The sequence below is a fragment of the Saccharomonospora sp. NPDC046836 genome (assembly GCF_040645195.1).
In the GTDB taxonomy this organism is placed as follows: Bacteria; Actinomycetota; Actinomycetes; order Mycobacteriales; family Pseudonocardiaceae; genus Prauserella_A.
Genome location: NZ_JBEYXW010000015.1, coordinates 1 through 55,620, shown reverse-complemented (window position 1 = coordinate 55,620; position 55,620 = coordinate 1). Strand labels below are relative to the sequence as shown.

At 68.7% G+C, this 55,620-nt stretch carries 57 protein-coding genes, 3 pseudogenes and 1 riboswitch (1 of these 61 only partly in view); of the genes and pseudogenes, 35 read left to right on the top strand and 25 right to left on the bottom strand.

From position 1 onward, the window contains the following. The 3 genes in view from ABZ863_RS18455 to ABZ863_RS18445 are tightly spaced (each overlapping or abutting the next) and all read right to left on the bottom strand, a layout consistent with a single transcriptional unit that may run on beyond the window. A protein-coding gene (locus tag ABZ863_RS18455; RefSeq protein ID WP_358536926.1) for a xanthine dehydrogenase family protein molybdopterin-binding subunit crosses the window boundary here: on the bottom strand, positions 1 to 188 show its 5' end (the start). The gene continues 2,122 nt to the left of window position 1, outside the view; 188 of the gene's 2,310 nt are visible here — the first part of the coding sequence; it begins with the start codon at positions 186 to 188; the stop codon falls past the left edge of the window. Next, the gene (locus tag ABZ863_RS18450; protein WP_358536924.1) at positions 185 to 1,171 is read right to left on the bottom strand and encodes a xanthine dehydrogenase family protein subunit M; all 987 of its coding nucleotides are present in this window, start codon (positions 1,169 to 1,171) and stop codon (positions 185 to 187) included. The genes ABZ863_RS18455 and ABZ863_RS18450 overlap by 4 nt, the downstream gene beginning before the upstream one ends. Then, positions 1,168 to 1,689 carry a 2Fe-2S iron-sulfur cluster-binding protein gene (locus ABZ863_RS18445; protein ID WP_358536922.1) on the bottom strand — a complete coding sequence of 174 codons (522 nt, stop codon included), beginning with the start codon at positions 1,687 to 1,689 and terminating at the stop codon, positions 1,168 to 1,170. Before ABZ863_RS18445 ends, ABZ863_RS18450 begins: the two co-directional genes overlap by 4 nt. Before the next feature lie 130 nt (positions 1,690 to 1,819). Between ABZ863_RS18445 and ABZ863_RS18440 the strand changes: the two genes are divergently transcribed. The 3 genes from ABZ863_RS18440 (at position 1,820) to ABZ863_RS18430 (ending at position 3,372) form a co-directional block, all read left to right on the top strand. Next, positions 1,820 to 2,485 (top strand): TetR/AcrR family transcriptional regulator, encoded by a 666-nt coding sequence (locus ABZ863_RS18440; protein ID WP_358536919.1) that lies wholly within the window; start codon positions 1,820 to 1,822, stop codon positions 2,483 to 2,485. Positions 2,486 to 2,606: 121 nt separating this feature from the next. Next, entirely contained in the window at positions 2,607 to 3,119 is a 513-nt protein-coding gene (locus tag ABZ863_RS18435; protein WP_358536916.1) for an endonuclease V, read from the top strand. A gap of 97 nt (positions 3,120 to 3,216) precedes the next feature. After that, on the top strand, positions 3,217 to 3,372 hold the full coding sequence (locus ABZ863_RS18430; protein WP_358536914.1) for a hypothetical protein: 156 nt from the start codon (positions 3,217 to 3,219) through the stop codon (positions 3,370 to 3,372). Positions 3,373 to 3,386: 14 nt separating this feature from the next. Here the strand turns inward: ABZ863_RS18430 and helR are convergent, their stop codons facing one another. Both helR and ABZ863_RS18420 read right to left on the bottom strand, forming a co-directional pair. Beyond that, a complete protein-coding gene (gene helR / locus ABZ863_RS18425; RefSeq protein WP_358536912.1) occupies positions 3,387 to 5,570 on the bottom strand; it encodes an RNA polymerase recycling motor ATPase HelR in 2,184 nt (727 codons plus the stop codon). 62 nt (positions 5,571 to 5,632) lie between these two features. Then, the gene (locus ABZ863_RS18420) at positions 5,633 to 5,821 is read right to left on the bottom strand and encodes a hypothetical protein (RefSeq protein ID WP_358536910.1); all 189 of its coding nucleotides are present in this window, start codon (positions 5,819 to 5,821) and stop codon (positions 5,633 to 5,635) included. A 342-nt stretch (positions 5,822 to 6,163) separates the two neighbouring features. On the opposite strand from ABZ863_RS18420, the gene ABZ863_RS18415 reads away from it, so the two are divergent. Then, positions 6,164 to 7,627, top strand: coding sequence for a hypothetical protein (locus ABZ863_RS18415; protein ID WP_358536908.1), 1,464 nt, complete (start codon positions 6,164 to 6,166; stop codon positions 7,625 to 7,627). Between the two features lie 126 nt (positions 7,628 to 7,753). Here ABZ863_RS18415 and aztD read toward each other — a convergent pair whose 3' ends face one another. Genes aztD through aztB form a run of 4 tightly spaced genes read right to left on the bottom strand, consistent with a single transcriptional unit; the run spans position 7,754 to position 11,909 of the window. Beyond that, complete coding sequence (aztD, locus tag ABZ863_RS18410; RefSeq protein WP_358536906.1) at positions 7,754 to 8,953, bottom strand: zinc metallochaperone AztD; 1,200 nt, start codon at positions 8,951 to 8,953, stop codon at positions 7,754 to 7,756. Positions 8,954 to 8,983: 30 nt separating this feature from the next. Next, positions 8,984 to 9,895, bottom strand: coding sequence for a zinc ABC transporter substrate-binding protein AztC (aztC, locus tag ABZ863_RS18405; protein ID WP_358536904.1), 912 nt, complete (start codon positions 9,893 to 9,895; stop codon positions 8,984 to 8,986). Beyond that, on the bottom strand, positions 9,892 to 11,055 hold the full coding sequence (locus ABZ863_RS18400) for a hypothetical protein (protein ID WP_358536902.1): 1,164 nt from the start codon (positions 11,053 to 11,055) through the stop codon (positions 9,892 to 9,894). The genes aztC and ABZ863_RS18400 overlap by 4 nt, the downstream gene beginning before the upstream one ends. Before the next feature lie 2 nt (positions 11,056 to 11,057). Then, positions 11,058 to 11,909, bottom strand: coding sequence for a zinc ABC transporter permease AztB (gene aztB, locus ABZ863_RS18395; RefSeq protein ID WP_358536899.1), 852 nt, complete (start codon positions 11,907 to 11,909; stop codon positions 11,058 to 11,060). A gap of 66 nt (positions 11,910 to 11,975) precedes the next feature. On the opposite strand from aztB, the gene aztA reads away from it, so the two are divergent. Together aztA and metE are read left to right on the top strand one after the other, a co-directional pair. Beyond that, positions 11,976 to 12,668 (top strand): zinc ABC transporter ATP-binding protein AztA, encoded by a 693-nt coding sequence (gene aztA / locus ABZ863_RS18390; protein WP_358536897.1) that lies wholly within the window; start codon positions 11,976 to 11,978, stop codon positions 12,666 to 12,668. Positions 12,669 to 12,727: 59 nt separating this feature from the next. Next, a riboswitch (cobalamin riboswitch) is annotated at positions 12,728 to 12,946 on the top strand. 127 nt (positions 12,947 to 13,073) lie between these two features. Further along, a complete protein-coding gene (gene metE / locus ABZ863_RS18385) occupies positions 13,074 to 15,368 on the top strand; it encodes a 5-methyltetrahydropteroyltriglutamate--homocysteine S-methyltransferase (RefSeq protein WP_358536894.1) in 2,295 nt (764 codons plus the stop codon). A gap of 79 nt (positions 15,369 to 15,447) precedes the next feature. Here the strand turns inward: metE and ABZ863_RS18380 are convergent, their stop codons facing one another. Further along, complete coding sequence (locus tag ABZ863_RS18380; protein ID WP_358536892.1) at positions 15,448 to 16,644, bottom strand: MFS transporter; 1,197 nt, start codon at positions 16,642 to 16,644, stop codon at positions 15,448 to 15,450. A 119-nt stretch (positions 16,645 to 16,763) separates the two neighbouring features. Between ABZ863_RS18380 and ABZ863_RS18375 the strand changes: the two genes are divergently transcribed. Both ABZ863_RS18375 and ABZ863_RS18370 read left to right on the top strand, forming a co-directional pair. Beyond that, entirely contained in the window at positions 16,764 to 17,330 is a 567-nt protein-coding gene (locus ABZ863_RS18375) for a TetR family transcriptional regulator (RefSeq protein ID WP_358536890.1), read from the top strand. Between the two features lie 20 nt (positions 17,331 to 17,350). After that, positions 17,351 to 17,770 (top strand): aldo/keto reductase, encoded by a 420-nt coding sequence (locus ABZ863_RS18370; RefSeq protein ID WP_358536888.1) that lies wholly within the window; start codon positions 17,351 to 17,353, stop codon positions 17,768 to 17,770. Positions 17,771 to 18,135: 365 nt separating this feature from the next. On the opposite strand, the gene ABZ863_RS18365 is transcribed toward ABZ863_RS18370, so the two are convergent. The 4 genes from ABZ863_RS18365 to ABZ863_RS18350 form a co-directional block, all read right to left on the bottom strand. Further along, complete coding sequence (locus tag ABZ863_RS18365) at positions 18,136 to 19,032, bottom strand: alpha/beta hydrolase (protein WP_358536886.1); 897 nt, start codon at positions 19,030 to 19,032, stop codon at positions 18,136 to 18,138. Between the two features lie 242 nt (positions 19,033 to 19,274). Next, complete coding sequence (locus tag ABZ863_RS18360; RefSeq protein WP_358536885.1) at positions 19,275 to 19,655, bottom strand: hypothetical protein; 381 nt, start codon at positions 19,653 to 19,655, stop codon at positions 19,275 to 19,277. 50 nt (positions 19,656 to 19,705) lie between these two features. Then, positions 19,706 to 20,320 carry a cysteine hydrolase gene (locus ABZ863_RS18355; RefSeq protein WP_358536883.1) on the bottom strand — a complete coding sequence of 205 codons (615 nt, stop codon included), beginning with the start codon at positions 20,318 to 20,320 and terminating at the stop codon, positions 19,706 to 19,708. Positions 20,321 to 20,423: 103 nt separating this feature from the next. Then, positions 20,424 to 20,831: a MerR family transcriptional regulator gene (locus ABZ863_RS18350; protein ID WP_358536877.1), complete on the bottom strand. Its 408-nt coding sequence runs from the start codon at positions 20,829 to 20,831 to the stop codon at positions 20,424 to 20,426. A gap of 50 nt (positions 20,832 to 20,881) precedes the next feature. Between ABZ863_RS18350 and ABZ863_RS18345 the strand changes: the two are divergent. From ABZ863_RS18345 to ABZ863_RS18330, 4 genes and pseudogenes are all read left to right on the top strand, one after another. Next, a pseudogene (locus tag ABZ863_RS18345) lies at positions 20,882 to 21,754 on the top strand (NAD(P)-binding domain-containing protein); the annotation flags it as partial. After that, positions 21,749 to 22,219, top strand: coding sequence for a PPOX class F420-dependent oxidoreductase (locus ABZ863_RS18340; RefSeq protein WP_358537133.1), 471 nt, complete (start codon positions 21,749 to 21,751; stop codon positions 22,217 to 22,219). The pseudogene ABZ863_RS18345 and the gene ABZ863_RS18340, both read left to right, overlap by 6 nt. Continuing rightward, positions 22,203 to 22,511, top strand: a complete 309-nt coding sequence (gene tgmA / locus ABZ863_RS18335) for a putative ATP-grasp-modified RiPP (protein WP_358536875.1) — start codon at positions 22,203 to 22,205, stop codon at positions 22,509 to 22,511. The genes ABZ863_RS18340 and tgmA overlap by 17 nt, the downstream gene beginning before the upstream one ends. Continuing rightward, a complete protein-coding gene (locus ABZ863_RS18330) occupies positions 22,471 to 23,004 on the top strand; it encodes a hypothetical protein (protein WP_358536873.1) in 534 nt (177 codons plus the stop codon). Before tgmA ends, ABZ863_RS18330 begins: the two co-directional genes overlap by 41 nt. 94 nt (positions 23,005 to 23,098) lie before the next feature. On the opposite strand, the gene ABZ863_RS18325 is transcribed toward ABZ863_RS18330, so the two are convergent. Next, entirely contained in the window at positions 23,099 to 23,290 is a 192-nt protein-coding gene (locus ABZ863_RS18325) for a hypothetical protein (RefSeq protein ID WP_358536871.1), read from the bottom strand. A 26-nt stretch (positions 23,291 to 23,316) separates the two neighbouring features. On the opposite strand from ABZ863_RS18325, the gene ABZ863_RS18320 reads away from it, so the two are divergent. Beyond that, positions 23,317 to 24,240, top strand: coding sequence for a LysR family transcriptional regulator (locus ABZ863_RS18320; protein ID WP_358536869.1), 924 nt, complete (start codon positions 23,317 to 23,319; stop codon positions 24,238 to 24,240). A 31-nt stretch (positions 24,241 to 24,271) separates the two neighbouring features. Continuing rightward, on the top strand, positions 24,272 to 25,285 hold the full coding sequence (locus ABZ863_RS18315; protein WP_358536867.1) for a class I fructose-bisphosphate aldolase: 1,014 nt from the start codon (positions 24,272 to 24,274) through the stop codon (positions 25,283 to 25,285). Here ABZ863_RS18315 and ABZ863_RS18310 read toward each other — a convergent pair. Further along, positions 25,282 to 26,490, bottom strand: coding sequence for a GAF domain-containing protein (locus ABZ863_RS18310; protein WP_358536865.1), 1,209 nt, complete (start codon positions 26,488 to 26,490; stop codon positions 25,282 to 25,284). The two genes, ABZ863_RS18315 and ABZ863_RS18310, sit on opposite strands and share 4 nt — an antisense overlap. Beyond that, a complete protein-coding gene (locus ABZ863_RS18305) occupies positions 26,487 to 27,149 on the bottom strand; it encodes a response regulator transcription factor (RefSeq protein WP_358536863.1) in 663 nt (220 codons plus the stop codon). Before ABZ863_RS18305 ends, ABZ863_RS18310 begins: the two co-directional genes overlap by 4 nt. A gap of 148 nt (positions 27,150 to 27,297) precedes the next feature. Between ABZ863_RS18305 and rpe the strand changes: the two genes are divergently transcribed. Next, positions 27,298 to 27,984, top strand: a complete 687-nt coding sequence (gene rpe, locus ABZ863_RS18300; protein WP_358536861.1) for a ribulose-phosphate 3-epimerase — start codon at positions 27,298 to 27,300, stop codon at positions 27,982 to 27,984. Between the two features lie 46 nt (positions 27,985 to 28,030). After that, positions 28,031 to 28,978: a phosphoribulokinase gene (locus tag ABZ863_RS18295; RefSeq protein ID WP_358536858.1), complete on the top strand. Its 948-nt coding sequence runs from the start codon at positions 28,031 to 28,033 to the stop codon at positions 28,976 to 28,978. On the opposite strand, the gene cbbX is transcribed toward ABZ863_RS18295, so the two are convergent. Genes cbbX through ABZ863_RS18280 form a run of 3 tightly spaced genes read right to left on the bottom strand, consistent with a single transcriptional unit; the run spans position 28,979 to position 31,832 of the window. After that, positions 28,979 to 29,941, bottom strand: coding sequence for a CbbX protein (cbbX, locus tag ABZ863_RS18290; RefSeq protein WP_358536856.1), 963 nt, complete (start codon positions 29,939 to 29,941; stop codon positions 28,979 to 28,981). Then, entirely contained in the window at positions 29,938 to 30,369 is a 432-nt protein-coding gene (locus ABZ863_RS18285) for a ribulose bisphosphate carboxylase small subunit (RefSeq protein WP_358536854.1), read from the bottom strand. Before ABZ863_RS18285 ends, cbbX begins: the two co-directional genes overlap by 4 nt. Positions 30,370 to 30,371: 2 nt before the next feature. Continuing rightward, on the bottom strand, positions 30,372 to 31,832 hold the full coding sequence (locus ABZ863_RS18280) for a form I ribulose bisphosphate carboxylase large subunit (RefSeq protein WP_358536851.1): 1,461 nt from the start codon (positions 31,830 to 31,832) through the stop codon (positions 30,372 to 30,374). 625 nt (positions 31,833 to 32,457) lie between these two features. Here ABZ863_RS18280 and ABZ863_RS18275 point away from each other — a divergent pair. Both ABZ863_RS18275 and ABZ863_RS18270 read left to right on the top strand, forming a co-directional pair. Continuing rightward, positions 32,458 to 33,624 (top strand): LytTR family transcriptional regulator DNA-binding domain-containing protein, encoded by a 1,167-nt coding sequence (locus tag ABZ863_RS18275; RefSeq protein ID WP_358536849.1) that lies wholly within the window; start codon positions 32,458 to 32,460, stop codon positions 33,622 to 33,624. Between the two features lie 195 nt (positions 33,625 to 33,819). Then, positions 33,820 to 34,224 carry a heme-binding protein gene (locus tag ABZ863_RS18270; RefSeq protein ID WP_358536847.1) on the top strand — a complete coding sequence of 135 codons (405 nt, stop codon included), beginning with the start codon at positions 33,820 to 33,822 and terminating at the stop codon, positions 34,222 to 34,224. A 77-nt stretch (positions 34,225 to 34,301) separates the two neighbouring features. On the opposite strand, the pseudogene fdhA reads toward ABZ863_RS18270, so the two are convergent. Further along, positions 34,302 to 35,517, bottom strand: a pseudogene (gene fdhA, locus ABZ863_RS18265) (formaldehyde dehydrogenase, glutathione-independent). A gap of 387 nt (positions 35,518 to 35,904) precedes the next feature. On the opposite strand from fdhA, the gene ABZ863_RS18260 reads away from it, so the two are divergent. From ABZ863_RS18260 to ABZ863_RS18225, 8 genes are all read left to right on the top strand, one after another. After that, positions 35,905 to 36,369, top strand: coding sequence for an MSMEG_3727 family PQQ-associated protein (locus tag ABZ863_RS18260; protein WP_358536844.1), 465 nt, complete (start codon positions 35,905 to 35,907; stop codon positions 36,367 to 36,369). A 14-nt stretch (positions 36,370 to 36,383) separates the two neighbouring features. After that, a complete protein-coding gene (locus ABZ863_RS18255) occupies positions 36,384 to 38,072 on the top strand; it encodes a PQQ-dependent dehydrogenase, methanol/ethanol family (RefSeq protein WP_358536842.1) in 1,689 nt (562 codons plus the stop codon). 61 nt (positions 38,073 to 38,133) lie between these two features. Next, entirely contained in the window at positions 38,134 to 38,244 is a 111-nt protein-coding gene (gene pqqA, locus ABZ863_RS18250) for a pyrroloquinoline quinone precursor peptide PqqA (RefSeq protein WP_358536840.1), read from the top strand. Between the two features lie 73 nt (positions 38,245 to 38,317). Further along, positions 38,318 to 39,004 (top strand): pyrroloquinoline-quinone synthase PqqC, encoded by a 687-nt coding sequence (pqqC, locus tag ABZ863_RS18245; RefSeq protein WP_358536837.1) that lies wholly within the window; start codon positions 38,318 to 38,320, stop codon positions 39,002 to 39,004. After that, positions 38,976 to 39,263, top strand: coding sequence for a pyrroloquinoline quinone biosynthesis peptide chaperone PqqD (gene pqqD / locus ABZ863_RS18240; protein ID WP_358536834.1), 288 nt, complete (start codon positions 38,976 to 38,978; stop codon positions 39,261 to 39,263). Before pqqC ends, pqqD begins: the two co-directional genes overlap by 29 nt. Further along, a complete protein-coding gene (gene pqqE, locus ABZ863_RS18235) occupies positions 39,256 to 40,347 on the top strand; it encodes a pyrroloquinoline quinone biosynthesis protein PqqE (protein WP_358536831.1) in 1,092 nt (363 codons plus the stop codon). Before pqqD ends, pqqE begins: the two co-directional genes overlap by 8 nt. Positions 40,348 to 40,394: 47 nt before the next feature. Next, on the top strand, positions 40,395 to 41,528 hold the full coding sequence (locus ABZ863_RS18230; RefSeq protein WP_358536828.1) for a sodium:proton exchanger: 1,134 nt from the start codon (positions 40,395 to 40,397) through the stop codon (positions 41,526 to 41,528). A gap of 105 nt (positions 41,529 to 41,633) precedes the next feature. After that, positions 41,634 to 42,713: an alpha/beta hydrolase gene (locus ABZ863_RS18225; RefSeq protein ID WP_358536825.1), complete on the top strand. Its 1,080-nt coding sequence runs from the start codon at positions 41,634 to 41,636 to the stop codon at positions 42,711 to 42,713. 99 nt (positions 42,714 to 42,812) lie between these two features. Here the strand turns inward: ABZ863_RS18225 and ABZ863_RS18220 are convergent. The 3 genes and pseudogenes from ABZ863_RS18220 to ABZ863_RS18210 form a co-directional block, all read right to left on the bottom strand. Further along, positions 42,813 to 43,226: pseudogene (locus tag ABZ863_RS18220) on the bottom strand (VTT domain-containing protein); the annotation flags it as partial. A 413-nt stretch (positions 43,227 to 43,639) separates the two neighbouring features. Further along, positions 43,640 to 43,996: a hypothetical protein gene (locus ABZ863_RS18215; RefSeq protein ID WP_358536823.1), complete on the bottom strand. Its 357-nt coding sequence runs from the start codon at positions 43,994 to 43,996 to the stop codon at positions 43,640 to 43,642. 427 nt (positions 43,997 to 44,423) lie between these two features. After that, a complete protein-coding gene (locus tag ABZ863_RS18210) occupies positions 44,424 to 46,154 on the bottom strand; it encodes a GAF domain-containing protein (RefSeq protein WP_358536820.1) in 1,731 nt (576 codons plus the stop codon). 118 nt (positions 46,155 to 46,272) lie between these two features. On the opposite strand from ABZ863_RS18210, the gene ABZ863_RS18205 reads away from it, so the two are divergent. Genes ABZ863_RS18205 through ABZ863_RS18165 form a run of 9 tightly spaced genes read left to right on the top strand, consistent with a single transcriptional unit; the run spans position 46,273 to position 55,289 of the window. Next, positions 46,273 to 47,766, top strand: a complete 1,494-nt coding sequence (locus tag ABZ863_RS18205) for an aldehyde dehydrogenase (RefSeq protein ID WP_358536817.1) — start codon at positions 46,273 to 46,275, stop codon at positions 47,764 to 47,766. A 32-nt stretch (positions 47,767 to 47,798) separates the two neighbouring features. Next, complete coding sequence (locus ABZ863_RS18200) at positions 47,799 to 49,187, top strand: MFS transporter (protein ID WP_358536815.1); 1,389 nt, start codon at positions 47,799 to 47,801, stop codon at positions 49,185 to 49,187. Further along, complete coding sequence (locus ABZ863_RS18195; RefSeq protein ID WP_358536813.1) at positions 49,187 to 50,377, top strand: FAD-dependent monooxygenase; 1,191 nt, start codon at positions 49,187 to 49,189, stop codon at positions 50,375 to 50,377. Before ABZ863_RS18200 ends, ABZ863_RS18195 begins: the two co-directional genes overlap by 1 nt. Positions 50,378 to 50,410: 33 nt before the next feature. Then, entirely contained in the window at positions 50,411 to 50,869 is a 459-nt protein-coding gene (locus ABZ863_RS18190; protein ID WP_358536810.1) for a hypothetical protein, read from the top strand. Beyond that, a complete protein-coding gene (locus ABZ863_RS18185) occupies positions 50,866 to 51,837 on the top strand; it encodes an amidohydrolase family protein (protein ID WP_358536808.1) in 972 nt (323 codons plus the stop codon). Before ABZ863_RS18190 ends, ABZ863_RS18185 begins: the two co-directional genes overlap by 4 nt. A 38-nt stretch (positions 51,838 to 51,875) precedes the next feature. Next, entirely contained in the window at positions 51,876 to 52,925 is a 1,050-nt protein-coding gene (locus ABZ863_RS18180) for an ABC transporter substrate-binding protein (protein WP_358536806.1), read from the top strand. Continuing rightward, positions 52,922 to 53,743, top strand: coding sequence for an ABC transporter permease subunit (locus ABZ863_RS18175; protein WP_358536804.1), 822 nt, complete (start codon positions 52,922 to 52,924; stop codon positions 53,741 to 53,743). The genes ABZ863_RS18180 and ABZ863_RS18175 overlap by 4 nt, the downstream gene beginning before the upstream one ends. After that, positions 53,740 to 54,525 (top strand): ABC transporter permease subunit, encoded by a 786-nt coding sequence (locus ABZ863_RS18170; RefSeq protein ID WP_358536800.1) that lies wholly within the window; start codon positions 53,740 to 53,742, stop codon positions 54,523 to 54,525. The genes ABZ863_RS18175 and ABZ863_RS18170 overlap by 4 nt, the downstream gene beginning before the upstream one ends. Positions 54,526 to 54,554: 29 nt before the next feature. Then, a complete protein-coding gene (locus tag ABZ863_RS18165) occupies positions 54,555 to 55,289 on the top strand; it encodes an ABC transporter ATP-binding protein (protein ID WP_358536797.1) in 735 nt (244 codons plus the stop codon). Between the two features lie 16 nt (positions 55,290 to 55,305). Here ABZ863_RS18165 and ABZ863_RS18160 read toward each other — a convergent pair. Next, a partial coding sequence (locus ABZ863_RS18160; protein ID WP_358536795.1) for a response regulator transcription factor occupies positions 55,306 to 55,620 on the bottom strand: 315 nt, incomplete at its 5' end.

The following is a 55,620-nucleotide window of genomic DNA, read 5'->3' as shown; positions in this document are numbered from 1 at the left end:
AACTCGGCGGCGTACGGCGCCTTGCCGCGCACCTTGAGCGGGCCGTCGAGGCGCGACACCGGTGCGCCGACCCGTCCCCTTCGGGAGGCCAGCGGGTCGGGCCGCTCGCCGGACTCCCAGCTGTGCGGGCCCAGTGCGACCGGGCCCTCCGGCTCGGTGGTCACGGTGCTGTCGTGCGCGCTGCTCATGCCTGGCCTCCTGCCAGCTCGCCGAGTACGGCGGTGATGGTGCGTTTCGCGAGTTCGACCTTGAATCCGTTGTCGCGCAACGGAATGGCGTCGGCGAGTTCGGCCTCGGCCGCGGCGCGGAACGCCTGTGTCGTGGCGGGCCCACCTGTGAGCGCGTTCTCCGCCGTACGGGCGCGCCACGGCTTGGGCGCGACACCGCCGAGCGCCAGCCGTACGTCGGTGACTCTGCCGTCTTCCACGCCGAGTACCGCGGCGACCGACACGAGCGCGAACGCGTAACTCGCCCGGTCGCGGACCTTGCGGTAGAGCGAGCGGGTCTTCGGTGGCGGCGCGGGGAGTTCGACCGTGGTGATCAGTTCGCCCGGTTCGAGAACCGTCTCGATCTCGGGATGATCCCCCGGAAGCCGGTGCAGTTCGGTCAGTGGCACGGTCCGTGTGCCTGCGGCGCCCCGGAGGTGGACGTCGGCGTCGAGGGCGGCGAGCGCCACGCACATGTCCGACGGATGGACGGCGACGCAGGCCGACGAGGCGCCGAGGATCGCGTGTGTACGGTTGAACCCGTCCCTCGCGTCACAGCCCTGGCCGGGATTCCGCTTGTTGCAACGGAATCCGTCGGCGTCGTAGAAGTAGGGACAGCGCGTCCGCTGGAGGATGTTGCCGCCGACGGTCGCCATGTTGCGGATCTGCGCGGACCCACCTGCCAGGATCGCACGGGAGAGCACGGGATACCGGGTGCGCACGAATCGATGCTCGGCGACCGCGGTGTTGCGCGCCGCGGCACCGATCAGCAGGCCGCCGTTCTCGCGCTCCTCGATGGCCGAGGACAGGCCTGTCACGTCGACCAGCGCGGCGGGCCGCTCGATCGTCTCGCGCAGAAGATCGACCAGGTTGGTGCCACCGCCGAGATACTTCGCGTCGGTCGCCCCGCCGAGCCGAACGGCGTCGGCCGCGTCACCAGCCCGGGCGTAGGTGAACGGAATCATCGGTCCTCCTTCGCGTAGGTCTCGGTGATCGCGGCGACGATTCCGTTGTGTGCTCCGCAGCGGCACAGGTTTCCGCTCATCCGCTCGCGCAGCTCGTCATGGCTGGGCGCGATCTTCCTGGTCGACAGATCGCCCGTGGCGTAGCTCGGCACTCCGCGTTCCAGCTCGGCCGCCATGCCCACCGCCGAGCAGATCTGGCCAGGCGTGCAGTAGCCGCACTGGAAACCGTCGTGCTCGATGAACGCCTGCTGCAGCGGATGCAGCCCGTGCTCACCGGCCAGTCCCTCGATGGTCACGACGTCGCGCCCGGTGTACTGCACGGCCAGCGCGAGGCACGACACGATGCGCTCGCCGTCCACCAGCACCGTGCAGGCGCCGCATGCCCCCTGATCACAGCCCTTCTTCGTGCCGTGCAGCTCGAGCCTTTCTCGTAGCAGGTCGAGTAAGGACACACGCGGGTCGTCAGGGGGTTCGACCGCGGTTCCGTTGATTCGTATCGAAGCGGCATTGCCTGCCACGGAAACTCCTTCGACGGCTCGACGACCTTCGGGTAACCGGAACACTGATCCGATTATATGGATCGCTGTTCCGCTTCTCAACCTGTTGCCGTTCGGTGACCTATGATCGATCGGACGGAAAGAGGGTGACGTGGGTCGGGAACGGATCGAGCCCGGTGGTCAATCCGCGACCGTGGGAAGGCTGGAGGCGGCAGGCGGACCAGACGCGCCTGCTCGTCCGCTGCGGGCTGACGCGCAGCGCAACGTCGACGCGTTGCTCGCGGCCGCGAAGGCGGTGTTCGCGACCTCGGGGGTGAACGCCCCCGTACGAGAGATCGCGGCGAATGCCGGTGTCGGCGTCGGCACCGTGTACCGCCATTTCCCCCGCCGCTCCGACCTGGTCACGGCTGTGTTCCGGCGCGAGGTCGATGCCTGCGCCGACGAAGCCCCCGTTCTCGCGGCCGAGTACGAGCCCAGCGAGGCACTGGAGCGGTGGCTGTACCGGTACGCCGATTTCATCGCGACCAAGCGTGGACTCGCGGCTGCCCTGCACTCGGGTGATCCGGCCTTCGACGCCCTGCCCGCCTACTTCGAGAAGCGTTTCCGGCCAGCCCTCGGATCGCTGATCGAGTCCGCGGCGGCGGCCGGTGCGATCCGTGGCGACCTGGATGCCATGGACCTGCTCCAGGCTGTGGCCAACCTGTGCCTGCACACAGCGGGCGAGCGACCTGACCACACGCGCCGCATGATCGCCCTGCTCATCGACGGACTGCGTTATCGCGCGAGCGCCCCGCAGCACGCTCGCGGGAACTGGTGAGGTGTCCCCAAGGCCACCTTGGTTGCGCTGAACGCAAACCTTGGGGCCCTTGGGGGCGGTGCCCTTGCGCGATGGGGCTGCCGCCCCGCGCCGCGGTTCAGCACTGTCCGATACTGCGAGCATGGTCGAGGCTGGTCGGTATGCGGTTGCTGACGTGTTCTACCCGCCGGAGGGTGGCGCGGTCGCCGCGCTGTTGATCGCGGCCGACGCCACCTTCGGCACGGTGATCGCCGAACACGTTGCCACGCTGGACGCGGTAGCCGGGTACCGGCCAGGACACTTCGCCGATCGTGAACTGCCCGCCCCGCGCTCCGTCATGGCCATCGCCGGGTCCGTGAACCTGCTGGTGGTCGATGGCTATGTGGACCTGGACCCGCTCGGTCGGCCCGGTCTCGGCCGCCACGCCCACGGTGAGTTCGGCGTGCCGGTCATCGGGGTCGCCAAAACCGCATTCCGCTCGGCCACTCATGCGGTCGCGGTGTGTCGCGGCGCCGCGCGTAGCCCGTTGTACGTGACCGCTGCCGGTATGGCGATCGACCGTGCCGCCGATCTGGTTGGCCGTATGAGCGGCCCCCATCGCCTGCCGGATGCCCTGCGGCGGGTGGACGCGCTGAGCCGGTCTCGGCGTCCGTAAGCTAGATCCGTTTGACTGTCGCGAACCAGGCCGGTGCTCCGTCGTGGTGGTGTCTCGTCTGAATCCGGGGTGTGGGCCGGTGTCGGGACCATCGTCTTTGAAGCACAACCGCGGACGGCGACTCCTGCTGGACACTGGTCTCCGACCACGTGAGGACCCCGCATGGACCACGCATGCGCTCGACGGCGGACACAACCTCATGCGGGACGTGCCCAGCGAGTTGCTGAAGGTCCTGCTCGACATCGCTTCCTGACCACACCGGCTGGTTCACCCGCCGGTTTCGGATAGTCCGGTCAGGGCCTGCGGCAGTGGGCCCTGATGCAGGACGCCGAGGCGCTGGGTGGCGCGGGTGAGCGCGACGTAGAGCTCGGCCGCGCCGCGTGGGCCGTCGGCAAGGATGTGTTCCGGTTCCACGACCAGGACGGCGTCGAACTCCAGACCCTTCGTCTCCGAGGCCGCTACCGTGCCCGGCATTCCCGGTGGTCCGATCACGACGCTGGTGCCTTCCCGGCCGGCTTCGTCGCGCACGAATTCCTCGATGACAGCGGGCAGTTCGTCCTCGGTGACCTGCCTGGACCATGGCTGGACCCCGCAGGCGCGGACCGACTCCGGCGGTTGGACCCCGGGTGCGAACCCGGCGAGCAGGGCGGCGGCGACGGTCATGATCTCCGCCGGGGTGCGGTAGTTCACCGACAGCGACCGGTAGACCCAGCGGCCCGGCACGTACGGCTCCAGCATCGTGTCCCACGAGGTCGCTCCGGCCACCGACCGGCGCTGGGCGAGGTCGCCGACCACCGTGAAGGATCGGCCGGGGCAGCGCCGCATCAGCACCCGCCAGTCCATTTCGGACAGCTCCTGCGCCTCGTCGACCACGACATGCCGGTAGGTCCAGTCCCGGTCCGCGGCCGCGCGTTCGGCGAGGTCCCGGGTGTCCTGCTCGACGAAGCGGTCCGCCAGGTCCTCGGCGTAGAGCAGGTTCTCGGCCGCCAGCATGACGTCCTCGTCCATCTCCTCTCGGTCCAGCTTCATGACGTCCATCACCCCGGCCGCGTACTCGGCCTCGGCCTTCCGTTTCCGCTCGGCGACCCGCTCGGCGGCCTTGTCCGCCGTCTTGTCGCGACCCAGCAGGTCGATCAGCTCGTCGAGCAGCGGCACATCCGACACCGTCCAGGCGTCGCCGTCTGCGCGCCACAGCGCCTGGTCAGCGCCCATGGCTCGGAGCCGGTCGGGGGAGGAGTACAGCTGCGCCAGCAGTGTCTCCGGCGTGAGGATCGGCCAGAGTTCGTTGAGCGTGGCGGTGAACGTGTCGTTCTCCGCCAGCTCCGTGAGCAGACCCGCCCGCAGCCGTTCCCATTCCTCGCGGTCGTCCCGGGTCAGCCAGCCGCGGCCGATGCGGGCTATCGCGCGTTCGGTGAGCACATACGTGACGATGTCGGTGAACACCGCGCGGGCCTCGTTGTGCGGCAGCCCGCTCTCGCGCGCCTCGTCCCTTGCCCACTCCGCCGTCGCGGCATCGATCCGAACCATGACGCCGCCCAGCTCGACCGGCACGGGCTCCTCCGGCAGCCGCTGCCGGTCGGCGATCGCCGCCGCCAGCACGTCCAGGATCTTCAGGGAACCTTTGAGCCGCACGGCTTCCGGGGTGTCCTCTGTGGTGATTCGCAGGCCCGGCACGAGGTCGCCGGGGGTCATGAACACCACATCGGACTCGCCCAGCGACGGCAGCACGCGGCCAATGTGGTTCAGGAACGCCGGATTGGGCCCGACCACCAGCACACCGTGGCGTTCCATCCGCTCCCGCTGGGTGTAGAGCAGGTACGCGACGCGGTGCAGCGCCACCACGGTCTTCCCTGTGCCAGGGCCACCCTCGATCACCAGCACCCCCGGGTGGTCGAGCCGGATGATCTCGTCCTGCTCGGCCTGGATCGTCGCCACGATGTCGCGCATTCCCTCACCGCGTGGCGCGTTGACCGCCGCGAGCAGGGCGGCGTCCCCGCGCTCATCCCCGCCGGGGCGGCCGAACACCTCGTCGGTGAAACCGACCACGTGACGCCCGCGCGTGTGGAACTGGCGCCGCTGGCGCATGTTCTCCGGGGTCGCGCCAGTGGCGACATAGAACGCGCGCGCCGCCGGCGCCCGCCAGTCGAGCAACACCGGTTCGTAGGAGTTCTCCTCATCGAAAAGGCCGATCCGGCCGATGTAGGAATGTTCCCCCGACACGCTGTCCAATCGGCCGAAACACAGCCCGTTGTCCGCCACGTCCAGCCGCTTCGCCTGCTTCGCCAGTGCGCGCACCTGGTCGTCCCGTTCCATGGGCGTCCCGCCGTTTCCGCGCAACGCCGCCTCGTAATCACTCTTCACTCGCGCGCGCTCGGCATCGAGCCGCGTGTAGAGACCGGCCACGTAGCTACGCTCGGATTGCAATTCGTCCTCGTACCCCTGAGTTGACACATTCCCCTCACAGCGGCCGAATCCATAGTGGATTCTGCGCGTTTCTCGATTTGGTCGGTGATTCACGCTCGGCTGGCCGCGTCCAGCATCAGTTTCGCGGGCACCGTCGTCCCATCGGTGCGGATCATGTCGGCCACGGCGGTTGCTCGTTCGCGGGTCGCGGGGGACAGGGCCGTCCCGGGCGCGGCCGACAGGGACTCGGCGGTCAGAGCCGGACTGTCGTGTGCCACGCCGATGCCCAGGTCGGCCACCCGGCGGGCTTTCGACGTCCCCCCGTGACCCGTACGTCGACAACAGCACACGCACCCTCGCGACTCCCATTTCCGTAAGTTCCGGCTTCGGTCGGCGATTCTGCGGCACAACCCGGGTCTTGCCGCAAGCCCCCCTGTGCGCTATACCTTGAAAGGGAGGGGAGTGGGTTTCCTCCTTTCCAGCCTCGTTCCAGCTTCTCCTCCACCATCGGACGCTGCCCGCCGTCGACCTCCCATGATCCGGCGAACCGTCAACTTTATGAACGAAACGGTGGCCGATGCCCGCCCGGTGCCTAGCATCGCAGCCCGGCGCGAAGGCGCGCCGGGCTGAAGGAGGTCACCGTGGACACGAGTCAGTTACCGAGCCGCGCCGGGGGCGCCGGCGAACGCAAGCGCAGCCGGGGCAGGCGCCTGGTGTTGACCGGGCTGCTGGTCGTCGGCCTGGTCGGCGTTGCACCCGGTGCCGCGACGGCCGGCAGCGCACCCGCTGCGGCCGAGTGCCCTCCGGAGATCGCGGCGCAGGCGAGCTGCTACGGCGGGCAGGACCACAACGGTGCCTACTACACGATCGCCATCCCGGAAGACTGGAACGGCTCGCTGGTGATGCACGCCCACGGCGGACCCGACTTGACCGAAAGATCCGATCCGGAACGCAGTGGTGAAGACCTGGCCCGTTGGAGCGTCATGGTCCGCGAGGGCTACGCGTGGGCGGGCTCGTCGTACCGCCGCGGTGGTTACGGGACCCGGATGGCGGCAGCGGACACCGAGAACCTGCGCCAGCTCTTCGTCACCACCTTCGGCCGCCCGGAGCGGACGTTCGTGCACGGGCAGTCCTGGGGTGGCAACGTGGCGGCGAAGGTCGCTGAGATCTATGGATCCGCAAAGGACGGTCCGTATGATGGTGCCCTGCTCACCAACGGTGTGCTCGCCGGTGGGTCACGTGGCTACGACTATCGCGTCGACCTGCGCGCCGTCTACCAGTACTACTGTGGAAACCACCCGCGTCCCACCGAGCCCCAGTATCCACTGTGGATGGGACTGCCCCCGGGTACGACGATGACCAACGCCGATCTGCGGGGCCGGCTGCAGGAGTGCACCGGTTTCCAGTCGGCTCCGCAGGACCGCACGCCACGGCAGCAGCGCAACCTCGCCGACATTCTCGCGGTGACCAAGATCCCGGAGCGGACGCTCGAGTCTCATCTGCGGTTCGCGACATTGACGTTTCGTGACATCGTCCACAACAGACTGGACGGGCGCAATCCGTTCACCAATCGGGGTGTCCGCTACACCGGTTCGCACGACGACGCGGCGCTGAACGCCGGTGTCCAGCGGTTCTCCGCCGATCCCTCCGCAGTTCGGGATCTCTCGTTCGACAGCGATATCACCGGCGCCGTGCCGATCCCGGTGCTCACTCTGCACGCGATCGACGACCCGACGGCGTTCGTCGAGCACGAGTCGGCTTACCGGGCAAGTCTGGCTGGCGCGCGCAACGCCGGGGGCCTGGTACAGACGTTCACCCGGGAGAACGAGCACAGCTCGCTCAGCGATGCGGAGTACGCCAGCGCGATCTCGGCGCTCTCGGATTGGGTGAGCACGGGGCGCAAACCGACGCCTGGTTCCGTGGCGGCCTCGTGCCCGGCCTTCGACGAGATCTACGCCACCGGTTGCTTCTTCGACCCTGCATACGTTCCCGCCGACTACGCCTCGCGGGTCTACCCGCGACGCGGCTCCCAGCATTGGCCTGCGTTGACGGCTGCCAGGGAGACAGCGCTGAGTCGGCAGCCGGGCGCCGGAATCGCACCCTGACCCAACCGGCGTGCGGCCGGCCACTCGGTGGCCGGCCGCACCAACCCCGGTCACTGCTCCAGGTTCAGGATGCGGTTCTGGTAGAAGCGGACGATGTGGTCGGCCACGAGGTCGGCCGCGGCGTCATCAGTGGTTCTGGGCCACGACGCCACTGACCTCGTTGGGCACCTGCTCCAGGGTCGCCGTCGCCGTCTTCTCACCGGTGCCGAGGTCCACGGAGTGCAGGCGCCGCTCACCTGGGTCGGACACGAAGGCCGTGCCACCGCGCACGAAGAGCGCAGGGCGCGGTTCCTGCCACTCCAGCGGTTCCTCCCACTCACCGATCACCGGGATCGTGCGAACCACCTCGCCCCGTACCGGGTCGAGAACGTGGATCGCGCCGTCGGTGCCGAGCACGAGCGCCTCACCCGCCGGGCCCCTGGCGAGCGAGCGGAATGTGTAGCTGGCACCGAGGTCCACCAGCCGCAGGGCGCCGGTCTCGGTGTCGATGAGTGACACCTGCGTCGGGCGTTCCAGCTCGGCGTCCTTGTCCTGCTTGTAGTCACCGAGCACAATGGACGAACTGTCGGTGCCGGACTGGTTACCGATCCGGCCGTACTCGGTGGGGCTGTCGATCTTGGTGATGACGCCGTCACGGTAGACGAGAACGCCGTCCTCACAACCGATCACCACCGTCTCGCCCCGCGCCGTCGCCTCGCCGTGCACCCCGGGGCACTGCTCGTTGCGGACGATCTCGTTCCGCCCGGCGTCGAGCACCATGATCCCGGTGCGCTCCTCCTCGTTGCCGAGGGTGACCAGCAGCTCGCCGTTCTCCAGCTCGACCGCGACACCGTGGTGCGGCTCGGAGGTGGTGTAGGACGCCGTCTCCGGTGTGCCCGCACCCAGCTGGTGCGGGTCGAAGCTGAGGACCTCACCGGTGCCGTCGGAGAACAGCACCGTGCGCCCGGCGTGGCGCACCACGTGTCCCGGCTCCGCGCCGGGGAACTCCACATCGGTCAGCGTGGCGCCGGTGGCGTCGAGCACGCGGAACCCGTCGGAGGTCGACACCAGCACGTGCCGGTCGTCGCCCGCTGGGTTGAGCCGGTTGAAGCCGTCGAGCGCGAGGTCGGCCCTGACGTCGAGCGTGCTGCCGTCGAGCACGTAGATGCCGCCGTCGTAGGTCGCCACCACCGGCTCGGTGACCGTCGCCCGGCTCTGCCCCTGTTCCGCGCCGCCCTCCCGCGCGGCCTGTTCCTGCTCGCCGCTGCCGCACGCGCCGAGCGCGAACACCGCGGCTGCCGCTGTGGACAGTCCGGCTGCTCTGCGTGATCGCAGGCTGAGTGTCATCGTTTCTCCGTATCTTCTTGTTGTGACAGGTCAGTTCCGGCCGAGGCCGGCCACGATGGTGTCGGTGTTCGCGCGCATCATGTCCACATAGGTCGGTGCTCCACCGTCGGGTCCGGTGAGCGACTCGGAGTACAGCGGCAGCACGCGCACCCGTACTCCGGCCTGATCGGCGAGTACGCGCGCCAGCCGGTCGGGCTGGGAGGAGTCGGCGAAGATCGCGCCGACCCCGGCTGCGCGGACGGTCCCGGCGAGCTCGCTCAGGTCCGACGCGCTCGGCGACGCGAGTGTCGTGCCGCTCGGCACGACCGCGCCGACGACCTCGAACCCGTAGCGCTCGGCCAGATAGCCGAACACGTGATGGTTGGTGACGAGCTTGCGCTGCTGCACGGGAATCACGGCGAACCTCGCCGTCATCCAGCGATCCAGCTCGTCCACCCGCTCCAGGTACGCGGCGGCGTTGGCGCGGATCACGGTGTCGTCGACGCCGCCGACGTCGCGCACGACCCGCTCGGTGATGGCCTCGACCGCAGTACGCACCCGGCGGGGGTCGGTCCAGAAGTGCGGATCCGGCTCGCCCGCCTGCTCGTCGCCGCGGTAGCGGATCGGGTCCACCTGCTCACCGACCGCCACGGTGGGCACTCCTGCCGTCGCCGCGGCGTCGACGTTACGCTGTACGCCCTCCTCCAAGCCGAGTCCGTTGTAGACGATCAGCTCGGCCTGTTCGAGCCGCGCCGCCTCCTGCGCCGAGATCGCGAACGAGTGCGGGTCGGTGTTCGGCTTCATCAGCACGGTCACCTGCGTCTGGTCACCGACGACGGCACGGGTGAGGTCGCCGAGGATGTTGGTCGTCACCACCACACCGCCTTCGCCGGAACCGGCGGTGGTGCACCCTGCGATCGCCAGCAGCAGGACGAGGCATAGTGCGCGCAGTCTGGCCGTCATCGGCCCGTCTCCACGATGTGCGACGGCGTGATGTCCAGCTCGAAGATGCGGGCGACGCGGAGGTCGTCGTTGTAGTCGATCTCGTACACGCGGCGTGCCGCGGGATCGTTGACGTAGGCGCGGCTGGTGTCGACCTGGATCACCGGTGCGATACCGCTGGGCACCGGTTCGTCGAGCAGTGGCCTGCTCGCGGTCCGCTCGCCGGTGGCCGGGTCGTGGGCATGCAGCACGCCGTCGGGGGTGAGGACCAGCAGCGGCCCGCCCTCACCGACGGCGTTGACGGCCACGACCGGTCCGGTCTCCAGCAGGGTCCAGGCGTGTGCGGCCACGTCGAGGGACCAGACGCCACGCTCACCCGCCGGCGCGGCCGGCGTCGCACTGCCCGGTCTGTGCGTGAACTCGCGTGCCCGCTCGGGCTCGGTGACCGGCCAGGGATACCGAATCTTCTCGCCAACCAGCTCGCCGTCGTCCTCCCGCACGAGCAGTGCGCCGTCAGTACAGCCGAACACGACGCCACGCCGGGTCACCGCGGTGCCGTCGGCCGCGGGGCACGGTTCACTGATGGTGGCGAGCGGCGCCCCGTCGCGGTCGTGGATCGCGACGCCGTCCCCGGAGGCCACGAGCAGGCGTTGCTCGAACGGCACGGCGACCCCGTCGAGCGCGGGGCCGAGTCGGGTGCCGCCATCCTCCACTGTGGACCGGTCGAGTACGGTCGTGGTGCCATTCGCCAGCGTGACCGCGGTGATGGCCGCGTCGGTGTGCGCCGCCACCGCGTGTCCCGCGAGTGTTCCGGTGGACCTGATCTCGGCGCGGTAGTAGTGGACGTGGTCGCCGTGGTCGACCATCCAGGCGCCGCCGTCGACCACATGCGTCGTACCACCCGCCGCGAGGTAGGCGAAACGGCCGTCGGTGCTGACGCGCTCGACAGCGGCGATGTCGTCGAGGCGCGTGACCTCCTCGGTCAGCAGGTCGAGCACGCGGACCGCGCCGGTTGCGGCGTCGGCGAGCACCAGCCGCGACTGGGCTTCGGCGGTCTCCTCGGCGCCCTCCACGTAGCCGTGTGGCACATCCACGACGGGTTCGGTGGGCTCGCCGGCGCAGGCGGTCAGCAGCAACCCGGTGGTCAGTGCCAGCACGGTGGCTCTGTGATGTCGTCTCACGGTCAGTATGCGATCCCTTCTTCAGTGCTGCTGCGGATGAGGCGTTCGCGCACGCGGGCGGCGAGTGCGGAGACGAAGAACAGCGCCACGGCGACGGCGGCGATCGTGGCGCCGGCGGCGGTACCCCAGTGCCACGACACGAGCAGCCCGGTGCCGGTCGCGAGGCAGCCGAGCAGCGCGGCACCGAACATGATCAGCGGAATGCGGGAGGCCCAGAACATCGCGGCGGCGGGCGGCGCAATGAGCAGGCCGAACACGAGCAGCGTGCCGACGACGTGGAACGACGCGACGATCGCGAGCGTGAGCAGGCCGAGCAGAGCACCGTGGGCGAGGCGTGGCCGCAGCCCCAGGGTGTGGGCCGTGCGGGTGTCGAAGCTGAGCGCCACGAACGCGCGGTACCCGAGCAGTGAAACGGCGGCGGCCACGGCGAGCGCGCCGGCGAGCTGGGCTAGGTCCCGCTCGCGGACGGCGAGCACGTCGCCGAACAGGAAGCCGGTGAGGTCCACCGCGAACGACTGCGAGTGCGAGACGATGATGACCCCGGTCGCGAGCATGCCCACGAACAGCAGGCCGATGGCGGTGTCCTGGGAGAACCGGCGGGAGGGTCCCAGCGCGGTCACCCCGAGCGCCATCACTCCGGCGCTGAGCGCGGCGCCCACGAGCAGGTTGCCGCCCGCGAGCGAGGCGAGCGCGACACCGGGCAGCATCCCGTGCGACATCGCGTCGCCGAGGAACGCCATCCCGCGCAGCACGACCCACGTCCCGGCGAGCGCGCAGATGAGCGACACCAGAACTCCGCCCCACAGCGCCCGTTGGACGAACGAGACCTCGAACGGGGCGAACAACCATTCCACGGCCAGGAACCTATAATGAAAACGATTGTCGTTTCAAATAGAGGTGTCATGACACACAGTGAACGCATGGCTGGAGTCCGGATCGACGCGCTGTCGGCGGGATACGCAGGAAGGGTGGTACTGCACGGGATCAGCGCACGCCTGCCGTCCGCGAGCATCACGGCGATCGCCGGCCCGAATGGCTCCGGGAAGTCCACCTTGCTGGGCGCCGTCGCCGGTGTGGTGCCGCCTGGCTCGGGGTCGGTGGTCCTGCCCGGCGGAACGCGTCCCGCGTTCGTGGTGCAGCGCAGCGCGGTGTCCGACCGGCTGCCCATCACGGTGCGCGAGACGGTCGCCATGGGCCGCTGGGCGCATAGCGGACCGTGGCGGCGACTATCCGAAGAGGACCATGTCATCGTGGCGGACGCGCTGGCGCGACTGGGAATCGCCGATCTCGCGCGGCGCAGACTCGGGTCCCTCTCCGGTGGCCAGCGGCAGCGCGCACTCGTCGCGCAGGGTCTCGCGCAGCGCGCGGATGTGCTCCTGCTGGATGAACCCACGACCGGACTCGACGGGCCCGCGAGAGAAGCCATCACGGACGCACTCGCCGGCGAGGCCGCGCGCGGCGCGGCCGTGGTGCACGTTACCCATGACCTCGCCGAGGCCGACCGCGCCGATCACTGCCTGCTGCTCGGCAAAGGGCGGCTGCTCGCCGAAGGGCCGCCTGCCGGGGTGCTCACCGCGGACGCGCTCGACACGGCATGGGGACTGCGGCGATAGGGAGGTCATAGCACCGGCCTGCGTGACACCGGCGCTGACAGGGCTTGCCCCGGTCGGCTACGCTCGGCTGTGCTGGTGGTTCATCCCGGCCCATACGGCAGGGATGAGGTAACAGGGAACCCGGTGTGAGTCCGGGACTGCCCCGCAGCGGTGAGTGGGAACGACCGCCGTCATGAAGCACTGGGCACAGGGGTGTCTGGGAAGCGATGGCCAGTAGGTCCGCCGGTAACGGTGGGTGCCCGCGAGTCCGAAGACCTGCCGCCGGTCCGTGCGCCACCTGGCGTGCGGGACGCCTGGGCCTCGTGGGAAGGCTGGTGCGAACGGCGGCACGCCACGTGTCGTGTTCTCGCCTGCCCTCGTCGTGGTCCCGGGCGCTGACGAGCGAGCTCGCGAGGAGAGAGCCGGATGATCGCACCTCTACCGCCCATCGGATCGACCGTACTGGGCTACCCCCGGATCGGCGGCCGGCGGGAACTGAAACGCGCTGTCGAGGACTACTGGGCCGGGCGGATCGACCAGGGTCAGCTCCAGGCCGCAGCACGCGACCTACGCGCGCGGACGTGGGCCGAGCTGGCGCAGGCCGGTCTGGACTCCGTGCCGGGCAACACGTTCTCCTACTACGACCACATGCTGGACACCGCCATGCTGTTCGGGGCGGTGCCATCGCGGTTCCACGACCTGGGTCTGTCCGAGTTGGACACCTACTTCGCGATGGCCCGCGGTCGCGACGGTGTCGCGCCGCTGGAGCTCACCAAGTGGTTCGACACCAACTACCACTACCTGGTTCCCGAGCTGCTGCCGGAAACCCGGTTCACCCTCGCCGGCGACAAGCCGATCGCCGAGTATCGTGAAGCCGCCGAGCAGGGTGTCAGCACCCGGCCGGTCCTGGTCGGCCCGCTCACGTTCCTGCTGCTGGCCAAGCCCGCAGCTGGGGCGCCCGAGGGCTTCACACCCCTGGACCTACTGGACCCGCTGCTCGACGGCTACGCCGATGTGCTCGCGCGGCTGGCCGAGGCTGGTGTTGCCTGGGTGCAGCTGGACGAGCCCGCGTTCGTCGCGGACCGCACCGACGCCGAGCTGGCCGCCTTGGCGCGCGCCTACGAGCGTCTGGGTTCCCTCACCACACGGCCCGGCGTGCTTGTCGCAGGTTACTTCGGTGATTTCGGCGCTGCGCTGCCCGTGCTCGCGGATACCCCGGTGGAGGCTGTCGCGGTCGATCTCGTCGCGGGGGCGGGGGCCACGGACCGGATCGCGTCGATCGGTGGGCTGCGGGACAAGACCGTCGTGGCTGGTGTCGTGGACGGCCGCAACGTCTGGCGTACCGACCTGGAGGCCGCCGCGTCGACCTGCGCGAGCCTGCTCGGCTCGGTCGGGTCACTGGCAGTGTCGACCTCGTGCTCACTACTGCACGTGCCTTACGACCTCGACGCCGAGACCGCGCTACCGGCCGTGCTCCTGGAACGGCTTGCCTTCGCCCGCCAGAAGGTCGCCGAGGTCGTGCTCCTCGGCCAGGCCCTGAGCACTGGCTCGCCCGAGGTGACCGCCCGGATCGCACAGGTGAGTCAGATCGTGCGCCGGGGTCGTGCGACCGAACCCCGTAACGATCGCGTGCGTGGCCGGATCGCCGCGCTCCGCCCGCAGCACCGCCACCGCGCTCCCTACGCCGAGCGTGCCGTTGCGCAGCGAGAGCGGCTGGGACTCCCACCGCTGGCCACGACGACGATCGGCTCGTTCCCGCAGACCGCCGACGTCCGGCGTGCCCGCGCGGACCTGCGCGCCGGCCGCATCGACAAGAACACCTACGCCGGCCACATGCGTGCCGAAATCCGGCGGGTCGTCGAGCTGCAGGAGGACATCGGCCTGGATGTGCTGGTGCACGGGGAACCCGAACGCAACGACATGGTGCAGTACTTCGCTGAGCAGCTCGACGGCTTCGCCGCCACCGAGCACGGCTGGGTGCAGTCCTACGGCTCCCGCTGTGTCCGCCCACCGATCCTGCACGGTGACGTGTCCCGCCCGAAGCCGATGACGCTGGACTGGATCACCTACGCCCAGTCCCTGACCGCCAAACCCGTGAAAGGCATGCTGACCGGACCGGTCACGATTCTGGCCTGGTCGTTCGTCCGGGACGACCAGCCACTGTCCGTCACCGCCGACCAGGTCGCCCTCGCGCTGCGCGACGAGGTCCACGACCTGGAGGGCGCGGGGATCCGGATCGTGCAGGTCGACGAACCGGCCCTGCGGGAACTGCTGCCCCTGCGCGCCGAGGAACGAAAGTCCTATCTGGACTGGTCGGTTGGCGCCTTCCGGCTGGCCACAGCGGGCGCCGCCGCCTCGACGCAGATCCACACGCACCTGTGCTACTCCGAGTTCGGCGATGTCATCGACGCGATCGACGATCTCGACGCCGACGTCACCACCATCGAAGCCGCGCGCTCGCGCATGGAGGTGCTGACCGACCTGCGCGCCATCGGGTTCGCTCGCGGTGTCGGCCCCGGCGTGTACGACATCCACTCACCGCGCGTACCCGGCACCCGTGAGCTGGTCGAACTGCTCCACGCCGCCGCCACGACGGTGCCATCGGAGCGGCTCTGGGCCAACCCGGACTGTGGCCTCAAGACCCGAGGCTATGCCGAGGTTGAACCCGCGCTGCGCAACATCGTGGCCGCGGTGGGCGAAGTTCGGGAACGACTCCGCTGAATCGAGCCGTGCCGGCCACCGCGGGCTTCCCGCGGTGGCCAGCGGGCGTTCGAAGTGGACAGTGCCATGACGTGGGAGGTCAGAAGGTCTCCACATCGCGTTGCGGGGTTGCCGCCGGGCGGGCGGCGGAGGCGGCCAGTGAGGCCGCGGCGACCAGGATGAGGACGAAGATCAGGGCGTGGCGCAGCCCGACGGCTTCGCCGAGCAGACCGAGAACCGGCGGCCCGACGAGGAAGGCGACGTACCCGACGGTTGCGGCGAGGGCAACCCGGGCTGCGGGATCGTCACCGGAGTCGCCCGCGGCGGACAGCGCGACCGGGAACCCCAGTGACGCCCCCACACCCCACAAGATCACCGCGGCAGCTGCCAGGGGCTGGTTGTCGGCGAAGATCACCAGGGCCAGACCTGCGGCGCCGATCAGAGCGCTCGCGCGCAGGACGCTCGCGCGGCCGAACGTGTCGACGAACCAGCCTCCGGCGAAGCGGCCCACCGTCATCGACGCGGCGAACACGGCATACACCGCCGAGCCCAGAGCGGCGTCGAAACCGTGACCGTCGACCATGACCAGCGGAAGCCAGTCGTTCGCGGTTCCTTCCGCGAGCGCCAGCGCCAGGATGATGCACCCGATCAGCAGCAGACGCGAGTCCTTCCACACCGCAGGCCGCGAACGGCGCTCTGCTGACTGTGCGGCATCGCGCGCACGACGTCCCACCCCCGACGGTACGAACCGGATGGCCAGGACGCCGGCAACCAGCACGAGGACGGCGACCAGAAGCAGATGAGCCAGGACGGGGAAGGAGATTGCGGTCAACGTCATCCCGACCGCTGCCCCCACAACGGTGCCCAGGCTGAAGAACCCGTGCAGTGCCGGCAACATCGACCGGTCCAGAATGCGTTCGAGCTCGGCACCCTCGACGTTCATGGCGACCTCACCGCCGCCCATGCCGAACCCGAAGGTCGCGAGCCCCACGGCCACGACGACGTCCTGTGCTGCGGCGGCGCCGAGACCGATCATGCCGACCCCGAGCGCCACCCCGGTCACGCCCAGGCGCATTACTGGTCGCGTGCCCCACCTGGCCACCAGGGCACCCGAGGACAGAATCCCGATCATCGAACCGGCCGACAGACCAAACAGGATGAAACCCATCTGTGCCGTGGAGGCTCCCAGCAGGTCACGAACGTCCGGCGTGCGGGTGACCCACGAGGAGATCCCCAAGCCGGGCAACAGGAACAGCCCGAACAGCGCATTACGGCGCTGGAGCGGCTTGCCGATCACACCACGCTCCCGACGACGAACAGCCAAAGACTGTACAATCGTACACACTTGGCTGGGTACAGTCATGCAAGCCCAGCTGAGCGTTTGGACACAGGGCGGCACAGGAAAGATCGACGAGTATGGGCGGAACACGGCGACAGGTACCGAACGACCCTCAGCGCAGGGAGCGGATTCTCGACAGCGCATTGGAGGTCATCGCCGACCATGGCGTGCACAAGACGACCCACCGGCGCATCGCCGCCCGCGCCCAGGTGCCCCTCGGGTCGCTGACCTACTACTTCGAGGGGCTCGACGACATCCTCGAAAAGGCGTTCGCCCGCCTCGCCGATGCCATGTCAGAGAGCTACCGCACAGCTCTGTACGACGCGACGAACACGCAGGAAGCGTGCGCGGCTGTGGTGGACCTGATCTGCGGACCCGAGTACGCCACACCTCGCCGCATGACCCTCATCTTCGAGATGTACTCCTACGCCAACCACAACCGTGCCGTCGCCGCGATCACCCGCGAATGGCTCCAGCGCAGTCACGACAGCCTCGCCCTGCACTTTCCCCCGGATGCCTGCGCCGCCATCGACGCGCTCATCGAAGGCTGGCCCATGCACCAGACGTTTCAGCAGCGCCCGCTCAGCCGTGACCTCGTCCACGCCACCATCACCGCGATCGCCGACATGGCCCACGTCAGGTAGCAGGCCGGAGGCCGACGGCCGTGGCGTTCGGCCAAGCCGAGACGAGCCGCCAAACGGGACTGTTAGCCCGCTCACCGGCCACCACCACAAGCTGCGCCGACCGCGCCATAAACCCCGCCTGGGATCCACATTGGACACAGTGCAGCGCGGTCCAGAGAGACGATTCTGCGCGGACCCTGGCCGTGGTCGACGCCGTGGCTGCAGTCGCTCGAGAGCTGGGCCGCGAGCCCGCCTCGATCGCCCTGGCATGGCTGCTCGCCAAGCACGGAGTCGCGTCCGTCATCGTCGGCCCGCGCACGGTCGACCACCTCCGTGGAAACCTGGCGGCACTAGGGGAGGCGCTGCCCGAGGACGTCGTCGCCCAGCTGGACGCGGCATCCACCGCCACCCTCATCGACCCCGTCAACGGCGGTGCCTACCCGGTCGAGGCCGCGCGCTGACCCCATCGAGACACGCCTGCTTCCAGTGCTGAGCGTCGACGCTCAGCGCTGGCAGCAGTTCGCGTATTCCGTAGCAAGAGAGGGCGCAAGAGAGGGCCGCTGAGCGTATAGGGAATGTCAGCGACCGCGGGTGTAGGAGCGGCTAAACCGTTGCCCGCCCTCGACGAGGCGTCGGGCGGGCCGCGTACCAGGAATAGCCCCGGCGATAGCGGTGGGCACGGCCGGACAGTTCCAGCGACACTCCGCCGTTGCGTGGGTTCGCCACCCGCTCGAGGATCGTGACGGTCAGACCCGAGCATGCGAGGTTGAGCGCGGTCAGCAAGCCGGCCAGCGACCCGCCGACGTCGATGCGCGGGCTTAGCAGGTCAGGTGAGGTTTGTGGTGAAGAACTCGGTGAGCTTCTCGATGGCGGGGGCCACGAACTCGTCCTTGTAGTACAGGTCCATGTGCGAGGCGCCCTCGATCTCGAACAGCTCGGCGGTCGGGCCGACCTGCGCGACGGCGTCGTCGGAGAAGTGACGGGTGTCCGACTCGGTGCCGACGATCATCAGCAGCGGCCGGGGGGCGATCCAGTCCTGGTGCTCGAACGGCCTGAAATGCGCGAGCACGTCGAACTGGAGCAGTCCCCAGCCGATGGAGTTGGGGTGCGCGCCGATGCCGTCGACGTAATAGTCGTAGGACTCGCGGAACATGCTGCGCTCCGGATATGCCTGCGCCTCGGCCTGAGTGCCAGGGTTGACGTGGGTGAGGAACGCGCCTTCACCCTTGCCTTCGAGGTTGCGCAGCACGCCGGCCTGGTTGAGGAGGAAGTCGCGCACCTCCGGGTCCTGCAGCAGCTCGCCCGCGGGGTCAACGGCGCTCACCGTGGCGACGGCGCGCATGCGGCGATCGGTCTGGGCGGTATAGGAGACGTAGCTGCCGCCCGCGCACACACCGAGGATGCCGACGCGCTGCTCGTCCACGAAAGACCGGGTCGAGAGAAACGTGATGGCGCTGCGAATGTCCTCTGCGCGCTGGAACGGGTCCTCCAGGTACCGCGGCTCGCCGCCGCTCTCGCCCTGACGTGCTGCGTCGAAGGTGAGGGTGGCGAAGCCCTTCTTGGACAGCTCCTCGGCGTAGCGGCCCGCGGTCTGCTCCTTCACGCCACCAGCGGGGTGGGCGACGACTACACCGGCCAGCGTGCCCCCGTCGTAGTCATCCGGGAGGTACAAAACGCCCGACAGTGGGATGTCGTGGCTCGAAAAGGTGACATTGGTTCTCATTGCGGTTCTCCGTCGTTCACTGTGCCCCTGAGTGGGATCGGAGCCGCGATCCGAAGCGGAACGGGCGATTCGATTAGAACTATACGGAACACCTGATCCGTTTGTCAACCGGGTCGCCATTTGAGTCCTGCGAACCTCTTCCAGCAGCAGGAACGGATGAATCGCTTCACCGATTTCGGGCACGCTGAGCTGGATGTCCGCGAACTTCGCAGGGCTGGACGGGTTTTGCGATCGCCGTGGTCTCAGCGAACCCGGAAGCCGTCGAACACGACATCGAGCGTGCGTATGCGCAGGGTCTCGTTCCACTGCTGGCGGTCGGCGGCCAGGCACAACGCGGTGATCAGCGCGATCACCTCCGGCAGCTCGACATCGGGTCGCACCGCTCCGGCGTCCTGGGCGCGGCCCAGCAGCACCTGGGTCGCGTCTTCCAGATCACGGCGCATGGGCGCGGTGCCGGCCTTGGGGTCGAGGCCGGCCTCGGCGAGGGAGTCCACAAGCGCCTTACGCGCGGAATCCGTTGCGGCTGCGGGTCGAAAGTCCCTGCTGGCCTGAACACAAACGACTGACCTTGGGTGCTGGCGCGGCGCCCGGCCGAGGGGGATCGCCGAACACCGCGCCTTCACCGGAGGAGATCTGTCCGAAGTGGACTACTCGAACCGGTGCTCGGGCATCCTCACCGAGCTGCGTGGTTGTCGGCCAGCCGGGCCAGTACTTCTTGTGCGGTAAGGGAACCGGCGGTGGTGAGCTCGAGATTCGCCAGCGAGGCGGCATGCACGGCGTCGTCGGCCGCGGTCACGCAGTCACTGACCACGTGCACGGTCAACCCGAGATCGGTGGCGTGGCGCGCGGTCTGCTCGACGGTGAGATTCGTGGCCACCCCGGTCAGGAACACTGTGTCGATGCCGCGTTCGGTGAGCAGGGCGGGCAGATCGTTGCCGGCGAGACCAGACAACTTCTGGTTGTCGATGGTGTGCGCGCCGTCGGCCATTTCCGGGATCAGCCGGCTGCCTGGTGCGTCCGGGCGGAACGCCTCCTGCGCCTCACCGACGGCCTGCATGAAGCCGGTGTTGCGCACCAGCGCGCCCTCACCCTCGGGGATCGTGAAGCAGGTGAAGAAAACCGGTGCTCCCGCCGCGCTGGCCGCTTCATGAAAACGAACCGCACGCCCCACCACGCCGCTGCGGGCGACCGGTTCACTGAGCATCTGCCCGAAGAACCCTTCCGGCTTAATAACGTTGACCTGCCAGTGCAAGCCCAGAACGGCTGCACGCCCGGAACTGATCGTCATGCCCACACAGTGCCCGAAATACCGATGGCCGTCCACCTGCTTGAACGCGCCGCAAAAGTCGCCGGCGAGGGTGCGGGCCGAGTGCGGGAAAGCACACCGGTGATCACGCTGGTGCGGGCTCCAACGCGGCCACACCGCTGTCCTGGGGCTGTGGTGACACACGCTGTTCGGTGGCGTCGATGTAGGCATGCAGGGCCTGGCGGGTGCGGACGAGCGTGGTGATGTGCTGGTCCATTCCATGCAGCCGTGCTCGCAAGGTGTCCAGAAGTTCGGGGCAGGGTTCGAGGTCGGGGCCCGCGCCGGTGGCGCAGGGCAGCAGGTACTCGATGTCCTGGGTCGAGAGCCCCGCGTCGAGCAGCTTCCTGATCTGGGTCACGGTCAGGACGGCATCGTCGGTGTACTCGCGGTAGCCGTTGGCGGCGCGCCTTGGTTCGAGCAGGCCCTGGGCCTCGTAGTACCGCAGTTGATGCGTGTTGACTCCGGTCCGCCGGCTCAGCTCCCCGATCAGCATGCGCCTTCCTCCTTGACCTTCATATCGATGTGAAGGTTGAGGATTCTGCCATGACCAACCCCACCTCGAACGATCACACGACGCACAAGCCCGTGACGGTCCTGGGCCTTGGCCTGATGGGCCAGGCGCTGGCCGGCGCGTTCCTGCGCGGCGGGCACCCCACGACCGTGTGGAACCGCACGGCAGCGAAGGCGGAACACCTTGTCGCGCAGGGGGCGACACTCGCCGACTCCGTAGCCGACGCCGTGGCGGCCAGCCCGCTTGTGGTGGTCTGCGTCTCGGACTACGACGCTGTGGGCGAGCTGCTCGACACGCTGGGCGATGTCCTCGAAGGCCGGACGCTGGTGAACCTGACCTCGGGCAACTCGCAGGCGGCCAGGGAAACCGCCGAGTGGGCGGCGCAACGGGGCATCGACTACCTCGACGGCACGATCATGGCCATCCCTCAGGGCATCGGGACGGCGGACGCCGCCATTCTCTACAGCGGCCCGCGGTCGGTCTTCGACCGACACGAGTCCGCGCTGCGGAAACTCGGCACGGAAATGTATCTCGGCGGCGATCACGGCCTGTCGGCGCTGCACGAAATGGCCGTGCTGGGTCTGATGTGGAGCATCCTGAACGGGTTCCTGCACGGCGCCGCGGTGCTCGGTGCGGCCGGGGTGGGCGCCGCGTCGTTCGCGCCGCTCGCGAAGACGGGGATCGATACCGTGACCGGCTGGTTGACCGGCTACGCGCAGCAGATCGACGACAACGCCTACCCGGCGCTCGACTCCACCCTCGACACGCACCTGGCCGCGATGGAACACCTCATCCACGAAAGCGAGTTCCTCGGTGTCAACACGGAACTTCCCAGGTTCATCAAGGCACTGGCCGACCGCGCCGTGGCCGAGGGGCGCGGTGGCGACGGTTACGCGGTGATGATCGACCAGTTCCGCACGCCGTCTTCAGGAGCGGTCGTGACCAGCGCACCGTTCGACCCGCACACGCTGCTGGCGGAAAGCCGGCTCGGCGTGCTCGCGACGATCAAATCGGACGGTCGCCCGCAGCTCTCGCCCGTCACGCCCTTCTACCGCAGGGAAGCCAGCGTCATCTACGTGTCGATGACCGAGGGACGAGCCAAGACGGTGAACCTCCGGCGGGACCCGCGAGCCACGCTGGAGGTCACCAGCCCTGACGGCTGGGCGTGGGCCACCGCCGAGGGCACGGTGACCCTCACCGGCCCGGGGACGGACCCCCATGGCCCCGAGGTCGAGGCGCTGGTGGACTACTACCGGCTCGCCGCCGGAGAACACCCGGACTGGGATGAGTACCGGTCGGTGATGGTGTCCGACCGCAGGGTGCTGATGACGATGACCGTCGACCATGTGTACGGTGCCGAGATCCGCTGAGCCCGATCCGGACGCCAGCCCGCTATCGTCGGCGGCCTTGCGCTACCTGGTGCGCCAGCCCGCCACCGCCCACCAGCCCAGCCCCGAGGCGACCCGCCCGTTCGGGCTGCGCGGCGCGGCCGCCGCAGCGACGCCGGTGCGGCGGGAGTTCCGCTACTGCACCGCGCCGCAGGTCGCTGTCGACGAGCACGGCCGCCCGCTGGTCGAGACGATGGGCAAGGACTCGAAGACCAAGTCCTCCACCGACGGCGATGAGGGCCCGGAGGAGAACTGGGGCTTGGAAGAGTCGTGAGGGGCGGCGTTCATGGACCTCCGCCACACAGGGCAGCAACCCGGCCGGGTTCCGCGTCGGGCGGGACCACCATCAGGCCGAGTACCGCACGACCGGTCTGGATCCGAATACCCCGTGGACGTCGCTGCTGTTCTGGTTCCTCGCCTCGTTCGACCTCGGCGGCGATATCGCCTATGGCTACACCATTCCCGAGGGCGGCGCGATCCCCGCCCACTCTCAGACCGCGCCAACCGCGTCCTGGATCGCCACCCCGGACGGCTCCTGGGCCGAGATCACCCTCGTCAGCCAGGACGGACGCCACGCGGTCGCCGAAGGCGGACCGCGCCGCCTCTGGAGTCTCGTCGAGCACGCGCACCACACGTGGACCGACCTCGGCCGACCCGGCTGGGACTCCTTCGGACTCACGGTCACGCCCGAGACTCACACGGTGTGGTTCGACCAGGCCGGCAGCGACCACACCTGGCAGGCAGCGCTCAGCCGGCAGTTCCGTTAGTTGCCCATTGACATGTGCCGGACCGGGAAAGTGACCGAGTTGGCGATGAAACACGCTTCGTGGGCCTGGTGGTGCAGTGCCTGGGTTTTGTCGATCATGCCCGGTTCGGATGTGCTGGCGCGGTGACCGCGGCGTGGGTGGACACGAAGGTCCGCGTACTCGGCAGCTCCCGCTCGGTGACCTGCTGCCCGCTTCCGTAGTCGCCGAGCACGATCTCAGCAGGAAAGTCGGCAGGTAGCTCGCTCTGCGGCCGCTCCGCAGCCATGATGTCGGTGCTGCCGTACATGCGCCGGAGGAGGCGGAGGTGGCTCAATGACGACGACAGCGCGGCTTCGGGCGCTGGTCGCGGTGGCCGAGACCGGCTCGGTACGTGCGGCGGCGCAGCGGCTTGTGCTGACCGAGTCGGCGGTGTCCGCGGCGGTCGGCGCGCTGACCAAGGACGTCGGCGTGCCGCTCGTCGAACGCGAGGGCCGGGGTCTGCGGCTGACTCCCGCCGGGCACACGTTCGCCGGATACGCGCGGACCATCCTCGGCCTGCACGACGAGGCCGTTGCGGCGGCCCGCGGTGACATCGACCCGAACCGCGGCCGGATCCGGCTGGCCGCGGTGACCACGGCCGCCGACCACGTGCTTCCCACCGCGCTCGCCGGATTCCGCTCCCAGTACCCGGATGTCCAGCTCCGCCTGGATGTCGCGGCGAGCGAGCAGGTCTGGGCACTGCTGGACACCCATGAGACCGATGTGGTGATCGCAGGGCGGCCCCCGCAGTGGCTGGGCGGCATCGTCGTACAGGCGATGCGGGACAACGAACTGCTGGCGGTGGCGGCGCCGCCGGTTGCAGCGGACTTCGACACCGAGGACACCACCTGGCTGCTCCGTGAGACCGGATCGGGGACGCGGGCGGCCTGCGAGGCGTTGTTGTCGGCGATGGAGGTGGAGCCGCCCCGGCTCACGCTCGGCTCCAACGGTGCCGTCGTGGCCGGAGCGGTGGCCGGGCTCGGAGTCACACTCGTGTCCCGCGACGCGATCACCCGCCAGCTCGCGGACGGTGAACTCGTGCCGGTGCCGCTACCGGCAACCCCGCTGTCCCGCCCGTGGCATGTAGTGACCCACCGGCAGGTGTCGGCAACCGTCGCCCTGTTCGTCGAGCACCTGCTGGCCAGCGGCGCGAACAGCGAGCCGCGCTGGCGCAGGCCGCGAAGTTCCCCCGCCCGTTCCACCCGCCGGGGGAGCTGACCGGCACGCCTCGCGCCTACGGTTGTCGCACATGAACACCACCGATCCGGCGACCACGGCAGCCACCATGATGGCGCCGGGCCACGGAATCCTCGCCGCCGACGAGAGCGTCGCCACCATGTCAAGGCGCCTGGTGGTGGCCGGGGTGCCCGCGACGGGGGAGAACCGGCGAGCCTACCGGGAACTGTTGGTGACCACACCCGGCCTTGCCGACGGGATCAGCGGGGTCATCCTGTGCGAGGAGACGTTTGGACAGTCGCTTTCGGACGGTCGCCCGTTCCCTCAAGCCCTCGCGGATATGGGTGTTCTTCCGGGGATCAAAGTAGACACCGGAACGACGCCACTGGCGGGCAGCATGGTCGAGAAGGTCACCGAGGGCTTGGACGGGCTGGGCGGACGGCTCGACCGGTTCGCGGAACTGGGCGCACGCTTCGCGAAGTGGCGGGCGGTCATCGTGATCGGCGATGGCCTGCCGAGCCGGCGCGCCCGCCATGCCAACGCACATGCCCTCGCACGCTATGCGCGCCTGTGCCAGGCGGCGGGGCTGGTACCGATCGTCGAACCGGAGGTGCTCATGGACGGCCCGCACCCCATCAGCCACTGCGCGGCGGCCACGGCGCTGACACTGGCCGACGTGTTCGCCGAGCTTCGCGCGTTCGGAGTGCGGCTGGACGGCATCGTGCTCAAACCGAACATGGTGCTGCCGGGCGCGGATTCCGGTGACGTCGCCGAACCCGATGAGGTAGCCAGAGCCACCGTCGGGACCCTGCAGACCGTCGTGCCGCCCGACGTTGCCGGGGTGGCGTTCCTGTCCGGTGGGCAGCGCCCCGCCACGGCGACCGCCAACCTCGCCGCCATCCGCCGCCTGCCGACCCCATGGCCGGTCACCTTCTCGTTCGGGCGGGCGCTGGTGGCCCCGGCGCTTGCGGCCTGGGCAGGTCGCCCGGACCAGGTGGCGGCGGGGCAGTGGGCACTGGCGAGCCGGATCGGCCACAACACCGCGGTACTGACCGACCGCGGGCCGCTCGTGCGCGCGGGGGACTAGCGCGGGCTCTCCCTCGGCACGCGGGCGATCACCCTCGTGCCGGCGCCTGGCCGGGACTCCACTTCGAGGCGGCCGCCGATCAGCTCCGCGCGCTCGGCCATGCTGGTCATGCCGTAGCCACCCGCGGCGGGGTCGCCGCCCGATGACCTGCCGTTGCGGTCGAAACCGCAACCGGCGTCACTGACCTGCAGCACCACGTCGTTGCCTGCGTGGTGCAGGCTCAGGCCGGCGTCACGGGTGCCTGCGTGTTTCAGCACGTTCTGCAGTGCCTCCTGCGCGATGCGGTAGATCGCGATTTCGGCATGTTCGGGCAGTTCGCACTGGTCGACGTCGAGCACGACGTCGAGTCCAGGGATGGAACGCGCCAGGCTCGTCAGGCTGTCGGCAAGGCCGAGATCGTCGAGTACCGGCGGGCGCAGGCCGCTGATCGCCGCCCGTGTCTCATCGAGCGTGAGGTCGGCCAGCTCGCGGGCCCGGTTCAGCTGCGTGGCGGCGAACCCGGTGCCGTCCGGGCCGGGATCGGCCAGCGCGTCACTCGCCGCGTTCAAATGGAACCGCAGGCTCACCAGGCGCTGCGTGATGCCGTCGTGAATGTCGGCTGCCAGCCGCTGCCGCTCGGCCTCCTGCGCCGCGATCACCTGCTCGGTGAACCGTTCGTGCGCACGTTCGCGCGCGGCCAGCCGGCGATGTGTCCTCGCCTGGTGGATCGCGCCGGCGAGCAGGGTGCCGATCGAGGTGAGCAGCCGGACGTCCCGCTCGGTGAACTCGCGACGCGCGTGCGTGTGCACGTTGAGCACCCCGGCCAGCCCGCCCGGCCTGCTCGCCATGGGCACCGACACCAGCGACGTGTAGTCCTCACCGCGCAGCTGCGGGAAGTACCGGTAGCGCGGGTCGTCGTCCTTGTTCGCCACGATGACGACCGGTTCCCGCCTGCTCGCAGTCCAGCCCGCCACGCCCTCACCGAGCTGCAGCCGCACGCGCCCGACCTGCGAGTCGAACGGCGGGGTGGCGCCGGCCAGTGTCAGCGACCGGTCGGTGTCGTCGAGCACGTGCACGAAACACACGTCCGTCGAGGTCGCGGCGACGATGAGGTCGGCGACCCGCGCCGCGAGCAGTTCCAGCTCGGGGCCCGCCGAGATCGCGTCGATGATGCCGACGAGCAGCGCGTTCTCCCGCGCCGGGTCCGCAAGGCCGAGCCCGGTCATTGGAAAATCCCTTCCCGCAGCGCGAATGCCACCGCGCCGGCCCTGTCGCCGACGCCCAGCTTGCGGAAGATCGCCCGCACATGGGTCTTGACGGTCTCCTCACCGAGCACCAGCCGCGCCGCGATCGCCCGGTTGGACAGCCCGGCGACCAGGTGGCCGAGCACCTCGCTCTCCCGCTGGGTCAGGCCGAGATGGGCGCCCGGCCAGAACTCGCCTGCCTGCAGGCGTGCCGCGGACGAGACCGCGCGGCCGGCCATGCTCGGATCCACCACCGTCTGACCCGCCGCGGCGAGCTCCAGCTGCCGGACCAGGCTCTCGCTGTCGATGGACTTGAGCAGGTACCCCGCCGCGCCGGCACGTACCGCCTGGAACAGGTACTGCTCATCGTCGTAGGCGCTGAGCAACACCACCCGCCGTTTCGGGTCGGCTGCCACCAGCCGCTGGCACAGATCGAGGCCGCTGGCGGAGCCGCGTAACCGCACGTCGGTCACGACGATGTCCGGGTCCAGCGACGACACCAGCGGTTCCGCCTCGTCCGCGCCGATGGCCTGCCCGACGACGCGGACCCGGCCACGGAACCGGGCGAGCAGCGCTTTGAGCCCCTCGAGAACCATCTCGTGATCATCGACGAGCACCAGACGCAGCGGCCGGGTCTGCATGAGCGCAGGGTACGCATTTTCCGCCGGTGCGTGGCCTGCCGAGGCCGGTCCACGGCGAATCCCCCGGCCAACCCCCTGCGCGTGGGATGGGTACGGCGCGCACGGCGCATACGGTCGGTTTTCTCAGCGAGCTTCGAGGAGGCCAGGGATGCCACGGATCGTTCCCTCGGTGCTGCCGGCGAACTTCGCCCGCCTCGGCACGGAGTGCCGCGCTCTGCAGGACGCCGGTGCCGACCGGATTCAGTGGGATGTCATGGACGGGCGTTTCGTGCCGAACCTGACGATGGGGCCGGACATCATCGCCGCCGCGCGTGCCGAGGTGCAGCTGGAGTTCGAGGCCCATCTGATGGTCGAGGAGCCCGACCGGATGTTGCCGCGCTGGGTCGAAGCCGGGTGCGGCCTGGTCATCGTCCACGTGGAGGCGTGCCGGCACCTGCATCGCACCCTGGCGCGCGTGCGCGACCTCGGGGCCCGCGCGGGGGTGGCGCTGAACCCGGCGACCCCGCTGTGCGCGATCAGCAACGTGCTCGATCTGGTGGATCTCGTGCTGGTGATGACCGTCGACCCCGGCTTCGGCGGGCAGTGCTATCTGTCCTCGATGGAGCCCAAGATCTCCTCGGCGCGGGCCTTCCTCGCGACGACAGAGCGGGAGATCGAACTCGAGGTGGACGGCGGTATCGGCCGAACGACCATCACCGGCGCGGCGCGCGCGGGCGCCACGACGTTCTGTGCCGGCAGCGCCCTGTTCACACAACGCACGAGCTTTACCACGGAAATCGCCGAGCTTCGCAGGCTGGCCATGGTGGCCGACGCCGGCATGGGGCGGGCGGCATAACAGAGGCCGGCTGCACGGCCACCCGGATTCGGAGGTGCGCAACGACATGCCAACCAAGCTGATCATGCTGCAGCGTTACGCCGAACAGCAGGCGAGCCGTCGTCCCGTGATGATCGCCATCGCGGGAGACAGCGCAGCGGGCAAGACGACGCTCACGGCCGGGATCGCGACCGCACTGGGACCCGACCGGGTCACCGCCGTCTGTGTCGACGACTACCACCGCTACGACCGGGAGGAGCGCAAGACACTGCCGTTCACGGCGCTGCACCCGGACTGCAACTACGTGCAGATCATGGAGCAGCACCTGCAGTTGCTCGCCACCGGACAGCCCGTCCTCAAACCGGTCTACGATCACGACACCGGCAGGCTGACCCGCCCCGAGCTGGTCGAACCACGCGAGTTCGTCCTTGTCGAAGGGCTGCTTCCGTTGCACACCAAGCTCACCAGGGCCTGCTTCGACATCACGATCTATCTCGACCCGCCCGAGGAGATCCGCCGAGGATGGAAGGTCAAGCGGGACACGGAGAAACGCGGCTACACCGCCGACCAGGTGCTGGCCGAGCTCGCACGCAGGGAGCCCGAGTCCGCCGCCCATATCCGCCCGCAACGGGAGTTCGCCGACCTCGTCCTGCGGTTCGCGCCGATACCGACCCGCCAGGACCCGCCCGGCACGCCGCTGTCCGCGGAGTTGCTGCTGCGGCCGACCATCCGGCACCCGGACCTGTCCGCGGTACTCGACGACAGCGAGCGGCGGGCAATCCACCTGCGCATGCGCCGGGACGTCGACGGGCGACCGGTCGACGCATTGCACATCCACGGATACGCACCCGCGGAGGAGAGCCGGCTGGTGCGTAAGGCGATCTGGTCGCGGCTGGGCGTCGAGGCAGGGGACCCGCCGGAGCTGTTGGGCGACCTGGGCAACGGTCAGCGCAGCGAGCCACTCGCCATCACGCAGCTCCTGTTGCTGTACCACATGCTGGGCGCGGCCCGGTGACTATGAGGCGAACACCCGGCTGGCCAGGAAGTCCTCCGGCTCGAAACGCATCAGGTCGTCGCGGCCCCAGCGGCGCCCTTCGGCGGACAGTAGGCGGTTCGCCTGCCGCAGGCGCGCGCGTTCGAGCGCGTTACGGACGCTGCGTGCGTTGGCGAACCTCGGTTGCCGGGTACGGCGTTCGAGGTAGTCACGAAACGTCTGCTCGGCCTGCTCGGAAAACCGGAAGCTCTCCCGCTCCAGCAGCAGTGTCGCGATCGCCATCAGCTCGTCGATGTCGTAGTCGGGGAAGTCGATGTGGTGCGCGATGCGCGAGCTGAAGCCGGGGTTGGAGCCGAAGAACTGCTCCATCCGGTCGCGGTAGCCTGCCAGGATCACCACGATCTCGTCCCGCTGGTTCTCCATGACCTGCAGCAGGATCTCGATCGCCTCTTGGCCGTAGTCTCGCTCGTTGTCGGTGCGATGCAGGTGATACGCCTCGTCGATGAACAGCACTCCACCCATCGCGCGCTTGAGTACCTCCTTCGTTTTCGGCGCCGTGTGCCCGATGTACTGGCCGACGAGATCGTCCCGGGTGACGGCGACGAGGTGGCCTCGCTCGAGATAGCCGAGGCGGTGCAACAGGTCCGCCATCCGCATCGCCACCGTGGTCTTGCCCGTCCCGGGGCTGCCGGTGAACGACATGTGCAGGTTCGGTCTGGACGCGCTCAGGCCGAACCGCGCCCGCATCCGGTCGACCAGCAGAAGTGCTGCGATCTCCCGGATGCGGGTCTTCACCTGCGCCAGCCCGACGAGCTCCCGGTCGAGCATGTCCAGCACCGCGTCGATGTCGGTCGCCTTGCGTTCGGCAGCAAGGTCGACCGTGTCGTCACTGCCCAGCGGCGGCGGTGCCTCGGCTGCGGGCCCGTCTTCCGCCGCCGGTGCAGGCCCGCGCATGTCGAAGCCGGGGCGCTGCGAGCCGGTCATGTTCCGGTGCCTCCGTAGCGTTCACCGGCGGGCCGGTCGGCCGCATACGGGTGCAGTGCATAGCCGATCCGCCGGTCGCTGCCCTCGTGCCGGTCCAGCCGGAACCCCGGCTCGGCGGCGGGCCGGTTCACCAGGAACGACAGGGCGATCGTCTGCCTGCCGTACCCGGCGTCGAATGCGGTGACCCGGATGTAACAGTCCGGGTAAGCCCGCCGGCATTCGTTGACCTCGTAGAGCACCCCGGCCGCGTCGTGCAGATCGAACATGGGCAGGCCCCACATGTCCCAGTAATGGTTGCGCGGGTGCGGGTCGTCGGTGAACTCGACCGACAAGGCCCAGCCGGAGTCCAATGCGTACTGAACCTGTTTGGTGATCTCTTCGTCGGTCAGGTCGGGCAGATAGGAGAAAGTTCCTTGGGTGATACGCATGATCAGCTCACCCCCAGCGGGGTTACCACCACGTCGGGTGTGTCGGTCGAGGCGTAGTCGAAGGTGACATCGCCCCATGTGGACAGTGCCACGTCGAGTTCCCTGCTGTGTTTTGCCGCGGCCCGCAGGATATCCGTGCCCTCGGCCAGGTAGTCGCGACCTTCGTTGCGTGCTTTGATCATCGCCTCTAGCGCGACACGGTTGGCGGTCGCTCCGGCCGCGATGCCCATGGGATGGCCGATGGTGCCGCCGCCGAACTGCAGCACGACGTCCTCGCCGAGGTGGTGCAGCAGCTGGTGCATCTGGCCGGCATGGATCCCACCCGATGCGACCGGCATGACGCCGGGCGTGGACGCCCAGTCCTGCTCGAAGTACAGGCCCTTGGCGGGATCGGGCGCGACCGTGTTCAGGCGCAGGGTGTCGTAGTACCCGGCGACCGAGTTCGGGTCGCCTTCCAGCTTGCCGACGACCGTTCCGGCGTGGAGGTGGTCGACGCCTGCCAGCCGCATCCATTTGGCGATCACACGGAAGTTCACGCCGTGGTTCTTCTGCCGGGTGTAGGTGGAGTGACCGGCGCGGTGCAGGTGCAGGATGACGCCGTTGCGCCGGGCCCATTTCGCCATCGACTGGATGGCCGTGTAGCCGACGGTCAGGTCGATCATGACGATGACGCTCCCGAGTTCCTTGGCGAACTCGGCCCGCTCGTACATGTCCTCCATCGTCGCCGCGGTGACGTTCAGGTAGTGGCCTTTGATCTCACCGGTCTCCGCCTGCGCCCGGTTGACCGCCTCCATGCAGGACAGGAACCGGTCGCGCCACCGCATGAACGGCTGGGAGTTGATGTTCTCGTCGTCCTTGGTGAAGTCCAGCCCGCCACGCAGTGCCTCGAACACCACCCGGCCGTAGTTGCGCGCGGACAGCCCCAGCTTGGGTTTCACCGTCGCGCCCAGCAGGGGCCTGCCGTACTTGCTGAGGTACTCCCGTTCGGTCACGATGCCGTGCGCGGGGCCCTGGAAGGTCTTGATGTAGTGCGGCGGGATCCGCATGTCCTCCAAGCGCAACGCTTTCAGTGCCTTGAAACCGAACACGTTGCCGATCACCGAGGAGGTCAGGTTGGCGACCGATCCTTCCTCGAACAGGTCGAGTTCGTAGGCGATGTAGGCCAGGTAGGAGCCGTGACCGCCGTTGCTGCCTGGCACGGCCTCCACCCGGTAACACTTGCCCTGGTAGCGGTCATACGAGGTGAGCCGGTCGGTCCACACGACCGTCCAGGTCGCAGTGGACGACTCGCCAGCGACCGCGGCACCCGCTTCCTCCGGTGGTACCCCCTCCTGGGGCGTGACCCGGAACGCGGCCAGTACGTCGGTCGGTTTCGGTTCGTAGTCGGGCTGCCAGTAGCCCATCTCGGCGTAGGGAATCACGCCGGCGCCCCAACGTTGGGTGCGGTCGCCGTTGGCGGTCATGGCAGTTCCTCCGCTTCGTTACAGGCAGTACCTCACCATCGTGAGCGCCGGACACTGTTGCGCACCAGCAAGAGTTCTGCGCGAAAGTTGAGCGAAAGGTTGATGGTGAAGCGAGGGCGGAAAATGTCCACAAGAGACTTCACGTCGGCGGGCGTGAACGCCACTGTCGTCCGCCGACCCGGGTCTCGAATGCGTCTACCAGCAGCTATAGGCCGAATGGGTTCATACCTCGTGCCGTTGCCCGTTCCCGGTGGTTGAGCTGGCTACCCTGAAGCGATAGCGTTTCAGGTGAGCTCACCGTTCGAGTTCCGGCGCGGTCGAGAGCGACGTCCAACGACAAGGAGGTCGGATGACGGACCCGCCCGTGACTACTGCGAGTCGTCGGACGCGGAAAACTGGAAAACCAACCGGAAACGGAGTGCGGTCGGACGATCGCGCCGTAGCCCGCGCGTGGGAGCGTTTCGCGACGGGCGATCCGACAGTGCAGGATCCACTAGTGCGGTCCGTGCGGCCGGAGATCCTGGCCTCCTGGTACAGATGCCGTGACACATACGCTGTCGATCCCACTCTCCAGGCTGCGCCGGCAGCCTCTGACAGCACCGATCACAGGCTGGATCAGGACGTCTTGCTGACCGAGCTGGGTGGGATCGCCGCCGTGGCCGGGCAGCGACTGGAACGGCAGGACGCCATCGTCGCGGTGACCGACGGTGCGGGCCGTGTCCTCGGGTCGTGGGGTGATCCCGCCGTGCGGGCCCGTGCTGAGGAGAACAACCTCGCTCCCTGGTCGGTGTGGGTCGAGCGGACCGCGGGCACCAACGGAATGGGCACGGCGCTCGAGGTCGACGGTCCCATCAGGGTCAGCGGACCCGAACACTGGTGCGAAGGCTTTCACCAGTGGGCCTGCGCAGGCGTCGCGATCCGCGACGTGGTCACGGGCTCGCCCGTCGCGATGCTCAACGTCTCCCGCTGGCGCGCCGAGATCCCAGAGCAGGTGACCTCGTGGCTGGAGACGACGGCCGCCGGCGTGGAGTCCGAGATCAAGCACCGCGCGGTCCGGGAAGCCGAGTTCATCGTCCAGCGGCTCACCGACGCCGGCAGCCGCACCAGCGGGGCTCTGGTCGCGCTCGACCTCGGCGGAAGGGTCGTCATCGCGGATGAGGTCGCTCAGTCGGTACTCGGCCTGCCGCAGGCGGCGCCGATGGTCGATCTGGCAGACCGGTGGACACCCGACATACCGGAGCTCGCCGGGTTGGTGCGGTGGGCGGCGCAGCGGTCACTCGGCCGTCCTCAGTGGACAGGCTGGGGTCGTCTCGTGACAGGCGGAGACGCGATCGTACCGCTGGGTTTCCAGCCCATCCTCGCCGCCAATCGCCTGGTCGGCATGCTCTGTGAGTTCGGCTCACAGGACGGTGAGGAATACCGCGAGCAATCCGGCGAGATCAGCGCCTCGCCGGTGCCGCAACGCGTCATCGGTGTTCGTAACGAACGGATCGTCGTGCTCGCCCCCGCGGAGATCCGGTATGCCGAAGCCGATCGCAACACGGTCTGGCTGAGTACCGATCGCGGGAAGGTGCAAGCGGCTACGCGCGGGCTCGACAACATGGAACGTGAGCTGAGCCCCTGTGGCTTTCGCCGAGTGCACCGTCGGTTTCTGGTCAACCTGCGCCGGATCGCGGAAATGGAGCGCGGGATCAAGGGTGAACTGTTACTGATCACGGACCCTCGCGCGCCGGAGTTCATCCCTGTCTCGCGCAGGCACACTCCGGAGATACGGAGGCTTCTCGGTGTCTAAAGGGCGCTTTCCCCCAGCATGGCCTTTCGTTGCCGACGGCCATCCGTTCGTGCCGGAATGCGCGCCATTAGTCGTTCATCGGTTGCCCTGACCAGCCTGAACCGGTCATCGTGGAACGGCCCGTGCCCTGGGGGCGTCGGCTCGTGACGGCGATCATGCCGGTGCCCGCCAGCAACTCAGGAGGGAGCGAACGACATGCCGGACATCACGCTGTCAGAGGCGGAGGCCGTCGTAGAAGCAGCAATGAAGAAATCGCGGGAACTGGGCACGTTGATGGACATCACGGTGGTGGACTCGGGCGGGAACCTGAAGGCGTTCGTGCGCGAGGACGGCGCCTGGCTGGGCAGCATTGACATTTCCGCCAAGAAGGCACGTACGGCGCGATTCTTCGACATGGAAACCGGGGAGATCGGCAAGCTCTCCCAACCTGGTGGGCCGCTGTACAACATCGAGGTGTCCAACGGTGGACTGATCACCTTCCCCGGGGGCGTTCCACTGCGCAACCGGAATGGTGAGGTCATCGGTGCTGTCGGTGTCAGCGGGAGCACGGTCGACAATGACCACGCTGTCGCATCGGCCGGAGCCGGCGCCCTGTCGTAACCAGCATTCTCGGCAGCCGCAGTGCTCGGCCGGGTCGCGTTCCCTGGCGCGACCCGGCCATCCGTCCAGAGATTCGCCTATGCGGCGACCATCCCATGTGGGTCGATGACGTACTTCCTCGCCGCGCCGCTGTCGAACTCGGCGTACCCGCGTGGCGCGTCGTCGAGTGAGAGCACCGTGGCGTTGACGGCCTTGGCGATCTGTGCCTTGCCGCCAAGGATCATGTTCATCAGCAGCCGGTTGTATCGCTTGACCGGACACTGGCCGGTGGTGAACGAGTGCGACTTCGCCCAGCCGAGTCCAATGCGGACGCCCAACTGACCGATCTTGGCGTTCTCGTCGACGCCGCCGGGATCGCCGGTGACATAGAGGCCGGGGATGCCCAGTGATCCACCGGCCCTGGTGATGGTCATGACGTCGTTCAGCACCGTCGCCGGCTGCTCTCCGGCGTCCCGTCCGTGCCCGCGCGCCTCGAAGCCGACGGCATCCACGGCCGCGTCGACCTCCGGCTCGCCGACGATCTGCTCGATCATGTCGGGCAGCGCGGCGGATCCCCCCCAGGTCGATGGTCTCACAACCGAAGCTGCGTGCCTGCTCGAGCCGTGCCGGAATCATGTCGCCGACGATCACGACGGACGCGCCGAGCAGCTGCGCGGCGTGTGCCGCGGCGAGGCCCACCGGACCTGCGCCGGCGACGTAGACCGTCGAGCCGGTGGTGACGCCCGCGGTGTACGCGCCGTGGTAGCCGGTCGGGAAGATGTCCGACAGCATTGTCAGGTCGAGAATCTTTTCCAGTGCCTGCTCCCGGTCAGGAAATTTGAGCAGGTTGAAGTCGGCGTAGGGAACCATGACGTACTCGGCCTGGCCACCGATCCAGCCGCCCATATCGACGTAGCCGTAGGCCGCGCCCGCACGTGCCGGGTTGACGTTGAGGCAGACTCCGGTCTTGCCCTCGTGACACATCCGGCAGCGGCCGCAGGCGATGTTGAAGGGCACCGAGCAGATGTCGCCCTGCTTGACGAACAGGACGTCCTCGCCGGCCTCCACCACCTCGCCGGTGATCTCGTGGCCGAGTGTCTGACCCACCGGCGCGGTCGTGCGGCCCCGCACCATGTGCTGGTCGCTGCCGCAGATGTTGGTGGAGACCAGTTTCAGGATGGCGGCATGTGGCGCCTTCTTCGGCAGGCCAAGGCCTTTCACCACGTCAGCGGGTAGTTCGAGCTTGGGATAGTCGATCGACTCGACCCCGACTTCTCCCGGCCCTTTGTAGACAACGACGCGGTTGGCTGGCATCGGAATCCTCCTGCCGTGTTGATGTCGCCCGCGCCTGACGCGATCCCCGGCGGGCACGTTTGGCGTCGCACGCTATTTCGCGCATGGTCGCACTGGCAAGGAACGGGGGCGGAACGGAAGTAAGTGGTTGACGAACGGCAGCCGTTCGTCAACCAACGGCTACGGCACCGATTCGGTTCAGCGTCTTCCGCCGGCCGGTGGTTGCCACGTGCCCACCGCTCGTTGCCCGAGGGCTCCCGTTCCGCACAACTTTGTTGATACCGTCAGCTGGAGCCGAATAGGCTCTCCGTCGACTACCGCAATAATGTCGCCGAACTTTTTCGAGTTCGGTCTTCGGTAACACTATTACGTACCTCGGGGTGGAGATCGGACGAGGAGGTGAGGCCGATGGCGACCGTCACGCGTGAGCTGTCCGCGTTGATCAGCGACATCGGTTTGGACAGGCAGAACAAAGCTACGCTCGGTCGGCTGCTCACCCACGGTGGCCTTGGGCATGCTGAGGTGGGGCGCAACGGGAAGATGCGTGCCCAGATCCGTATCGAGCCCGATCAGCTGATCTGGGATCCCTCCATTCTCGTCATGCCGCATGGTGGTGATCTCGAGTTGGAGCTTCTCAACGACGACACCAATACCCACTGCGCGCTCCTGCCGAGTAATGGTGACAGCCGGTGGATCTGGTTGCCTGTCTACTCGCGGGGGAAGGCCACTATCAACCTCGATGGCCCTGGCTACTACTGGTTCAGCTCCAACGTCGGCAACGACGAGGGCAGGGGGTTGTTCGGGGCGATAGTCGTGCTGGGTGACGTCCCGCCGGAGGCCCGCCTGGACCGGCCTGAGCAACCGCGCCCCTAGAAAGGACTCCGGTCATGACCGACTATGTGGACGCGCCGCCGGCTGCGAAGCTGTCCGAGTTGAGCGCAACGGTGGGGACCGCGCCCGCGGTCGCGAAAAGCGTCGACTACAAGCGAATTCTCAATGCACGCTCGGAGCCGCAGAACTGGCTCACCTACTACGGTGCCTACGATGGGCAGCGGTACAGCCCGCTGGACCAGATCAACGTGGACAATGTCAAACGGCTCGGCACCGCGTGGGTGTTCCAGTTCGGGTCGTACGGCCTGCACGCCGGCGCGTCGACCTACGCGTTCGAAGCCGCGCCTCTTGTTGTCGACGGCGTCATGTTTCTCTCGGGCTGGGACGGCTGGGTCTGGGCCATTGACGCCAAGACCGGCCAGCAGCTCTGGCAGCACAAGCACGCGATCCCGTTCGACGTGTCGTTGTGCTGCGGCAACGTGAACCGGGGTGTCGCCGTGGCGAAGGGGAAGGTCTTCGTCGCCACGCTGAACGCGCATGTGATCGCGCTGGACGCGACCACTGGCGAATGCGTCTGGGACACAGTGCACGGTGACGTGCGGGCCGGTGAAAGCGCGACCGTCGCCCCCTTGGTCGTGAAGAACATGGTCATCGTCGGCAGTTCCGGCGGGGAGTTCGGGGTACGCGGCCATCTCGACGCATACGACGTCGACACCGGAGCACGCCTCTGGCGCTGCTACACGGTTCCCAAGCCGGGGGAGCGGGGCTCGGAGACCTGGCCCTCGGACAGCCCTGCCTGGGCTCGGGGTGGCGGCAACACCTGGGTCACGGGTACCTACGACCCGGAGCTCAACCTTCTGTACTGGGGGACCGGCAACCCGGCGCCGGACTTCGACGGCGAGATCCGGCAGGGCGACAACCTGCACACCGACAGCGTGATCGCGGTGAACCCGGATACCGGTGGTATTCAATGGCACTACCAGTTCACCCCGCATGACCTGTGGGACTACGACTCCAACATGGAGAGCATCCTGTTCGAGCAGAGTGGCCGGAAGCTGCTGGCTCACTTCGACAAGAACGGCTACTTCTTCGTACTGGACCGGACGAACGGCGAGCTGGTTCGCGTGACGCCGTTCTCCGACCGGATCACCTGGGGCGAGATCAGCAACGACGGCACCGTCAAGCCGCAGATCTTCCCGGACAAGGAAGGCGAGGCCGTGCATTTCTGGCCGGGGCCCGCCGGCGCGAAGGAATGGTGCCACGCCGCCTACAGCCCCAGGACGAACATGTTCTACGTGCCGGTTCAGGACGTCGGTTCGACGGTCACGCGGCGGCGCCGGGAGTTCAAGGAGAGCATCCCTTACTGGGGCGCGAGCGTCACTGTGGACACCGACGACATGGCAGGGCAGGTCAAGGCCTTCGACGCGGCCACGAGCGAGGAAGTATGGCGGTGGAGCTGGCATCTGCCGATCTCCTCCTCAGTGCTGGCCACGGGAGGTGACCTCGTGTTCTGTGGCACGCCATCGGGCGAGCTGAACGCGTTCGATGCGCGGAGTGGCGAGCTGTTGTGGCAGTTCCAGACGGGCAGCGGACATCACAGCAGTCCGACGACCTACTCCGTCGACGGACGGCAGTACATCGCCGTGCCGGTCGGCTGGGGTTCGTGGGTCGAAGGCTTCGCACCAGGGATGATGGGAGGTCCCCACGGGGACGCGCTCTTCGTCTTCGCGCTGCCGCAGGAGTGATCGCCAGCAACACGAATTGGCGAGCGGTGCACAACATCGGCCGAGGGGAGGTGCAACAGCAATGGAACCCGTCGCCATTCGGCCCTATGCCGAGGTGTGGGAGGCCCCGGAGTTCGAAGAAGTCGGGGTCGCCCCCGAGGTCACGATGTACGTCGCCCGACTCGAGGACTAGCACGACCTGGTGGGGGCGCCGGACCGAGGACCGGCGCCCCACCGGTTTCTGCCCAGCTGCGCCAGGAAGGACGATGACGTTGTCCGGCACCGAGAGTTTCGTCGCGGCGTTACGCGCACAGTCGCAGCGCTACCACGATCAGCATCCCTTTCACGTCACGATGAACGAGGGGCGGCTGAGTAAGCACCAGGTACAGGGCTGGGTCGGCAATCGCTTCTACTATCAGGAGAACATTCCACGCAAGGATGCGGCGATCCTTGCCAACTGTCCGGAACCCGATGTACGAAGGCGCTGGATTCGGCGCATCGTCGACCACGATGGCACGGTCGGCGACGAAGGCGGCATCGAAGCGTGGCTGCGCCTTGGCGAGGCGGTGGGGCTGACGCGGAAGGAACTCGTGGACGGGCGGCACATTCTGCCCGGCGTGCGGTTCGCGGTGGACGCCTACGTGAACTTCGCCCGCACCCGGCCGTGGGTGGAGGCCGTGGCTTCGTCGTTGACCGAGCTTTTCGCACCCGACCTGATGGCCGAGCGCGTCGCGGCCTTCGAGCGTTTCTACCCGTGGATCGACAGCGCCGGTCTCGCGTACTTCCGGGCCCGCCTGCGGCAGGCGCCCCGCGACTCGGAACACGCGCTGGAAGTGGTCACCGAACGGTGCCGGTCCATTGAGGAACAGGAAAAGGCACTGGCAGCGCTGTCGTTCAAATGCGACGTCCTCTGGAGCATGCTCGATGCGATCGACCGAGCTTATCCGAACTGAAGGTAGGCCAAGGCTTTCCCGGCACGTGCGGCTGATGTTCGACCGGGTGCGCGAGCGGCATGTGCTGCTGGCCCCTGAGTCGGTGACGGTTCTCAATGCCACTGCTGCGGCCATTCTCGCGGCGTGCGATGGGCGACGGACAGCAGCCGAGATCGTGGAGGACCTCCGCGGACGGTACGACCAGGTGGCCGATGATCAGGTGCGGGATTTTCTCCTGCGCTTGACCGAAAGGGGATACGTGGAGATCGGCGATGATTAAACCATTCGGTTTACTGGCCGAACTCACCTACGCATGTCCGCTGCATTGTGCCTACTGTTCGAACCCCATCAACCTGGGGGACTACCGGGATGAACTGACCACGGAGCAGTGGCGGCGGGTGCTGGTCGAGGCCCGGGAACTGGGTGCGCTGCAGGCGCACCTGTCGGGCGGCGAACCGTTGCAGCGCCACGACATCGTGGAGATCGTCCACAGTGCTCACCGACTTGGTTTGTACACGAATCTGGTGACCAGCGGGCTCGGGCTCTCCCGGCGCCGCGCGGAGGAGCTCAGGGTCGCCGGTCTCGACCATGTGCAGATCAGCATCCAGGCCGAGGAACCGGTCGCGTCCGATCGCCTCGCCGGTCTCCGGTCCTTCGAGCGTAAGATCGCTGCGGCTCGTGTCGTGAAAGAGCTGGGGTGGCCTCTGACGTTGAACGTCGTGTTGCACCGGCAGAACATCGACAACATCGCCGGCATAATCGAGCTGGCGGAGCAGATGGCGGCCGACCGCGTCGAGCTGGCCAACACGCAGTACTACGGCTGGGCGTGGCACAACCGGCACGCGCTGCTGCCCAGCAGGGGGCAACTCGAGCGGGCGGAGAAGGCCGTACGCGCTGCGCGGGAACGACTCAAGGGGACAACGGAGCTGATCTACGTTCTTCCGGACTATTACAGCGACTATCCCAAAGCCTGTATGGGCGGGTGGGGGCAGCGGCTGCTCGCCGTAGCGCCCAACGGAGACGTCCTGCCCTGCCTTGCCGCGCACCAGCTGCCGTTGCCTCGTGCCAGTGTGCACGAGCACTCACTGCAGTGGATCTGGACGGAATCGCCGCTGTTCCAGAGTTTCCGCGGAACGGAGTGGATGCCGCAGCCGTGCCGGAGCTGCGACCGCCGCGAACTCGACTTCGGTGGCTGCCGCTGCCAGGCATTCCAGCTCACCGGCGACGCTGCCCGGACCGACCCGGTATGCCGTCTCGCACCGGAACACGGAATCGTCGCTGAGATGGTACAGGCCGCCAACGACCCCGAGCGGCCGTCTGCAGCAGCGCTCAGGTCGCGACCACATCCGGATCATTCGAGGTGAGTAGCGGTGTCGTGTCGGACTAGTGCCCCGTCGAGGAAGGCTCTGCCATGACGTCGCTGCTGATTTTCATCTCCGGAGCGGTGCTGTTGGTGTACAGCGCTGAGAAACTGGTCGGCTACCTGGTCGGGATTGCGGGCGGCCTCGGGGTTTCGCTGTTCCTGCTGTCGATCGTCTTCACCGGTATCGAGTTCGACGACATCTTTCTCGGAGTCGTACTCAATGTCGAGGATCTCGATGAGGTCGCACTCGGTATCGTTTTCGGGACTGCTCTTTCGCTGCCTGGGGTCGTGCTCGCACTCGCCGCCATCCTCACCCCGACCAAGGTCAACGTGCCGCGCGACTATCTCGCCCTTTTCGCCGCGGCTCCACTCGTGATGTTCGTGTTGGTACTGAAGGCGCCGCTCACCGTTGTCGACGGCATCGTGCTCGTGGGGCTTTTCGTCTTGTTCATCTGCTACGTCGCGATCCGAGAATCGCGTGGAAATGCGCCGGTTTTCCGCGACGCGGAACTGTACGAAGCCTACGCACTTGCCCGAACGGGCGGCGGAACCGAGGTGCCGGGAAAGGCGGCCATGCAGGTGAGCGGTGCGGCCGATGGGGGAGCACCGTCGGGTGGAGGAGCCGTGACCGGTGGAGGGGAACTGCCGGACGAAGGAACGGAGTGTCGGCGTTTCACCGATCACATGCCGTTCGCCGAAGCGCGCAGGCATTCCGGGTGGCGCGGGCTCGTGCTCGCGATTCTCGCTCTTGCGGGCCTCATTGTCGGTGCGTCGACGATGGGCATCGGAATCGAAGGGATTCTGGACACGTACGGGTTCGAGGGAACCCTGTTCGGCGCGACCATCGTCACGGTGGTGTTGACCATTGAGGACATTTTCCTCACGGTCGAACCAGCCAGGAAAGGTGCCCCCGAGATCGGTGTCGGGAACGTCATCGGCAGCGTCATCTTCTCGGTGACGGGAAAGCTCGGCATCATCCTCCTGGCCGGTGGGCTCGTGATCGGGTCGGACGTCCTGTCCTGGCATCTGCCGGCACTCATCGTTCTGACGTGGCTTGCCGCCTACTTTCTCTCCACGGGGCGGCTGCGGCGCTGGCACGGCTACCTGCTGCTGAGCCTCTACGTCGTCTACTGGGCGGTCAGCTTCGGCGTGCTGGGAACCGCTCCGGTCGAGATGGACTGACGGGCACGGCCTCAGCGCTACTCCGTGAGTACGGGATGACCCTGAGCAGTAGATCGTGGACTTCCCGGATGGTGCGGTTGGCGGGCGGCTGGGGAGGATGACCAGATGAGTCAGATGTCCCTGCCCGCGCCGACCGGTACGCATCCGGTGGGGACCACGTCCCTGCATCTACGCGACGTGTCCCGCGCCGATACCTGGGTTGCCGGTGTGAATGCGCGGGAGCTGATGATCTCCGTGTGGTATCCGGCGGCGACACCGAGCACGCACCGGGCCGGATACCTGACGCCGACGGAGTCGGACCTGCTTCTCCAGGGCGCGGGCAGCGGGGGCCTCCCGCGCGACGTGTTGAGCATGGTGCGGACCAACGCCTTCGTCGACGCTCCACCCGTGGGGCAGCGACGCAGTCTGCCCCTTGTCGTGCTGTCGCCCGGCTTCACCAAGCCCCGCGCAACGCTCACGGCTCTGGCCGAGGACCTGGCCAGTAACGGCTCCGTGGTGGTCGCGATCGATCACACCTACGAGAACGTCGCTACGACGTTCCCCGATGGCCGGGTCACCACGTGTACCGCTGGCGAAGGCATCGTCCACGATCCGGCGTTCTGGCGGAAGCTGGTGCGGGGACGGGCGGTGGATGTCTCCTTCGTACTCGACGAACTGACCGGAGATGATCCGAAGTGGACGGACGCCTGGTTGATCGACCCGTCCAGGATCGCGATGGTAGGCCACTCGGCGGGAGGCGCGAGCACGATCGCCGCCATGCTGGCCGACTCCCGCATCCACGCCGGGATCGACATCGACGGCAGCACAGACGACGCGATCCCGGACGGCGGGTTGTCGCGGCCGTTCCTGTTCCTGGGCAGGCAGGCCCAGTACGACCCAGAAACGGGAACGCCCGCCGCCGCCGGCTGGGAGCGTGAGTGGCCGCGTCTGACCGGGTGGAAACGCTGGCTGGTGGTGGCCGGCGCCGCGCATCACTCGTTCACCGACCTGGCGCCGCTGGCCGACCAGCTCGGTATCAGCCTCAGCACCGAACTGCCAGGAGACCGCTCCCTGCAGATCACGCGCAGCTACGTCCGGGCCTTCGTCGACCTGCACCTGCGCCATCGGCCGCAACCGCTGTTGACCCGACCATCGACGTGCTACCCGGAGGTCACGTTCTGCTCGCCGGGAACGAGAACCCGTTAGCAGCACGTTGGCCACGCTCACCACCACGCACAGCAGGCCCGTGATGGCCAGGGCCGGCAGCGGTCCGGATGTCACGGCGCCACCGGCGTAACCGGCGCCGACGTAGGTCGCCGTCCACGCGCACTCGGCAATGGCCGCGGCTGTCAGGTACCTGCGAGCGGGGTACCCGCTCAGCCCGGCCGCGGCGCCACCGGCCGGGCGCCCTCCGGGAACGAACCGCAGCGCGACGATCACCGGCGTGCCGTACCGGTGGAGTTGGGCGGCCGCTCGTTCCGCGATCCTGTGGAAACGCGACGGCCGCCGTGGCGTTGCCTTACGGTTGCCGAGCTTGCGCGCCGCGGCAAAGACGGTGACGTCGCCTGCCATCGTCCCGGCCAGCACGGCGAACACGAGCAGTGGCAAGGACAGCTGGCCCTGAGCGGCGAACGCCCCCGCGACCGCCACCAGCGCCGCGTTGGGAATCGCCGGCGCGGCCGTCACCGCGAACAGCGCCAGGTACGCCCAGCCCGGCATCGGTCCGGCAGCGGGGAAGCTCGGCACGTCCATCCGGTCGGGATTCCTTCCGTCAGCGCGCACCCGAGCCGCTCGGATACGGGGCAACCAGACCCGTCACCAGACTGCGGGAATGCCCCTCGGCCGACCATGGAGCCAGCCCCCGTTCGTGGTGGTGGGGCCAACCCCACCATGGATTAGCTGGGCTGGCGATGCTGCTCCGGCTGGGCACGAGCGCCCCAACCGCGTGCCTTTCGACGGTGTCGCGGCCGTGCGTTATGCGGAGATCGCTGCGGTCTGCCGTTGTTATGAGGCGCTCCTGGCCACCCGGAATGTCGAGGACTTCTCCGGCACCGGCGTGCACGTGGTCAATCCTTGGGATTCTCACACCGAGTAGGTCGGTTCCGGCAACTCTGGAGAGCAAGGGGCGGAGTTCAGATGGTGACCACGTTGACGACCAGGGAGGCGAGCACAGCCAGTGCTCGGGTTTGGTTGTAGCGGCGGGGGTCGGCGGGTGGCCGCAGGTCGGCGTAGACGGTCAGGAACAGATACGTCAGCACAGGCGCGAGCCAGTCGTTGGCGGAGAAGCCGGGCAGTCCGTCGCTGTTGAGTTGTGGCATGTTCGCCGAGATCCGCCACAGGAACACCGACCCTGCGGCGAGCACCGCGACACTCACCACGTCCAGCCACGCCCCGCGCGGCAGCCGCCACGCTGCCGCGCCCAGTGCGAGGACACCGGTGATCGCTGCGGTCAGCGCTATGTGGCCAACGCTGAAGGTTCCTGCTGTCACAACGGCCTCCTTGTTCGCGCAGGGGGCCTAACCATGATTGCACCGATTGGTGGTGTGGTTCGACGAGCTGGACCAGCAGTAGTGTCGGCCGAATGCGGCTGGGCATCGCTCATCATCTCGGTTGGGCAGTGGCAGTCACGGCTACGGCCGACCACCAGGTCGTGGACCGCAGGCGGATCGAGCTGATCGAACCCGGCATGCCGACGGCACCGATCGAACACGAGGGCAGACCTCTCGACGATGCCGCCACGGCGGCGCTGGACCAGCTCGCCACAGCACTGCCCCGCCAGGTCCTGGCCGAGCTCGCGTACCCACGTGGCTGGGCAGTCCACCTCCATGACAGGGAGGTGGAGGGCCAGGCGGCCGGCGTCCTCGGTGACCGGGCCAACGAGGTGCTTCATGGCGGGCTGAGCGTCGCGCCGAGCCGTCAGCTCGATCCGCCGGCGCGGTCGCCGAGGCTGTGCGCCACGTCTGCCACCACCAGGGCTGATCGTGCCTCCAGGGCAGCTGAAGGTTCGCGGAGGTCGAGTCCGGACAGGTCCTCGATACGCCTGAGCCGCTGGCTCACTGTGTTGGGGTGCAGGGTCAGCGCGCGGGCCGTCGCCTGCCGGTCAAGGCCGTTGGCCAGGTGGGTGCGCAGGGTCTGCACCAGCGAGGTGCCGTGCGCGTCGTCGTGCCGGATGAGGGGACCGATGGTGCGTTCGGCATAGGCCACTAACGGGGCAGGGTCGTCGAGCTGGAGCAGGAGACCAGCGACGCCGAGGCCGTCGAGAGTGATGACACCGCCCGCGCCGGTGTCGCGTTCGGCGATGGCAAGGGCACCTCGGGCGGTGCGGTAGGCCTCGGCGAACCCGTGTTCGGTGGTGTCGGACACGGCGACGGCCGCCGAGACGACGCCGCTGGTGGCGGTTACGGCGCGATGCATGGCGTCGGCAGCCTGTGGGCCGGCTGCCGGGGCCGGCCAGAGCGCCACGATCGCGTCCCGATGGGTCGCCACCAGAGGCCGTGGACTCACGCTGGAGGCGAGGCGGGTCGCTTCCCCGACAGCCCGCCGGGTGACCTTGGCCGGATCCGTCCCTGGCGCTGTTGTCAGGTGGGTGACGAGGGCGCGATGCGGGCGGGCGAGGTCGTGGCCGAGCAGACGTGCCCGGTGTTGCAGGACCGGGTTCCGTGGGTCGGCTCCGCCGAGCAGTTCGGCTAGCAGCTCGCCGCGCAGGTTCTGCTCGACCTCGATCGCGGTGCGCCGGCGCAGCAGCTCCAGCGACAGCACTACCGACGCGTGTTCCAGCGCGCGACGGTCCAAAGCGGACAGACCGAGGGGGCGAGAGGGAAGCCAGACCCGCGCCACTATCTCGCCGGACAGCAGCACATCGGTGACGACGTGGCCGTCGTGCTCGCGTACGAGTTCGGAGGCCGCCGCAGGCGCGGCAGGCGGGGTCAGCGGGGTTCCGGCGGCGGCAAGGATGTCGCCTCGGGCCTCCTGCAGTACGACGGGGGTGTCGAGCAGATCGTGCAGGGCCTCGGCGATGCCTGCCACGCCGCCGGCGCGGACCGCGACCCGCAGCAGTCGCTCGTGGATTTCCTCGGAGCGGGTCACCAGCTCGTGCTGGCGGCGCAGGTCGTCGACCAGCCGGGCGGAGGTGATGGCGATCGCCGCGTGCTCGGCGAGCAGTTGCAGACGTTCGGTCTCCTCGGCGCCGAAGTCGTGGACCTCGGACCGGTAGCTGTTCAGTGTCCCGATCACCCCGGCCGCCGTGACGAGCGGGACCGACAGCATCGAGCGGTAGTCCTGGTCGTGAGCGACGCCGCCCCAGATGAACCCGGGTTCGCGGCCGATGTCGGAGACCGCGCACGGCTGTCCCGAGCGGTAGGCGCGGCTCGACGGCGCTTCGGAGCGCGCATCGCCGCCCAGCCGCACCGGCCGGTCGGTGTTGATCCGGGCGACGTAGGTCTCGCTCAGCCCGCTCCATCCCGCGATGACAAGGTTGGTCTCATCGGCATCGGGCACCAGGACCCCGCAGAAGTCCAGGGCGAGCAGCTCCCTGGCAGTGGAGGCGACGAGGTCGAGCACGTCGCGCAGTCCCCGTTCCGAGTTCACCGCGGAGGTCAGGGTGCCGATCGCGGTCAGCCAGGCCCGCAGGTCCTCGTCTTCGCTCACCGGGCGAATGTCCCACAAAACATAAAATCCTGCAAAGAGTGTTCGACAAGCCATATGCAGGACGTCGACGCTTGACGACACTTCATCTCGACCCGCACCGGAGCAGAAAGGGCCGTCAATGTCGACGACGACCGCTACGCCCACCACCCCGTCCTCCTCACCGGCGACGGACGGCGGCCGGCCGGTCATCGATCCGGCGACCGGCACGGTGATCCGGATCGTGTCCGACAGCAGCCTCGCCGAAGTCGACGCCGCTGTGGAGCGTGCTCGCGCCGCGCTGCATGCAGGGGAGTGGCCTTCGCTGACCCGCACCGCGCGCGGCCGGCTGCTGCTGCGCGTTGCCGACGTGATCGAGGCGGCGGCCGGGGAGCTCTACAGGCTGGAAACCCGCAACAACGGGCGGCCGGTCACGGAGACCCGCGCTCAGCTGTCCCGGGTGCCCGAGTGGTTCCGCTACAACGCGGGCCTGCTCGCCGCGCAGCGTGATGCGGTGCTGCCCTCCGACGGCCCCTACCTGACCTATCAGCGGCGTGCGCCGCTGGGCGTGTGCGGGATCATCACGCCGTTCAACCACCCGCTGCTGATACTGGCCCGTAGCTTGTCGGCAGCGCTCGCCACCGGGAACACCGTGGTGGTCAAGCCATCGGAGACCACGCCACTGTCCACTTTGGCGCTCGCAGAGTTGCTGACCGAGGCGCAGGTCCCGGACGGCGTCGTCAATGTCGTCACCGGCGGCCGGGAGGTCGGGGAGCGGCTCACCGGCCATCCCCACATCGCCAAGATCACCCTCACCGGGGGCACCGAGGCAGGCCGTGCCGCGGCCGTGGCCACCGCACACCGCTTCGCACGGGTCACCGCCGAACTCGGCGGCAAGACCCCGATCGTCGTCTTCGACGACATCGAGCCCGAGGTCGCCGCCGAGGGCGCGGCCTTCGCCGCCTTCGTGGCAGCGGGTCAGTCCTGCGTCGCCGGCTCACGGTTCCTGGTGCACCGATCGACCTACGACCGCTTCGTCCAGGCACTGGCCCGGCGTGCCGATGCCATCCGGATCGGTGACCCGTCGGACCCCGCCACCCAGCTCGGCCCCCTGGTCAGCGCTGCGCAGCGCGATCGCGTGCTCGACCTGATCACCGCCGGACGGGAGGAAGGCGCCAGGGTGGCCGCGGGCGGCGGCGTGCCCGAGCTCGCCGCTCCGCTGGACGGCGGCTTCTTCGTGCAGCCCACCGTGCTCGCCGATGCCACGATGGCGATGCGGGTGGCGCGCGAGGAGATCTTCGGCCCGGTCGCCGTCGTCGTTCCGTTCGACGACGAAGCCGACGCGATTGCGAAGGCCAACGACAACCGCTTCGGCCTCGGCGCCGGGGTGTGGACCAGGGACCTCGCCCGCGGCCACCGCGTGGCCGACCGCATCCAGGCCGGGATGGTCTGGGTGAACGACCATCACCGCCTCGAACCGTCGTTGCCGTGGGGTGGCATCAAGGAGTCCGGCACCGGGCGCGATGCCGGGACCGAATCCTTCGACGACTTCACCTGGCTCAAGACCGTCGTCGTGCGCACGGCCGCCGACGACGTCGACTGGTACGGCACCGGCACCCCGGGCCGCCTCAACTGATCCGCAATCGACCTTCGGCGAAGGAGCCGTTCATGTCGAGTTCTTCGGCCGCGGCGCCCGGCACCTGGCGCACCGTCATCACCCGCACCCAATGGCTGGTGCTGGCCGGCACGACCATGGGCTGGGCCCTCGACGGGTTCGCCGGGAGCCTCTACGCACTGATCCTGAGCCCTGCGATGACCGAGCTGCTCCCGAACAGCGGTATCGAGGCCGGTCAGGGAACGATCGGGCTCTACGGCGGTCTCACCGTGGCGCTGTTCCTGTTCGGCTGGGGCACCGGCGGGATCCTGTTCGGGATCCTTGCCGACTACTTCGGCCGGGTCCGTGTGCTGTCGGCCGGCATCGTGACCTACGCGGTGTTCACGGCGCTCGCCGCGTTCGCCGACACCTGGTGGCAGCTGGGCCTGCTGCGCTTCATCGCCGGTCTGGGATCCGGGGTGGAGGCACCCGTGGGTGCCGCCCTCGTCGCCGAGGTGTGGCGCAACCGCTACCGCGCCCGCGCCTGTGGCGTGATGATGTCGGGCTACGCGATGGGCTTCTTCATCGCCGCCCTGTCCTACGCCATCCTCGGCGACTACGGCTGGCGGCTGATGATGGGCATCGCCGTCCTGCCTGCGCTGCTGGTCTACTTCATCCGCCGGCACGTCCCCGAGCCGCCGGAGATCCAGGGCTCGATCGCCGCCCGCCGCGTCCGCCGTGCCCGTGGACACCGCGCCGAGCAGGACCGGTTCGTGCTCGTCCGGCTGCTCACCCCGCCGCTGCTGAGCCGCACACTGGTCGGCACCGCACTGGCCACCGGCTCGCTCGTCGCGTTCTGGAGTGTGTCGACCTGGTACCCGCAGATCATCCGCCAGGTCTCGGCTGCCGCGGATCTGGCACCGGACATTGCGAACTCCCGGGTCGCGGTCGCGTCGATGCTGTTCAACGCCGGTGGCATCCTCGGCTACGCGACGTGGGGTTTCCTGGCCGACTGGATCGGGCGTCGTGGTGCGTTCGTCACGAGCTTCGTGATCTCCGCGCTGAGCGTGGGGTTCCTGTTCCCGTTCGAGCACAACTGGGGCACCTTCCTGCTGGTCATCCCGGTGGCGGGGTTCGGGCTCTACGGGGCACTGTCGGGAATCCTGGTCTACGGCCCCGAGCTGTTCCCGCCGTCGGTTCGTGCCACGGGTATGGCCCTCTACAACGGGATCGGCCGCTACATCACCGCGGCAGGTCCGCTGGTCGCAGGCGTCATCGCCGCGTCCTGGTTCGGCGGCGACCTCGGCCTCGCCACGACCTGCGTCGTCGCCGTCGGGCTGCTGGGCGCGATCGGGCTGTTCTTCGCCCCCGAGACCCGCGGCAAGGCGCTGCCCGCCGACCCCGATCCTCCCGCGGTCGAATCCGGTCGCGACGCCGCCATGAGTTCCGAGGAGAAGATCTGATGACCCCCTACACGGGCGCCCGTGCCGCCGTCATCGGCGGCTCCATCGGTGGGCTGACCACCGCACTCCTGCTGCGCGACCTCGGTTTCGAGGTCGACGTCTTCGAACGGACCCCGACCCCGCTCGACGGTCGCGGCGGCGGGATCGTCCTGCAGCCCGACACCGTCCGCTGGTTCGCCGAGCGCAGCGACCAGAACCCGGAGGCCCTGTCGACCGCCACCGAGTACGTCCAGTACCTGGGGCAGGACAACGAGATCGTGCACCGCGACCGGCGGCGCTGGAACTACACCTCGTGGGGCACCTTCTACCGAGCGCTGCTGGCCGACTTCGGCACCGACCGCTACCACCTCGGCGAGTTCGCCTGCGGCGTTGCCCAGGAGGACAGGGCAGCAACCGTGCGGTTCGTCAGCGGCAGGCGCGCCGAGGCGGACCTGGTCGTGTTCGCCGACGGCATCTCCTCGGTCGGCAGACGGCTGCTCGACCCGGCCGCGACGCTGGAGTACTCGGGCTACGTCGGCTGGCGCGGCACGGTGCCCGAGCATCAGCTCGTCCCGGAGATCCGTTCGCTGCTGGGCAACGCGATCTCCTACAGCGTCGTTCCGCATTCGCACATCACGGTCTACCCGATCCCGGGGGAGGATGGCACCGGTCCGCAGGACCGGCTGATGAACTACGTCTGGTACCGCAACGTGGCGGCCGGGAGCGAGCTCGCCGAGATGCTGATCGACAAGCGCGGCTTCTCCGCGACGGTGTCGCTGCACCCGGGCCTGGTCCAGGACCGCTACGTCGACGAGATGCGCGAGACCGCCGCGGCGATACTGGCCCCGGCCGCCGCGGCGGTCGTCACCGCGACCGAACAGCCGTACCTCCAGGTCGTCGCAGACGTCCGTTCGGCACGGATGGCCGACGGTCGCATCGCATTGCTCGGCGATGCGGCCTCCGCCGCGCGACCGCACGCCGCGGCCGGCACCGCGAAGGCCGCGGCCAACGCGTGGGCGCTGGCCGACGCCCTCACCGACGCCGACGGCGACATTCCCGCCGCGCTGCGCAAGTGGGAGCCCGCCCAGCTGGAGCTCGGCTCCCAGCTGCTCGACCGCGTCAAGGACATGGGCGAGCGCTCCCAGTTCCACAACACCTGGACCCCCGGCGACCCGAGCCTGCGCTTCGGCCTCTACGGACCCGGCCGCTGACCGGCCTCGATCACACTCGAAGGGAACATGACCATGACCGACAGCACCGACAGCACCGACACCGCCTTCCTGTCCGACCTGCCGTTGGCCGGAACCCTGATCGCCTCCGACTTCGAGGGCTGGAGCCCGCAGCTGCGTGCCGAGTTCGACGAGCACGCCCACGATGGGAAGGTCGGCTCCCGGCTGCTCAGCGAGAACGACCGCGTCCGGGTGTGGGAGATCCGCCTGGCCCCCGGTGAGCGCTGGCATGCCCACCGCCATGTCCTCGACTATTTCTGGACCGCGGTGAACGGCGGCCGCAGCCGCCAGCACACCAGCGACGGCACCACCCGCGAGGTCTCCTACTCGGCAGGGGAGACCCGGCACTTCACCTTCGCCGAGGGGCAGTACCTCCTGCACGACATCGAGAACGCCGGCGACACCGATCTCGTGTTCACCACCGTCGAGCACCTCGACAGCGCCAACTCGCCGCTGCCGCTGGCGGCGCGATGATCGGGGCGCTGGCCGAAGGGCCGATCGACGTGCACGCCCACTGGCTGCCCAACGAGTTGTTCGAGCTGCCGCCGGGTGCGCCGTACGGGCCGCTGCGGGACCGGGACGGGGAGCTCTACCTCGGCGAGATCCCGTTGTCGATCGCGACCAGGGCGATGAGTGACGTTCCGGCCATTCGCGACGACATGGCGGCCGCCGGTATCGGGGTGCGGGTGATCTCGGCGCCGCCGTTCGCGTTTCCCGTTGCCGGGCCCGCAGCCGGCTACGTGACAGCGTTCAACGACGCACTTGCCACCGTGGTGGGGGAGTCGGCGGGCGCGCTGGCCGGGTTGGGGCTGGTCCCGCTCGACAGCGCGGCATCGGTCTCGGCCCACCTGGAGCGGCTCGCCGGACTGCCCGGCATCGCCGGTGTCGCGATCCCGCCGCTGTTGGGCGGGGAGTCGCTCGACCGCGGGGTGCTGCACCATGTCCTCGTCGAGTGCGCCCGCCTCGACCTGGCCGTGCTCGTGCACCCGATGCAGCTTCCGCGTCCGGAGTGGAGCGCGCACTACCTGGCCAACCTGATCGGGAACCCGGTCGAGACCGCCACCGCGGTGGCGGCACTGCTGCTCGGTGGGATCCGCGAGCAGCTCCCCACCTTGCGGATCTGCTTCGTGCACGGTGGCGGTTGCACACCAGGCATCCTCGGCCGCTGGGACCACGGTTGGCGCACCCGGCCCGATGTTCGCCGCCACTCCACCCGCCCACCCGGAGAGCTCGTGCGCGGGCTCTGGTTCGACACCGTCACCCACGACCCGCAGCTTCTGGACCTGCTCACTGAGCGGGCAGGCAAGGAGGCGGTGGTCTGCGGCAGTGACTACCCGTTCGACATGGCACAGCGCGACCCGCTGGGGTTCGCGACCAGCGGGGGTCTCGACGCTCGCGTGCTCACGGCCAACGCCCGAGCCTTCCTCGGAGTGCGGCCCTAGCGTCCCGGCCCCATAGCAGCCACAGAGAGGTGTGTTGCATGAACAACAGACGTTCGAGCAGGGTGATCGCGGTGGTGCTCGCCGCGATCACCCTGGGAATCTCCGGGTGCGCGGCGGGGTTGGGAGGCCCGCCGTCGTCACGAACTCCGCGAGAGGGGGTCGTGCGGTTCACCTTCGCCCCGGACCCGATCTGGGACTACATGCGGGACGAGGGCATCCTCGAGGAGTTCGAGCGCGAGCGGGGCCTGCGCATCGAGACCTCGGCGACCTGGGACGAGTTCGGCTTGTTCGCAGGCGGCCACGCCGACATCATCTCCTCGGCGTCGTTCGAAGTACCGGACCTGCAGGAGCAGACAGGCCGGGAGACTGTGATCATCGGCCGCTACAACACCGAGCGCAGCCGCCTGCTCGTCCGGGCCGGCGATCCCGCGCGGACACTGGAGGACCTGCGCGGCCGGCGCCTCGGCGTCTTCACGACAGTGTCCGGGACGCTGGTGTGGGCCGGTCTGGCGCGGCAGATGCACGACATGGACCTTGTCGGCGCGGACGGCGCTGCCGACATCGACCTGATCGTCGCCGACATCCAGAACCTGTCCGGGCTGCTCGCGCGCGGCGAGATCGACGCGTGCATCTGCTACCCGGATCTGTCGGTGCACGAACAGCGCGAGGGCAGCGTCCGCCCGCTCTACAATGGACGGTCCTCGGCCGACCTTTTCGCCGAGCTGAACGCACCCGGGCACGTCGGCCCGATGGGCAACGTCTTCGTCGCGGAACGGGGATGGGCGCAAGCCCACCCTGCCGAGATCGAGGCGTTCCTGGATCTGTGGGACCGGGGGCTGGCCGAGTGGCGGGACCACCGCGCGGAGATCATCGCCCGCTACCCGCAGCACTTCGCCGTGCAAGCCCCGCAGGACGTCGCATGGATCACCGACTACGTCACCGAACACGACTGGGTGGTCGACGAGGTCCGGTTCGACGGACGCTGGGCCGCGGACGAGTCGCAGGTTTTCGACCTGCTGCACCGCACCGGTGTCATCGCCGACGAGGTGACCGCCCCGGCGTTCCGCACCGAGGAGGCCGTGCGATGACGCTCCTGTCCGGAACGCGTCCCAGCGCCGCGACCCCACGCCGGTCCCGCCGGCGTGCGGTCGCACCCGGCCCGTCGCGTGCACTGGTGTCCGGAATCGCCATCGCCGCCGCACTGGTGAGCTGGTGGCTGTTCGCCCGCGTCATCGACGACTCCGTGGTGCCCGGCCCGGTCGACGTCGGTGCCCGTGTCGCCGAGATCGTCATCTCCGGTGACGCCGCGGTCAACTTCGCGTCCAGCATCGGCAAGATCCTCGCCGGGTTCGGTATCGCGCTGATCCTGGGCATCCCGATCGGGTTCGCGATGGGCCGAAGCCGGTTCCTGACCGGCTACTTCTCACTGCCGCTGTTCCTGCTCGGCAACCTGCCCGGCCTGGTCTACGCCGTCTTCGGACTGGTCGTGTTCGGGGTCGGGGCAACGGGGCCGATCGTGGTCTCGGCGCTGGTCTCGATCCCGTTCGTCGCCCTCAACGTCTCCGAGGGAGTCCGCTCGGTCGACGGCGCGCTGCTCGCCATGTGCCGGGCATTCGGCCGAACCCCGGCACAGGTCGCGCGGCACCTGTACGTGCCGGCGCTGACCGGGTTCGTGTTCACCGGCATCCGCTACGGCTTTGCGATGGCCTGGAAGGTCGAGGCCCTCACCGAGGTGTTCGGCGCCCGTGACGGCGTCGGGTTCATGATCCGCCGCGCCTACCAGGAGTTCGACGTGGTCGGGATGCTCGCGTGGACCGCCCTGTTCGTCATCACGATGGTGCTGATCGAGCGGGGGCTCGGCCTCGCGGAGCGCCGCCTGTTCGCCTGGCGAAAGGACCTTCGATGACCGCCCCTGCCAGTACCCGAGTGCCCGCGCTACTGCGCCGCCACGGAACCGGGATGCTCGCCGTCACCGCCGCGGTCGCGTCCATCTTCGCGGCCTGGCAGCTGCTGGCCCTCGCAGGTGACCGCGTCCCCAGCCTGGCCGACACCGTCGCCCGCCTGGCCGCCGAGCACGCCGACGGGCAGCTCATGGCCAACTTCGCGGTCAGCATGAACCGGTTCCTGCTCGGGATGGCGCTCACGCTCGTGGTCGGCGTCGTCCTCGGCGTGGTGATGGGGCGCTCGCGGTGGGCCGAACTGGCACTCACCGACCTCACGATGGCCGCCCTCGCGGCACCCGCCGTCATCTGGGCGCTACTGACGACGATGTGGTTCGGCTTCGGCTGGCTCACCCCCGTCGTCACGGTGTTCCTGGCCGGGCTGCCGTTCGTGATCGTCAACGTGGTCAAAGCGGTGCAGGCGGTGCCGGGTGAGCTGATCCTCATGTCGCGCGCGTTCGGCGTCTCGCGCGCCGAGGTGCTGCGTCACGTCATCGCCCCCGCCGTCGCCGGATCGACGGTCGCGGCAGTCCGCTTCTCGATCATGAGCGCGTGGAACGGGCTCCTGCTCGCGGAGTGGTTCGGCTCCACCTCGGGCGTCGGGTGGCGCTCCCGCTACTGGTACGACGCAAACCAGCTCGACGGCTTCCTCGCCTGGGTGCTCGTGTTCGTGCTGTTCCTCATCCTCGTCGACCAGGTCATCCTCGGCCCGGTCGAGCGCGCCGCAACACGCTGGCGCTCCCTCTGACCCGACCGAGCGACCGAAAGGCAAGACCCGTGGCCTCCATCGAGATCACCGACCTCGTCAAGACCTTCCACGACCGGGCAGGCAGGCCCACCCGCGTACTGGACGGCATCGACCTCACCATCAGCGGCGAGACCTTCGTGTCCGTCGTCGGTCCCTCCGGCAGCGGCAAGACGACCCTGCTCAACATCGTCTCCGGCATCGAGTCGCTCACCTCGGGCTCCGTGCGCCTGCGGGCCGGGGACCGCGACGCCCACGTCGGCTACGTCTTCCAGGACCCGCGGCTGCTGCCGTGGCGCACGGTCATGCAGAACATCGGCTTCGTGCAGCGCGACCGGTCGGGCTGGGAAGAACGAGCCCACCACTATCTCGATCTGGTCGGGCTCGCGGAGCTCGGCGACCGCTTCCCGGCCCAGCTATCCGGCGGCCAGCAGCAGCGCATCGGGATCGCGCGGGCGTTCTCCGTCGAACCGGACGTGCTGCTCATGGACGAACCGTTCAGTCATCTCGATGCGATGACCTCGCGCTCGTTGCGCGAGCACCTGGAGCGCATCTGGCTGGAGTCGCGCCGCACCGTCATGTTCGTGACCCACGACGTCACGGAGGCCGTGCAGCTGTCCGACCGGATCGTCGTGCTCGCCCCAGGCGGGCGGATCCACGAGATCATCGACGTCGACCTTCCCCGGCCCCGCCGCGCGTCCGACCAAGCCGTCGCCGCCCTGCAGGCCGAGGTACTCGCCCGGTTCGAGGTATTGGAGGCGGTGTGAGCAGGCCCCTCGATCGCTACGGAGTGACGAGTCCAGTCTGGTAGGCGATGACGACCAGTTGCGCACGGTCGCGGGCACCGAGTTTCACCATGGCATGGCTGACGTGCGTGCGGGCGGTGGCTGGGCTGAGGAAGAGTTCCGCGCCGATCTCGTCATTGCTCATGCCCTGACCGACGAGCGCCAGGACCTCGCGTTCCCGTTCGGTGAGGACGGCGAGCCGATGCTCGGCGGCCTTGCTGGCTGTTCGTTGTGCGGTGAACTGGGCGATGAGACGGCGTGTGATGCGCGGCGCGAGTAGCGACTCTCCGGCAGCGACCACGCGGATGCCGTG

Coding starts and splice junctions, on each gene's coding strand:
- ABZ863_RS18200 (WP_358536815.1), top strand. CDS start 47,799: ATGTCGAGTTCTTCGGCCGCGGCGCCCGGCACCTGGCGCACCGTCATC.
- ABZ863_RS18190 (WP_358536810.1), top strand. CDS start 50,411: ATGACCGACAGCACCGACAGCACCGACACCGCCTTCCTGTCCGACCTG.
- ABZ863_RS18315 (WP_358536867.1), top strand. CDS start 24,272: ATGAACACCACCGATCCGGCGACCACGGCAGCCACCATGATGGCGCCG.
- ABZ863_RS18255 (WP_358536842.1), top strand. CDS start 36,384: ATGACCGACTATGTGGACGCGCCGCCGGCTGCGAAGCTGTCCGAGTTG.
- ABZ863_RS18435 (WP_358536916.1), top strand. CDS start 2,607: ATGGTCGAGGCTGGTCGGTATGCGGTTGCTGACGTGTTCTACCCGCCG.
- ABZ863_RS18295 (WP_358536858.1), top strand. CDS start 28,031: ATGCCAACCAAGCTGATCATGCTGCAGCGTTACGCCGAACAGCAGGCG.
- ABZ863_RS18180 (WP_358536806.1), top strand. CDS start 51,876: ATGAACAACAGACGTTCGAGCAGGGTGATCGCGGTGGTGCTCGCCGCG.
- ABZ863_RS18330 (WP_358536873.1), top strand. CDS start 22,471: ATGAGGGCCCGGAGGAGAACTGGGGCTTGGAAGAGTCGTGAGGGGCGG.
- pqqA (WP_358536840.1), top strand. CDS start 38,134: ATGGAACCCGTCGCCATTCGGCCCTATGCCGAGGTGTGGGAGGCCCCG.
- ABZ863_RS18195 (WP_358536813.1), top strand. CDS start 49,187: ATGACCCCCTACACGGGCGCCCGTGCCGCCGTCATCGGCGGCTCCATC.
- pqqD (WP_358536834.1), top strand. CDS start 38,976: ATGCGATCGACCGAGCTTATCCGAACTGAAGGTAGGCCAAGGCTTTCC.
- ABZ863_RS18325 (WP_358536871.1), bottom strand. CDS start 23,290: ATGTACGGCAGCACCGACATCATGGCTGCGGAGCGGCCGCAGAGCGAG.
- metE (WP_358536894.1), top strand. CDS start 13,074: ATGATCGCACCTCTACCGCCCATCGGATCGACCGTACTGGGCTACCCC.
- ABZ863_RS18375 (WP_358536890.1), top strand. CDS start 16,764: ATGGGCGGAACACGGCGACAGGTACCGAACGACCCTCAGCGCAGGGAG.
- ABZ863_RS18170 (WP_358536800.1), top strand. CDS start 53,740: ATGACCGCCCCTGCCAGTACCCGAGTGCCCGCGCTACTGCGCCGCCAC.
- ABZ863_RS18310 (WP_358536865.1), bottom strand. CDS start 26,490: ATGACCGGGCTCGGCCTTGCGGACCCGGCGCGGGAGAACGCGCTGCTC.
- aztC (WP_358536904.1), bottom strand. CDS start 9,895: ATGACGGCCAGACTGCGCGCACTATGCCTCGTCCTGCTGCTGGCGATC.
- ABZ863_RS18175 (WP_358536804.1), top strand. CDS start 52,922: ATGACGCTCCTGTCCGGAACGCGTCCCAGCGCCGCGACCCCACGCCGG.
- ABZ863_RS18305 (WP_358536863.1), bottom strand. CDS start 27,149: ATGCAGACCCGGCCGCTGCGTCTGGTGCTCGTCGATGATCACGAGATG.
- aztD (WP_358536906.1), bottom strand. CDS start 8,953: ATGACACTCAGCCTGCGATCACGCAGAGCAGCCGGACTGTCCACAGCG.
- ABZ863_RS18450 (WP_358536924.1), bottom strand. CDS start 1,171: ATGATTCCGTTCACCTACGCCCGGGCTGGTGACGCGGCCGACGCCGTT.
- ABZ863_RS18320 (WP_358536869.1), top strand. CDS start 23,317: ATGACGACGACAGCGCGGCTTCGGGCGCTGGTCGCGGTGGCCGAGACC.
- ABZ863_RS18225 (WP_358536825.1), top strand. CDS start 41,634: ATGAGTCAGATGTCCCTGCCCGCGCCGACCGGTACGCATCCGGTGGGG.
- pqqE (WP_358536831.1), top strand. CDS start 39,256: ATGATTAAACCATTCGGTTTACTGGCCGAACTCACCTACGCATGTCCG.
- ABZ863_RS18260 (WP_358536844.1), top strand. CDS start 35,905: ATGGCGACCGTCACGCGTGAGCTGTCCGCGTTGATCAGCGACATCGGT.
- ABZ863_RS18280 (WP_358536851.1), bottom strand. CDS start 31,832: ATGACCGCCAACGGCGACCGCACCCAACGTTGGGGCGCCGGCGTGATT.
- ABZ863_RS18340 (WP_358537133.1), top strand. CDS start 21,749: ATGATCGACCAGTTCCGCACGCCGTCTTCAGGAGCGGTCGTGACCAGC.
- ABZ863_RS18285 (WP_358536854.1), bottom strand. CDS start 30,369: ATGCGTATCACCCAAGGAACTTTCTCCTATCTGCCCGACCTGACCGAC.
- ABZ863_RS18230 (WP_358536828.1), top strand. CDS start 40,395: ATGACGTCGCTGCTGATTTTCATCTCCGGAGCGGTGCTGTTGGTGTAC.
- ABZ863_RS18355 (WP_358536883.1), bottom strand. CDS start 20,320: ATGACGATCAGTTCCGGGCGTGCAGCCGTTCTGGGCTTGCACTGGCAG.
- cbbX (WP_358536856.1), bottom strand. CDS start 29,941: ATGACCGGCTCGCAGCGCCCCGGCTTCGACATGCGCGGGCCTGCACCG.
- ABZ863_RS18365 (WP_358536886.1), bottom strand. CDS start 19,032: ATGAGAACCAATGTCACCTTTTCGAGCCACGACATCCCACTGTCGGGC.
- rpe (WP_358536861.1), top strand. CDS start 27,298: ATGCCACGGATCGTTCCCTCGGTGCTGCCGGCGAACTTCGCCCGCCTC.
- ABZ863_RS18270 (WP_358536847.1), top strand. CDS start 33,820: ATGCCGGACATCACGCTGTCAGAGGCGGAGGCCGTCGTAGAAGCAGCA.
- ABZ863_RS18185 (WP_358536808.1), top strand. CDS start 50,866: ATGATCGGGGCGCTGGCCGAAGGGCCGATCGACGTGCACGCCCACTGG.
- pqqC (WP_358536837.1), top strand. CDS start 38,318: ATGACGTTGTCCGGCACCGAGAGTTTCGTCGCGGCGTTACGCGCACAG.
- aztA (WP_358536897.1), top strand. CDS start 11,976: ATGGCTGGAGTCCGGATCGACGCGCTGTCGGCGGGATACGCAGGAAGG.
- ABZ863_RS18350 (WP_358536877.1), bottom strand. CDS start 20,831: ATGCTGATCGGGGAGCTGAGCCGGCGGACCGGAGTCAACACGCATCAA.
- ABZ863_RS18205 (WP_358536817.1), top strand. CDS start 46,273: ATGTCGACGACGACCGCTACGCCCACCACCCCGTCCTCCTCACCGGCG.